The sequence below is a fragment of the Microbulbifer variabilis genome, from assembly GCF_020524905.1.
Classification (GTDB): domain Bacteria; phylum Pseudomonadota; class Gammaproteobacteria; order Pseudomonadales; family Cellvibrionaceae; genus Microbulbifer; species Microbulbifer variabilis_A.
This window is the reverse complement of sequence record NZ_JAIVKI010000023.1, coordinates 1-57,671: the sequence shown is the minus strand read 5'-3', so window position 1 is coordinate 57,671 and position 57,671 is coordinate 1. Positions and strand designations below refer to the sequence as shown.

At 53.8% G+C, this 57,671-nt stretch carries 51 protein-coding genes (1 of these 51 running past the window's edge); 21 read left to right on the top strand and 30 right to left on the bottom strand.

Features of this window, described 5'->3' with window-relative positions; genetic code table 11:
• The 3 genes from LC073_RS19340 to LC073_RS19330 all read right to left on the bottom strand — a co-directional run.
• On the bottom strand, positions 1-593 hold the start of the coding sequence (locus LC073_RS19340; protein WP_226648969.1) for a SpoVR family protein. 997 nt of this gene lie to the left of the window's left edge; the window shows 593 of its 1,590 coding nt (coding positions 1-593); its start codon is at positions 591-593; its stop codon lies off the left edge, out of view.
• Complete coding sequence (locus LC073_RS19335) at positions 587-1,870, bottom strand: YeaH/YhbH family protein (protein WP_226648968.1); 1,284 nt, start codon at positions 1,868-1,870, stop codon at positions 587-589. Before LC073_RS19335 ends, LC073_RS19340 begins: the two co-directional genes overlap by 7 nt.
• Positions 1,871-2,055: 185 nt before the next feature.
• Positions 2,056-3,978: a PrkA family serine protein kinase gene (locus LC073_RS19330; RefSeq protein WP_226648967.1), complete on the bottom strand. Its 1,923-nt coding sequence runs from the start codon at positions 3,976-3,978 to the stop codon at positions 2,056-2,058.
• A gap of 354 nt (positions 3,979-4,332) precedes the next feature.
• Here LC073_RS19330 and galE point away from each other — a divergent pair, with 354 nt between their 5' ends.
• The 3 genes from galE (at position 4,333) to LC073_RS19315 (ending at position 7,035) form a co-directional block, all read left to right on the top strand.
• Positions 4,333-5,361, top strand: coding sequence for a UDP-glucose 4-epimerase GalE (gene galE, locus LC073_RS19325; protein WP_226648966.1), 1,029 nt, complete (start codon positions 4,333-4,335; stop codon positions 5,359-5,361).
• Positions 5,362-5,506: 145 nt separating this feature from the next.
• Positions 5,507-6,085, top strand: a complete 579-nt coding sequence (locus LC073_RS19320) for an ATP-binding cassette domain-containing protein (protein ID WP_226648965.1) — start codon at positions 5,507-5,509, stop codon at positions 6,083-6,085.
• Positions 6,082-7,035: a hypothetical protein gene (locus tag LC073_RS19315; RefSeq protein WP_226648964.1), complete on the top strand. Its 954-nt coding sequence runs from the start codon at positions 6,082-6,084 to the stop codon at positions 7,033-7,035. The genes LC073_RS19320 and LC073_RS19315 overlap by 4 nt, the downstream gene beginning before the upstream one ends.
• A 214-nt stretch (positions 7,036-7,249) precedes the next feature.
• Here the strand turns inward: LC073_RS19315 and LC073_RS19310 are convergent, their stop codons facing one another.
• The 5 genes from LC073_RS19310 to LC073_RS19290 form a co-directional block, all read right to left on the bottom strand.
• Positions 7,250-8,062 (bottom strand): symmetrical bis(5'-nucleosyl)-tetraphosphatase, encoded by an 813-nt coding sequence (locus LC073_RS19310; RefSeq protein ID WP_226648962.1) that lies wholly within the window; start codon positions 8,060-8,062, stop codon positions 7,250-7,252.
• 27 nt (positions 8,063-8,089) lie between these two features.
• Positions 8,090-8,890, bottom strand: coding sequence for a 16S rRNA (adenine(1518)-N(6)/adenine(1519)-N(6))-dimethyltransferase RsmA (rsmA, locus tag LC073_RS19305; protein WP_226648961.1), 801 nt, complete (start codon positions 8,888-8,890; stop codon positions 8,090-8,092).
• Positions 8,891-8,943: 53 nt separating this feature from the next.
• Positions 8,944-9,930 carry a 4-hydroxythreonine-4-phosphate dehydrogenase PdxA gene (gene pdxA, locus LC073_RS19300; RefSeq protein ID WP_226648959.1) on the bottom strand — a complete coding sequence of 329 codons (987 nt, stop codon included), beginning with the start codon at positions 9,928-9,930 and terminating at the stop codon, positions 8,944-8,946.
• A 72-nt stretch (positions 9,931-10,002) separates the two neighbouring features.
• Positions 10,003-11,325, bottom strand: coding sequence for a peptidylprolyl isomerase (locus LC073_RS19295; protein ID WP_226648957.1), 1,323 nt, complete (start codon positions 11,323-11,325; stop codon positions 10,003-10,005).
• 20 nt (positions 11,326-11,345) lie between these two features.
• Complete coding sequence (locus LC073_RS19290; RefSeq protein WP_226648955.1) at positions 11,346-13,946, bottom strand: LPS-assembly protein LptD; 2,601 nt, start codon at positions 13,944-13,946, stop codon at positions 11,346-11,348.
• Positions 13,947-14,207: 261 nt separating this feature from the next.
• Here LC073_RS19290 and LC073_RS19285 point away from each other — a divergent pair, with 261 nt between their 5' ends.
• The 7 genes from LC073_RS19285 to trpC all read left to right on the top strand — a co-directional run bounded on the left by LC073_RS19285 (position 14,208) and on the right by trpC (position 20,985).
• Positions 14,208-15,248: an aminoglycoside phosphotransferase family protein gene (locus LC073_RS19285; protein ID WP_226648954.1), complete on the top strand. Its 1,041-nt coding sequence runs from the start codon at positions 14,208-14,210 to the stop codon at positions 15,246-15,248.
• A 28-nt stretch (positions 15,249-15,276) separates the two neighbouring features.
• On the top strand, positions 15,277-15,984 hold the full coding sequence (locus LC073_RS19280; RefSeq protein WP_226648953.1) for a nucleotidyltransferase family protein: 708 nt from the start codon (positions 15,277-15,279) through the stop codon (positions 15,982-15,984).
• A 19-nt stretch (positions 15,985-16,003) separates the two neighbouring features.
• On the top strand, positions 16,004-16,666 hold the full coding sequence (rpe, locus tag LC073_RS19275; protein ID WP_226648952.1) for a ribulose-phosphate 3-epimerase: 663 nt from the start codon (positions 16,004-16,006) through the stop codon (positions 16,664-16,666).
• A 230-nt stretch (positions 16,667-16,896) separates the two neighbouring features.
• The gene (trpE, locus tag LC073_RS19270) at positions 16,897-18,408 is read left to right on the top strand and encodes an anthranilate synthase component I (protein WP_226648951.1); all 1,512 of its coding nucleotides are present in this window, start codon (positions 16,897-16,899) and stop codon (positions 18,406-18,408) included.
• Between the two features lie 84 nt (positions 18,409-18,492).
• Positions 18,493-19,071 carry an anthranilate synthase component II gene (locus LC073_RS19265; RefSeq protein ID WP_226648950.1) on the top strand — a complete coding sequence of 193 codons (579 nt, stop codon included), beginning with the start codon at positions 18,493-18,495 and terminating at the stop codon, positions 19,069-19,071.
• Between the two features lie 73 nt (positions 19,072-19,144).
• A complete protein-coding gene (trpD, locus tag LC073_RS19260) occupies positions 19,145-20,194 on the top strand; it encodes an anthranilate phosphoribosyltransferase (RefSeq protein ID WP_226648949.1) in 1,050 nt (349 codons plus the stop codon).
• Positions 20,188-20,985 carry an indole-3-glycerol phosphate synthase TrpC gene (gene trpC / locus LC073_RS19255; protein ID WP_226648979.1) on the top strand — a complete coding sequence of 266 codons (798 nt, stop codon included), beginning with the start codon at positions 20,188-20,190 and terminating at the stop codon, positions 20,983-20,985. Before trpD ends, trpC begins: the two co-directional genes overlap by 7 nt.
• A 112-nt stretch (positions 20,986-21,097) precedes the next feature.
• Here trpC and crp read toward each other — a convergent pair whose 3' ends face one another.
• Entirely contained in the window at positions 21,098-21,748 is a 651-nt protein-coding gene (gene crp / locus LC073_RS19250; protein ID WP_051089460.1) for a cAMP-activated global transcriptional regulator CRP, read from the bottom strand.
• A gap of 288 nt (positions 21,749-22,036) precedes the next feature.
• Here crp and LC073_RS19245 point away from each other — a divergent pair, with 288 nt between their 5' ends.
• Positions 22,037-22,444, top strand: coding sequence for an OsmC family protein (locus LC073_RS19245; protein WP_226648948.1), 408 nt, complete (start codon positions 22,037-22,039; stop codon positions 22,442-22,444).
• Positions 22,445-22,542: 98 nt separating this feature from the next.
• On the opposite strand, the gene coq7 is transcribed toward LC073_RS19245, so the two are convergent.
• From coq7 to LC073_RS19190, 11 genes are all read right to left on the bottom strand, one after another.
• Positions 22,543-23,187, bottom strand: coding sequence for a 2-polyprenyl-3-methyl-6-methoxy-1,4-benzoquinone monooxygenase (gene coq7, locus LC073_RS19240; protein ID WP_226648947.1), 645 nt, complete (start codon positions 23,185-23,187; stop codon positions 22,543-22,545).
• A 56-nt stretch (positions 23,188-23,243) separates the two neighbouring features.
• A complete protein-coding gene (gene purD / locus LC073_RS19235) occupies positions 23,244-24,542 on the bottom strand; it encodes a phosphoribosylamine--glycine ligase (RefSeq protein ID WP_226648946.1) in 1,299 nt (432 codons plus the stop codon).
• Between the two features lie 215 nt (positions 24,543-24,757).
• Complete coding sequence (purH, locus tag LC073_RS19230; protein ID WP_226648945.1) at positions 24,758-26,329, bottom strand: bifunctional phosphoribosylaminoimidazolecarboxamide formyltransferase/IMP cyclohydrolase; 1,572 nt, start codon at positions 26,327-26,329, stop codon at positions 24,758-24,760.
• Between the two features lie 144 nt (positions 26,330-26,473).
• Entirely contained in the window at positions 26,474-26,782 is a 309-nt protein-coding gene (gene fis / locus LC073_RS19225) for a DNA-binding transcriptional regulator Fis (RefSeq protein ID WP_152451046.1), read from the bottom strand.
• Positions 26,779-27,771 (bottom strand): tRNA dihydrouridine synthase DusB, encoded by a 993-nt coding sequence (gene dusB / locus LC073_RS19220; protein ID WP_152451048.1) that lies wholly within the window; start codon positions 27,769-27,771, stop codon positions 26,779-26,781. Before dusB ends, fis begins: the two co-directional genes overlap by 4 nt.
• A 194-nt stretch (positions 27,772-27,965) precedes the next feature.
• Positions 27,966-29,252 (bottom strand): DUF3426 domain-containing protein, encoded by a 1,287-nt coding sequence (locus tag LC073_RS19215; protein ID WP_226648944.1) that lies wholly within the window; start codon positions 29,250-29,252, stop codon positions 27,966-27,968.
• Between the two features lie 75 nt (positions 29,253-29,327).
• Complete coding sequence (prmA, locus tag LC073_RS19210; RefSeq protein ID WP_226648943.1) at positions 29,328-30,209, bottom strand: 50S ribosomal protein L11 methyltransferase; 882 nt, start codon at positions 30,207-30,209, stop codon at positions 29,328-29,330.
• Positions 30,210-30,345: 136 nt separating this feature from the next.
• Positions 30,346-31,686: an acetyl-CoA carboxylase biotin carboxylase subunit gene (accC, locus tag LC073_RS19205; protein ID WP_226648942.1), complete on the bottom strand. Its 1,341-nt coding sequence runs from the start codon at positions 31,684-31,686 to the stop codon at positions 30,346-30,348.
• Between the two features lie 15 nt (positions 31,687-31,701).
• A complete protein-coding gene (accB, locus tag LC073_RS19200; protein WP_226648941.1) occupies positions 31,702-32,181 on the bottom strand; it encodes an acetyl-CoA carboxylase biotin carboxyl carrier protein in 480 nt (159 codons plus the stop codon).
• 24 nt (positions 32,182-32,205) lie between these two features.
• Positions 32,206-32,661, bottom strand: coding sequence for a type II 3-dehydroquinate dehydratase (aroQ, locus tag LC073_RS19195; protein ID WP_226648940.1), 456 nt, complete (start codon positions 32,659-32,661; stop codon positions 32,206-32,208).
• A 260-nt stretch (positions 32,662-32,921) separates the two neighbouring features.
• Entirely contained in the window at positions 32,922-34,721 is a 1,800-nt protein-coding gene (locus tag LC073_RS19190; RefSeq protein ID WP_226648939.1) for a protein-disulfide reductase DsbD family protein, read from the bottom strand.
• 129 nt (positions 34,722-34,850) lie between these two features.
• Between LC073_RS19190 and LC073_RS19185 the strand changes: the two genes are divergently transcribed.
• The 4 genes from LC073_RS19185 to LC073_RS19170 all read left to right on the top strand — a co-directional run bounded on the left by LC073_RS19185 (position 34,851) and on the right by LC073_RS19170 (position 38,598).
• Complete coding sequence (locus LC073_RS19185; RefSeq protein WP_226648938.1) at positions 34,851-35,576, top strand: N-acetylglucosaminyltransferase; 726 nt, start codon at positions 34,851-34,853, stop codon at positions 35,574-35,576.
• Positions 35,573-36,055, top strand: coding sequence for a copper chaperone PCu(A)C (locus tag LC073_RS19180; protein WP_226648937.1), 483 nt, complete (start codon positions 35,573-35,575; stop codon positions 36,053-36,055). The genes LC073_RS19185 and LC073_RS19180 overlap by 4 nt, the downstream gene beginning before the upstream one ends.
• A gap of 30 nt (positions 36,056-36,085) precedes the next feature.
• Positions 36,086-36,655, top strand: a complete 570-nt coding sequence (locus LC073_RS19175) for a YajG family lipoprotein (protein ID WP_226648936.1) — start codon at positions 36,086-36,088, stop codon at positions 36,653-36,655.
• A 179-nt stretch (positions 36,656-36,834) separates the two neighbouring features.
• Positions 36,835-38,598 carry an EAL domain-containing protein gene (locus LC073_RS19170; protein ID WP_226648935.1) on the top strand — a complete coding sequence of 588 codons (1,764 nt, stop codon included), beginning with the start codon at positions 36,835-36,837 and terminating at the stop codon, positions 38,596-38,598.
• A gap of 45 nt (positions 38,599-38,643) precedes the next feature.
• Here LC073_RS19170 and LC073_RS19165 read toward each other — a convergent pair whose 3' ends face one another.
• Positions 38,644-39,642 (bottom strand): adenosine kinase, encoded by a 999-nt coding sequence (locus tag LC073_RS19165; RefSeq protein WP_226648934.1) that lies wholly within the window; start codon positions 39,640-39,642, stop codon positions 38,644-38,646.
• Between the two features lie 373 nt (positions 39,643-40,015).
• On the opposite strand from LC073_RS19165, the gene mrcB reads away from it, so the two are divergent.
• Entirely contained in the window at positions 40,016-42,580 is a 2,565-nt protein-coding gene (gene mrcB, locus LC073_RS19160) for a penicillin-binding protein 1B (protein WP_226648933.1), read from the top strand.
• A gap of 40 nt (positions 42,581-42,620) precedes the next feature.
• Here mrcB and hemB read toward each other — a convergent pair whose 3' ends face one another.
• From hemB to LC073_RS19125, 7 genes are all read right to left on the bottom strand, one after another.
• Entirely contained in the window at positions 42,621-43,631 is a 1,011-nt protein-coding gene (hemB, locus tag LC073_RS19155; protein ID WP_226648932.1) for a porphobilinogen synthase, read from the bottom strand.
• A 103-nt stretch (positions 43,632-43,734) separates the two neighbouring features.
• Complete coding sequence (locus LC073_RS19150) at positions 43,735-44,367, bottom strand: GntR family transcriptional regulator (RefSeq protein WP_226648931.1); 633 nt, start codon at positions 44,365-44,367, stop codon at positions 43,735-43,737.
• A 7-nt stretch (positions 44,368-44,374) separates the two neighbouring features.
• On the bottom strand, positions 44,375-45,547 hold the full coding sequence (locus tag LC073_RS19145; protein WP_226648930.1) for a benzoate/H(+) symporter BenE family transporter: 1,173 nt from the start codon (positions 45,545-45,547) through the stop codon (positions 44,375-44,377).
• Positions 45,548-45,704: 157 nt separating this feature from the next.
• Positions 45,705-46,988 carry a glutamate-1-semialdehyde 2,1-aminomutase gene (gene hemL / locus LC073_RS19140; RefSeq protein WP_226648929.1) on the bottom strand — a complete coding sequence of 428 codons (1,284 nt, stop codon included), beginning with the start codon at positions 46,986-46,988 and terminating at the stop codon, positions 45,705-45,707.
• Positions 46,989-47,159: 171 nt separating this feature from the next.
• Positions 47,160-47,945 (bottom strand): bifunctional hydroxymethylpyrimidine kinase/phosphomethylpyrimidine kinase, encoded by a 786-nt coding sequence (gene thiD / locus LC073_RS19135; RefSeq protein WP_226648928.1) that lies wholly within the window; start codon positions 47,943-47,945, stop codon positions 47,160-47,162.
• An 82-nt stretch (positions 47,946-48,027) separates the two neighbouring features.
• Positions 48,028-48,450, bottom strand: coding sequence for a protoporphyrinogen oxidase HemJ (hemJ, locus tag LC073_RS19130; protein WP_226648927.1), 423 nt, complete (start codon positions 48,448-48,450; stop codon positions 48,028-48,030).
• Between the two features lie 34 nt (positions 48,451-48,484).
• Complete coding sequence (locus LC073_RS19125; RefSeq protein ID WP_226648926.1) at positions 48,485-50,257, bottom strand: chloride channel protein; 1,773 nt, start codon at positions 50,255-50,257, stop codon at positions 48,485-48,487.
• 144 nt (positions 50,258-50,401) lie between these two features.
• Here LC073_RS19125 and argC point away from each other — a divergent pair, with 144 nt between their 5' ends.
• The 4 genes from argC (at position 50,402) to erpA (ending at position 53,241) form a co-directional block, all read left to right on the top strand.
• Positions 50,402-51,454, top strand: coding sequence for an N-acetyl-gamma-glutamyl-phosphate reductase (gene argC / locus LC073_RS19120; RefSeq protein WP_226648925.1), 1,053 nt, complete (start codon positions 50,402-50,404; stop codon positions 51,452-51,454).
• Between the two features lie 63 nt (positions 51,455-51,517).
• On the top strand, positions 51,518-52,249 hold the full coding sequence (locus LC073_RS19115; RefSeq protein WP_226648924.1) for a DUF6776 family protein: 732 nt from the start codon (positions 51,518-51,520) through the stop codon (positions 52,247-52,249).
• Between the two features lie 33 nt (positions 52,250-52,282).
• Positions 52,283-52,726, top strand: coding sequence for a bactofilin family protein (locus tag LC073_RS19110; RefSeq protein WP_226648923.1), 444 nt, complete (start codon positions 52,283-52,285; stop codon positions 52,724-52,726).
• A gap of 161 nt (positions 52,727-52,887) precedes the next feature.
• Positions 52,888-53,241, top strand: coding sequence for an iron-sulfur cluster insertion protein ErpA (erpA, locus tag LC073_RS19105; RefSeq protein ID WP_152451090.1), 354 nt, complete (start codon positions 52,888-52,890; stop codon positions 53,239-53,241).
• A 20-nt stretch (positions 53,242-53,261) separates the two neighbouring features.
• Here the strand turns inward: erpA and LC073_RS19100 are convergent, their stop codons facing one another.
• Entirely contained in the window at positions 53,262-54,371 is a 1,110-nt protein-coding gene (locus tag LC073_RS19100; protein WP_226648922.1) for an anhydro-N-acetylmuramic acid kinase, read from the bottom strand.
• Positions 54,372-54,386: 15 nt separating this feature from the next.
• Positions 54,387-55,772 (bottom strand): peptidoglycan DD-metalloendopeptidase family protein, encoded by a 1,386-nt coding sequence (locus LC073_RS19095; protein ID WP_226648921.1) that lies wholly within the window; start codon positions 55,770-55,772, stop codon positions 54,387-54,389.
• A 275-nt stretch (positions 55,773-56,047) separates the two neighbouring features.
• Here LC073_RS19095 and tyrS point away from each other — a divergent pair, with 275 nt between their 5' ends.
• On the top strand, positions 56,048-57,346 hold the full coding sequence (gene tyrS, locus LC073_RS19090) for a tyrosine--tRNA ligase (RefSeq protein ID WP_226648920.1): 1,299 nt from the start codon (positions 56,048-56,050) through the stop codon (positions 57,344-57,346).
• The last annotated feature ends 325 nt before the right edge of the window (positions 57,347-57,671 follow it).

Here is a 57,671-nt window from a genome sequence, read left to right as displayed (position 1 = left end):
GGATACGGTCGTTTATAGCGGTCAACGCCGTAATTCATCAAAGCATGGCAGGAGTCCAGTACAGCCTCGACTTCATTGAGACCATGACGCTCCTCACAACGAGAGATGTAATTTTTGGCAAAAATCAGATAATCGATAATGCTGCTGGCATCAGTCCAGGAGCGAAAAAGGTAATTTCCCTTGAAGAAAGAGTTGTGCCCATAGGAGGCGTGAGCGATTACCAGAGCCTGCATCGTCATGGTGTTTTCTTCCATAAGATACGCGATACAGGGGTTGGAGTTAATAACAATTTCGTAGGCAAGTCCCATTAGGCCGCGTTGATAATTATTCTCAACGCTAATAAATTGTTTGCCGAATGACCAGTGGTTGTAGCCCACTGGCATACCCACCGATGAGTAGGCATCCATCATTTGCTCAGAGCTGATTACCTCAATTTGATTGGGGTAAGTATCCAGGCCGAATTCGTCAGCCAGTGCGCCTATAGCGCGGTCATATTCCTGGATTAACTCAAATGTCCACTCTGAGGATGTAGAGATGGGATTTACAGACTCTGGTTTTTGCGAATCATCGCCGCCGGCAAATTTGTCTAGCATCGAGCGGTCACCTTCTGGCTGAACAGTTGGCGGAATACCGGGTAGATATCCTGCACATCCACAATTTGCTCCATGGCGAAGTGATTGGGGAACAGCGCACGCACGCTTTCGTATTCTTCCCACAGGGCTTGATGGTCTCTGGGAGTGATCTCAACATAGGAGTAGTACTGTACATGGGGCATGATGTCATCGATAAGGATGCGATGGCAGGTGCTTGAGTCATCATTCCAATTATCGCCATCGGAAGCTTGGGCCCCATAAATATTCCATTCGCTGTCCGGGTAGCGATCCCGCATAATTCGTCTCATTAATTTTAGGGCGCTGGAAACAATAGTGCCTCCGGTCTCACGTGAATAAAAAAATTCCTCTTCGTCGACTTCCTTGGCGCTGGTATGGTGACGGATAAAAACGACTTCTGTGTATTCATAACTGCGTTGCAAGAAAAGGTAGAGCAATAGGAAAAAGCGTTTGGCCATATCCTTGGTGGCTTGATTCATGGAGCCAGATACGTCCATAAGGCAGAACATAACCGCCCGTGAGCGTGGTTTCGGCTGCCGGATTAGCAAGTTATATTTCAGATCAAAATCATCAAGGAATGGCACCCGGCCAACCCGTTTGCGCAACTCTGCAATTTCGCTTTTCAGAGCTTCTATCTTTCGTTGATCGCGCAGAGCGGACTCTTTTTGTTCTTCTAGTTCCAGCGATTCCTCTAGATTGCGGATATGTCTTCTTTTATTGCTAGTTAAGGCGATGCGGCGTGCATGCGCGGCTCTTAGGGAGCGAATGACATTTAGACGACCAGGGGTGCCTTCGTTGCTTATGCCCGCCCGAACCACTTGAAAAGATTCATTGCCGGCGAGTCTCCGTTTGATCATATTGGGCAGCTGTAATCCTTCAAACATAAAGTCCAGGAACTCTTCCTGGGAAATTTGGAAGACAAAATCATCAACGCCCTCGCCGCTGTCACTGGCACCGCCACCATTACCATCGCCACCTTTAGGGGGTTGACGTGGTATACGATCGCCTGCAGTAAATTCTTTATTACCGGGAAGAACACGTTCAGTATGGCCGCCATTGCCGTGGGAAAACAGAGGTTCGCTGATATCTCGGGTGGGAATACTGATACGCTCGCCCTTATCCATATCCATTATGGAGCGGCTGTTCATTGCGTCGCCTACAGCTTTTTTAATATGGGCCTTATAGCGCCTTAAAAAGCGCTGGCGATTAACAGTACTTTTCTTTTTCCCATTTAGGCGGCGGTCGATGATGTAGCTCATATTTCTGCCTTTCGTCTGAATAAAACAATCTGGCAAAGGCCACCAAGCAATCTATTCAGAAACACTCTTTCTAGCTATTGGGCCCCGACCGGGGCCCTAAGCAGTTGAAATTTTCAGCTCTATTAAGGTCGAAACACTCTCATTCAGGTATTTGAGAATCACTAACGGTAACTGTAATAAATCAGTTACTGTGATTTGCGCACTCGCAGATACCATTCTGATAATAATCTAACCTGCTTCTCTGTATAGCCACGTTCCACCATGCGGGCAACAAAATCGGCATGCTTGCGCTTGTCATCCGCTGAAGCCTTGGTGTTAAAGGAAATTACTGGTAGGAGATCCTCGGTGTTGGAGAACATCTTTTTCTCAATAACGGCACGCAGTTTCTCATAGGAGCGCCAGTCTGGATTTTTCCCTTGGTTGTTGGCTCGAGCACGTAGAACAAAATTGACAATTTCGTTCCGGAAGTCTTTTGGATTGGATATCCCTGCGGGCTTTTCAGTTTTCTCCAACTCCTCATTTAGTGCGCCACGATCAAGAATTTCACCGGTCTCTGGATCTCGGTATTCCTGATCTTGAATCCAGAAATCCGCATAAGTGACGTACCGATCAAATAAGTTTTGACCATATTCGGCGTAAGATTCAAGATAGGCCGTTTGAATTTCCTTGCCAATAAATTCGACATACCTTGGGGCCAAATATTCTTTGATAAAGCCAAGATAGTTTTCCTGTATTTCCGGTGGAAACTGTTCCTGTTCGATTTGTTGCTCAAGGACATAGAGTAAATGCACTGGATTGGCCGCCACTTCCGTAGCATCAAAATTGAAAACTTTAGAAAGTATTTTGAAGGCAAAGCGAGTGGATAGCCCATTCATACCTTCATCGACACCGGCATTATCTCGATACTCTTGAATGGTTTTTGCTTTTGGATCGGTATCCTTGAGATTCTCACCGTCATAGATACGCATCTTCGAGTAGAGACTTGAGTTCTCTGGATTTTTAACACGAGAAAGAACAGAAAATTGAGCCAGCATGCGTAGGGTGTCGGGCGCACAAGGAGCTTTTGATAGGGAGCTGTTTTCCAAAAGTTTTTGATAAATTCTGATTTCTTCGTGAACTCGAACGCAATAGGGCACTTTGACGATGTAAATTCGGTCAAGAAATGCTTCATTATTACGGTTGTTGCGGAAGGACTGCCACTCAGACTCATTGGAGTGCGCGAGAATGGTGCCATTGAACGGTATAGATCCGAGTCCTTCGGTGCTGTTGTAATTACCTTCTTGGGTTGCTGTGAGTAGGGGGTGCAGCACTTTGATCGGAGCCTTAAACATCTCCACAAATTCCATCAACCCTTGGTTGGCACGGCAAAGGCTACCTGAGAAGCTGTAGGCATCTGGATCATTTTGAGGAAAATCCTCAAGCTTTCGAATATCAATTTTTCCGACTAGCGAGGAAATATCCTGGTTATTTTCATCACCGGGTTCAGTTTTAGAGATAGCAACTTGATCAAGGATCGATGGGCGAATTTTCACTACCCTGAACTTACTGATGTCGCCTTTGAATTCATGTAGGCGTTTAACTGCCCAGGGTGACATGATGGTATTTACATAGCGCCTTGCAATGCCGTAGTCCTCCTCAAGGATACGACCATCTTCATTCGGGGAGAACAAGCTCAGAGGAGACTCAAAAACCGGAGAGTTCTTGATAGCGTATATAGGAACCTGCTCCATAAGTGCCTTAAGGCGTTCTGCCAGAGAGGACTTGCCGCCGCCGACAGGTCCCAATAAATAAAGAATTTGCTTTTTCTCCTCTAAACCCTGGGCTGCATGGCGGAAGAACGATACGATCTGCTCTATGGCCTCTTCCATGCCATAGAACTCACTGAAGGCTTTGTAACGTTTGATAACTTTGTTACAGAAAATACGTGATAGGCGAGGGTCGCGGGAGGTATCAATTAGTTCTGCCTCTCCAATCGCCATCAGCATTCTCTCAGCGGGTGAGGCATAGGCGCTGCGGTCCGTTTTACAGAGTTCCAGGTATTCCTGAATACTGAGCTCTTCATCCTGGATTGACTCGTATCTTTCCAGGTAATGATTAAAAATTGTCATAATATTTACCTCCCTGTAGCCTGGTGGGCAGAGTCCAGCGTCCTGCTTATCGTTTGGAATCAGAGCACTGACTAGTTGTTTCGAAGACTGTTTCTACTGCTCTTCCCACAAGATGCGTGGTTGGCGGTTATTCAGTCATTCCTTGCATGAGAGTCGCCCGGCATAAAGCGCTATTCATTATCGCCGTTGCTAACTTTGTTCTTCCCCGAGCCTGATGAAACAGTCCCGGCTTCTCCAGCATAGCTTTCTGGTTCACTACGGCACTGAATTGTCATCCAGAAAGGTTGAATTCAATGGCAGTTTTGGTCTTTACTTGCGGCCTACAAGAAGTACGTGGATTTATGAGGAGCTGATATGGAGATTTTAGTGACAGGGGGTGCTGGTTATATTGGTAGCCATACCTGTGTAGAGCTGCTTTCGGCAGGTTTACAGCCAGTTGTGCTGGATAATCTCTCTAATAGTAACCGCGAGGCTTTGAAGAGGGTAGAATTGATCACTGGTAAAGAATTACCTTTCTTCAATCTAGACATCAATGATATGCCTGGGATTCGCCAGGTATTTACGGATCACAAAATAGAAGCAGTAATCCATTTTGCCGGTCTTAAGGCAGTAGGTGAATCCGTAACTCAGCCTTTACGTTATTACCAAAATAACGTTGCTGGTACCCTAGCTCTAATGGCTGTGATGGAAGAATTTGATGTTAGGAAAATGATCTTCAGTTCATCAGCCACAGTCTATGGTGACCCAGAAACGGTACCAATTCGTGAAGGCTTTCCCACTGGTGCCACAAATCCGTATGGCTCAAGTAAGCTGATGGTTGAGAATATAATGAGGGATATTTGCGCAGCGCCAACCAACCATTGGAAAATAAGTCTTCTACGCTACTTTAATCCAATTGGTGCTCACGTGAGTGGTCAAATCGGTGAAGACCCTCGTGGAATTCCCAATAACTTATTGCCTTATGTTGCTCAGGTTGCTGTGGGACGGCAGCCGTTTCTACAAATCTTTGGTGACGATTATGCCACGGTAGATGGTACAGGTGTAAGAGATTATATCCATGTGGTAGATCTGGCCCGAGGTCATTTGGCTGCATTGAATATGCTGAGTAAACCTTCAACTCAAGTCGGATGTTACACCTACAATCTTGGTACGGGTAAGGGAAGTTCAGTATTAGATGTAGTGCGGGCATTTGAAGCCGCTAGTGGCAAATCTGTACCCTATAAAATTGCATCACGTCGACCAGGAGATGTTGCTGAATGTTATGCAGATTCGACTTTGGCGGAAAATGAACTTGGCTGGAAGGCTGAATATAGCTTGGAGCGAATGGTCGAAGACACCTGGCGTTGGCAGTCTAAAAATCCAAGTGGTTACGAAATAAAGTAATTTTTTCAACTGAAGGCAATGCTAAGTAGTGGGAGGGAGCCCGCTACTTTTTATAATTCTCTAATCCAGTGGAACCATTATTATTGCAATAGGTCTTTATTCCTTGTTGTTAAGGGTGATTTCTTCTTTATGGAGTGAAGACGCATTGAATCGATTGATATTTGATACCTTAAGTATTCATAGGGGTGCAAAAAGAGTTATTGCAGATTTATGCTTATCTACTACTGCTCAGATAATAAAAATATCAGGGAAGAATGGTTCGGGTAAAACAAGCTTTTTATTAGGGGTGTCAGGCCTGATTCCTATTTCATCCGGTAGTATTAACTTGCTTGGAGAGAGTAAAAAATCAAGCAGGAGAAGCATGTGTGGAGTATTTTCCAGTGCAATTTTACTTCCTGAATATTTGACTGTTAATGAGATTTTGTCTGCCTGTCAGGCTCCAATTTCTGACCAATTGAAAGTCTTTGAAACAGAGTTTTTGTGTAATATTCATTCTTGCACAAGAATTTCAGGTCTATCCGAAGGGCAAAAAAGAAAGGTAGCCATAGTTTGTGCTTTACGAAAAGAAAGGGGAGCCCTGTTATTAGATGAACCTTTTAATGCTCTTGATAAGGTGGCTATGGGAGTTTTAGTTGAATATCTATCAAACTATTCTGGAATGCTTATCTATACAAGTCATAGCAAGGTTTCTTTTTTAGCAAAGGAAACGGAGATTACGTTGTGAGTGTCTCTGTACAGGATTTGTTGATTGCAGGGTTGAAACATAGGCTTAAGGTTTGGGTTGAGGCAAACCAATGGTTGTTAATCGGGCTCGCTTCTATATTGGCCCCCGCATTGCTAGTGATCCACCTCCCTGTAAGCTTGTTATTGACAGAAGAAGGCGAAACTGTAAATGCTTGCTTATCTATACTACTGGTCGTACACCTTGTTTTTGCTGTTTCAGGACTTTTGTTATCGCCGGTACCAACAGAGCTAAAATGGTATCTGAGCTGTTTTAATGTTGAAGAGTTGGTTAAATCTCTCTGCCTGGTTCAGCTAAAATATAATCCGTTCTTTTGGGGGGTGTGGGTGCTACCCCTTTTGGTGTTGTGGTACCTGGATGAGCCATTCAATTTCTTCGAATATTTTTTCTGGTTTTCTCTATTTTGTACATTCCAAATACTTTCTTTTTTTGTTTTAGGGATTCTCAGATATGGACAATTTTATTTTGCTTGGCGAAAACCTTTTTTTATAAAAAATGCGCGTTTAGTAAACAGGTTGCTGATGGCATTGGCAATTGCCATTTACTGCTATGCATTGACAACTGCTAGCCTATTGATTGCCTTACGTATTGTGCTAGGAGTAGGTTCAGCACTATTTCTTGCCTTTGCAATTAATTCCATTCTGGAAGATGAGGCTCAGGTCAGATTTTGGATGATGATTAAATCCTGCAGTGAGGGAATGATTGTAATTCAGGAATACTTGATGGGGCTTCTGATAGTTACTCCAGGGGCACTACTAATCTTCGTGATGAATGGGTTTGAATCGGTAGTCTATTTCTTGATTTATATGCTCGCTGCAGCAGTGCTTGCTTTACTCTCACTTAAAAAGAATGGACGTGTTATTTTGGCCCCCCTATTAGCTGTCTCAGGCATGATGTTAATGAGTTTGTCGTATTCGGCTGGGACAGGATAGGTAGATTAAGTAAATATCATTAGTGTTGTAGGTAGAGAGGGAAAGGTGACTAAAAAAATCTAAGCTTTCAAACCTTCCAGTTCTCCGGCAGGGGGATAGGTTGGTTTGTATTCTGAATTTTTTAAGGTAAATGCTCTGATCGGTTATATGCCTTGAAGGGGGGGCGCCCCCATGAGTCCATTTTAAAATACCCTGATATATACTCTGTTGAAATTTACAGACTACAGTCAGTACAAAAGAACTCTTCATCACCCAGGCGCATGGCGGTTAGATATCCTCCCCAAACACAGCCTGTATCCAAAGCGTAAATGTTTTCAGTATCAGCTCTGCCTTCAAGGGCGGCCCAGTGACCAAAAATTATTTTGTCATTTTTGGTTTTTCTATTAGGGAAACTAAACCAAGGTTTGTAATCCCCATGGGATGCTTGTGGTCCGCGCTTGGTAACAAGGTCGAGGGTACCATCCTCTTTGCAGAAACGCATCCGTGTGAAGTAATTAGTAATAGAGCGCAGTCGCTCAATACCGATTAGATGATCATTCCAACAGTGGGGCTCGTTACCGTACATGCCGTAAAAAAAAGCTTTTGCCATTGCTTCATCTGAGAGAGCAGATTCGACTTCGCGTGATAGTTTCTGGGCTTTGGTAATACTCCAAATGGGGGGAATGCCGGCGTGGACCATGGTATACCCCTTTTTATGTACCAGTAGGGGGAGAGACTGTAGCCAGCTTAATAGAAGGTCTGAATCCTTTGCCCTAAGAATTTTTGCCAGATCTTGCTCTTTCTCTGCCAGATGCTTGGCGCCATGCGCCAGTGCCAGTAGGTGCAGATCGTGATTGCCGAGAACAGCGGTGACCTGCTGGCGGTGCTCATAGAGAAAGCGCAAGGTGCCCAAACTGTCTTCGCCGCGGTGAACCAAATCTCCGGCAACCCATAACTTGTCACGGTCAAAGCGAAAATGGATTTTTTTCAGTAGTCGTTTTAAAGATTCGAAACAGCCCTGAATATCGCCAATAGCATAAGTGGCCAAACTCTTATCCCCCGAGATCTAGCTTGCTTATTGTTGCCCAAGCTTTGCGCAGTAATTCGACAATTGTACAAATTCTTGCACGCTTAATGTTTCTGGGCGGCGGCTCGCGTCTACTGGTAGTTGCTCATGGTCAAGTGCAGGGAATAGGGGTTTTAGTGCGTTGCGCAGCGTTTTTCGGCGCTGTTGAAAAGCGATATTGACGATTCGTTCCAGTAGCTTTTCATCTTCCGCTATATAGGGAATTTCACTATGGGGTATTAGGCGGACAATAGCCGATTCAACTTTAGGTGCTGGTCTAAAGGATTGCGGAGGCACTGGGAATAGCCCGTGTACACGGCAGTAATATTGCACCATGACTGTGAGGCGTCCATAGGATTTTGTTCCGGGGCTGGCTCCAAGCCGATCGACGACTTCTTTTTGCAGCATAAAGTGCATGTCCTGCACTTTGCCTTTGAAGCTGAGCAGATGGAATAAAAGAGGAGTGGAAATATTGTAGGGTAGGTTACCTACGATACGCAGAGGACGCTCCGCGGCAAACTCGCCAAAATCAAATTTCAATGCATCCCGCTCAATAATTTTGAAGTCGGGATAGTCCCTGAACTTAAATTCCAAAAGGGGAATTAGATCCCTATCCAGTTCCACCGCTGTGAGTGAGGGGCAGCGTTGTAAGAGTAGTTCAGTGATAGCGCCTTGGCCTGGACCAATCTCAACTAATTTATCGGTTTCTTTGGGAGCTATAGAGCGAACAATACGCTCGATAATATTCCCATCGACCAAAAAATTTTGGCCGAAACGCTTGCGTGCCTTGTGTTGGAAAAAGTTGTCCATTAATTAATCTACAATTCTAAAATGGTATGAGGCATTCGTAAGGCTGTTATTGTCTAGCAGGACTGTAGTCGCGCCAGCTCAATTGCCTGGGACAGAGCAGCCTCAAGGCTGCCGCAACTGGCTTTGCCGCTACCAGCCAGGTCCAGTGCTGTGCCGTGATCGACCGAGGTGCGAATAAAAGGCAAGCCCAGCGTAATATTTATGGCTTTGCCAAAGCCGTGAAATTTTAACACTGGCAGCCCCTGGTCGTGGTACATAGCAAGTACCGCATCAAAATTTTTTAACTGAGGGGGGGTAAACAGTGTATCCGCCGGCAGTGGGCCGGTCAGATGGAGCCCTCGACCGCGCAGCTTTTCAAGTGCAGGTTCAATCACTTCAATCTCTTCCCTGCCCAAGTGGCCTCCCTCTCCGGCGTGGGGGTTTAGGCCACAAACTCCGATGTGGGGTGAATCGATGCGGAATTGGTCGCGCAGACCGCGATGTAAGATCTCCGTAATGAGCTCCAGACGATCACCGGTTATTGCCGCGCTGACATCTTTAAGTGGCAGATGTGTAGTGACAAGTGCCACCCGTAGTTCCTGAGCGACCAGCATCATGACTACCTGCGCTACGCCCGCTCGTTCTGCAAAAAATTCGGTATGGCCACTGAAGGGAAACCCGGCTTCATTGACTACCCCCTTGTGCACAGGGCCCGTAACCAGGGCGTCAAATCGGCCATTTAGACACCCATCTGCGGCTATCTCTAATGTCTTTAATACATAGGCAGCATTGGTAATGTCCAGTTTTCCTGGCTGGGAAGCTTGTTTTAAAGGGCTTTCTAAAATATAGAGGCTACCAGGGGCCGTTTCTGATAGTGGGGTATCTTCAGAGAAAGATAGAAGCTGCAGGGGAAGCTCTAGTCTGCGGGCAGCTTGTTCCAGAAGGCTGGGATCTGCAATGGCAATCAACTGGGCAGGGCTGCCTTGCTGGGCGACTTTGACACATATCTCCGGGCCAATACCTGCAGGTTCTCCGGGAGTCAATGCGATTCTGGGTATCATAGAGAGGCCACACCTTATACGAATAAAAAACCGGGCGCTTTGGCCCGGTCTCAGAGATCTCAGAAAGCGCTCTTATTGCGCTTCTTCTTCGGAGTCCTCTTCCTTCTCATCTGTCAATTTGATCTCTACATAAGCCTGGTCTCGGATTTCCCGGCGCCAATTTTGCAGCTCTTCTTCATAGCGGCGATTTCGCAGGAGATTCGCAGCTTGGTTGCGGATGTACTGATCGGTCATATCCTGTTTGCGTCGACCCTCCACTTTAAGGATATGCCAGCCGAACTGGCTGCGAAATGGCAGACTGATTTCGCCGATGCCGGTGGTCTTCATGGCTTGGGTAAATTCTGGCACAAACTGCCCCGGCATAGACCAGCCGAGATCGCCACCGGACAGCATGGAGCCAATATCTTCAGAATTCTCGCGAGCGAGTTCAGAAAAATTATCGCTGGCCATTGCTTCTTCGCGCATGGCCACAAGCTTGTTGTAAGCCTCGTCATCGGTAAGGATGGCCGATGGCTTAAGTAGGATGTGGCGAACCTTCGTTTGCTCTACCAGCTGCTCGCTGGCGCCTTTTTGCGCATGTATCTTGAGTAGGTGGAAACCGGCATCACTGCGGAAGGGTTCGGTGACTTCACCAACTTTGAGGCCGTTGAGCGCGTCGGCAAAGAGGGTGGGGAGCTCCACGGTCTTGCGCCAGCCCAGGTCGCCACCGGCAAGGGCATTCTGTCCAGCAGAGTTGGCGATCGCTAGGCGACGGAAATCGGTACCTTCGCGGACCTGTTTAACCAGCTCTTCGGCTTTCTCGCGCGCCTGGGTAACCTCACTGGCGGGGGCGCTGGAGCTGATCGGGATCAGGATATGGCCCAGCTCGTATTGGGGAGATTTCCAGAACTCCCCCTCTTTGGAGCGCAGGAAATTGTCGATATCCTGGTCGGTGATCTGGATTCGGCGGTTAACGCTACCCTGTTCCACCCGGCGGATCATTAACTCCTGGCGAATCTGCTGGCGGAAGCTCTTCATGGTCATGCCATCAGCACGAAGGCGTTGACGAAACTCTTCCGGGCTGACACTAGCGTTTTGTTGAACCCGGGCAATTGCCTGGTCTAGCTCGGATTCAGAGATGGTAACGCCCGCACGGGAAGCCATTTGTAGCTGTAACCGCTCAATGATCAGTTGTTCCAGTACCTGGCGGCGCAGAACATCCACAGGCGGTGCTTGAACTTGTTGGGCCTGAATTTGGCTGGCGATAGTGTTCATGCGCTGGGCCAGTTCACTGGCCATAACTACATCTTCATCGACAACGGCGACTACCCGGTCCAGGGTTTGTACTTGTGCTGTGACCGTGCCGGCAATCAGGGCGCAGGCAGCCAGAACGGATGACAGGCCTAGTTTAGGCATAAATTTCTGTATTATTTTCATCACGGTTTCAGCTTTTCTCTCTGATCAAAATTGGCAATTCCCTTGGTTAACATATTGGTGACCGATGCGCCAAACCCTGCTAACCCCTTCAATTGTACTTCGAGGTAGATACCTTCATCGTATTGGAGGTCTTCAGCTGCCACCACTCCGGCCAGATCATTGTCCAGGGTACGACGCCATACCACGCGTGCTCTGTAGCAGCAGTCGTCATATTCGATACCGGCAAGGTATTCCAGTTCCCGATTCAATGTCAGGTCATAGGCCGCGCCAGCCATTATAGAGGTATGGAGATTGATGGGCAGTACGGCTGAGCTGTTGAGCTGTCGTACCGAGGAGTCATCATCGTTGTCTATCTCATCGGGGAAAAGCGGGTTGTCATTCCGCTCATAGTAATAGCTAAGGTTAAAGATACGGGCATCGTTATCAAAGTAGCGCAGGCTGAAGTTGCCCCGATTAATATTGTGTTCCGAATCATCGTAGACCAGTTCGCTGCCAATATGCAGGGATTGAATTGGGCGGCTTTCCAGTTTTGCTGCTAGCTCTGAACGAGGGGTTTCTTCAACTAGCTCCAGAAGGCCGATCTGGGTATCGCTAGAATAGAAAGCTTGGCCGATACTGGCGGAGAATAAGTCACGCCCGCTGATAGGCTCGATAAAGCGAGTCGTTAGCCCCAGAGCAATTCTGCTTGCATCGTCGATACGATCATTACCAGTAAAACGGCTGTGGCGGAACAGCTGGTCATAACTGAAGGTGAACAGCGAGGTGTCATAGAGTAGATTATTACTATCGGGGTCGATTGGGCCAATGTCGTTGATATCCTCCCCAGTGATATTGAAGAAATTTTCTTGGTTGGCATTACTACTGAGCAACCCATATAGGCGGGGCTCTAGGGTTTGGATGTAATCGCGATTAAAGGCAAAGCCATCTCGCTCGAAATAGAGGCCGGTATCTAGGGTGAGTTGGGCTGCGGAAGCACTAGGGGTGTCGTTGGCACCTTCCGGTAGGAAGGTGTCGCTGACTTGGTAGCCTAGGTAACGGCCTGCCAATCCAGGTTTGAAATAACCCCACAGCCACTCTTTATCCCAAAAAAGCTCATAGTCCAAGCGTAGGCGGTCTGCAGTTACAAAGTTTTTTGTATCTGTGATGACACTGTCGGGGTCGTCGGTATCCCTAATATACCTAATCGTCTGAGTATCCTGATGTCGCCAAACAGTGGCTTCATTCTGTAAAGCTAGTTGCCAATCACCCCAGCGGTAATTGCCGTCAACATCCAGCCGAGGTAGTTGGGCAAAAGTGTCGAAATCATCATTTTGCAGTACTTGGTAATCCTGGGCGCGAAGGGTGATTGCCCAGTTTTCAAAGGTCAATCGGCCCTGGGCTTTTTGACTTACCTGGGTTTGCGCGTTGATATCAAGACTGGCGGTACTTAAATCCCGGAAATAATCCGGGTCGCTCACTTTGGTGTAGTCGATATCGGTACGCCAGATGCTGCCGCTATAACCGCCTTGCTGTTCGAGGTTCACCAGCCAGCGATCCTTGCCCTTGTAGGGCAGGACCAGGTCCTGTGGAAAGCCCCGATCAATCAGTTCCTGCGCGAGGTCATTATTGCCGCCCTTGTCGTTAGGAAGATCTGCAACACGGACTTCGGTGTTGAACATGGGACTTAGGTGGCGGAATTCTACCTCAAGGCCTGTGCCGCGATACTGGATATAGCGCGGTGCGATCGTCGCATCCATCTGCGGGGCAATATTCCAGTAATAGGGAACCGTTAAGTCCCAGCCGTTCTTTTCGCTGTTGCTCAGGGAGGGGAAGAGGAAGCCCGACATGCGCGCATCGCCCACGGGGAAGCGAAAATAGGGGAAGTAGAGCACGGGGACATCCAGTATCTCCAGCCGTACATCCCGCGCTGTCCCCTGGCTCTCTACTTGATCGATATTGATTTCACCGCCACTCAGGCGCCAGAACGCCCGGCCCGGCTCACAGCGGGTATAGGTGCCATCGGTAAGGGTCAATTCACCACTGGTTTGGCGAGCAACTTGAACCGCATCGCCATGGATGAACTCGTTGTGTACCACATAAGTCGCGTCCTCAATGGAGGCGGCCTCGGTGTCGGTGTGCACCTCGGCGGAGGCCCCTCGGACCAGTAAATTGGGTTCACGCAGTTCGATAGCACCACTCAAGTAAGCGGTGTTGGTTTGGCGGTTGAGTTCCACCTGGTCGGCAAATAGTTGGCGATAGCCCTGGGTGATATGGACATTGCCTCTTAGTTCAGCAGACCCGTCGTCTGACAAGTGGGACTCTTCAGCCGTGGCACGCAGTGGCGCGTCTTCCGGGGGGAGATTCGCATCCGGGTAATCCCTGGGAGGCTCAATAAAAGCGCCGCTACAAATTGCCGGTATCCTGGCTCTTTCCTCCGGGGTTAATTCAGAGCGAGGTAACCAGTCCAGATATAAGTAAGGATTGTATTCGGGGTCTAGGGCGGTCTGCTCCGCCTGGGTCCATAGGGGGGCTGCGGCCATCAAGCCGAGTGCAACAGTGTGGACTCGTGAATTCTTAGCGATCGCCAGCGCTAGGCGACGCCACCGGGAGACTTCAAGCATCAATCGATAGGTTCCGGCTATTCTTTGGTGTTTCTTTTATCGGCAGATGCGTGCACAGCTATCTAGCCGGGGCGCGCAAAAAAATTATCGCCCGATTCTACTTGAATGTAGGAGTGGTTAATAGCCGCACAGGCGGTACGGGAGTAGCAAGGGGATAGTAGCTGCGTCTTATCGGCAGGGTTTCAATATGGGCGGCTTAATGGGAAACTGCCTCGATAGAAAGAATTAGCTATAGGCCAAAGAGCAAATGAAGGATGTATTGTGAGTGATGACCTGCGACGAGAGACTCTGGCTCGTTGGGTGGGGAGAGCTCTGCATATTGAATCACCAGTAGGGTTGGCCAAACTTACCGGGGATGCAGGTTTTCGGCGCTATTTCCGTACTTTTACCGAGCCCAAGTTAATTGCTGTTGATTCCCCTCCTGAGCGTACCAATCCAGCCCGCTTTATAGCACTTGCCGATTATCTGCGGCGCAATGGCGTGCACACGCCCATGGTGGTGGCTGCCGATTCGACTAATGGCTATCTGCTATTGGAAGACCTGGGCGATACGCAGTTATTCAATGTGTTGGGTCATGACAGTGTTGAGGGGCTCTACGCGGAGGTAATGAGCGAATTACTAAGCCTCCAACAGATACCTCGTGAAGAGGGCTTATTTCCGCACTATAGCCAGGAATTGTTGCTGACAGAAATGCGTATTATGCCCGAGTGGCTGGTTGGCAAATTACTTGGCTATACCCTAAATGAAGTGGAAAACCGCCTGCTGCAGGATACCTTTCAGCAGTTACTGGAGAGTGCCGCGAGCCAGCCGCAAACCCTGGTACACAGGGATTACCACAGCCGTAACTTAATGGTCCGTAGTGGTGAGCGCCCTGGAATCGTGGATTTCCAGGATGCAGTGTGGGGGCCGATCACCTACGATTTGGTCTCTCTGTTACGGGACTGCTATATCCGCTGGCCACGCCAGCGGGTCGAGCGCTGGGCTTTAGCTTATGCTGCTACCGCAGAAGCCGCTGGGGTGCTGGAACCTGTAGACCCGAAAGTTTTCTTAAAATGGTTCGACTGGATGGGCCTCCAGCGTCACATTAAAGTGCTGGGCTTGTTTCCACGCCTTTCGCTGCGCGATGGCAAGCAGAATTACCTGGGAGATCTGCCCCTGGTGATACGCTATGTGCTGGAGGTTGCTGACCGCTATGAGGAACTCAAGCCGTTTGCGCAGTGGTTCGAGCAACAGCTGCTCCCGCTGATCGAGCAGCAGCCCTGGTACAGCGATTATCGCTGTGCCGGTGAGAACCTCAGATGAGCCGAATAAAAACTGATAGATGAATTGAATGACTCAGCTCACCGAAAAAGCCCCGACAACCGCGATGGTCTTGGCTGCAGGTTTTGGGCGTAGAATGCGCCCCCTTACAGACCAAACCCCAAAGCCTTTGTTGTCTGTGGCAGGTAAACCTCTTATTGAACATGTGCTGGAGCGACTACAGGGCGTGGGAGTTCAACGGGTTGTGATCAACCTGGGCCATTTGGGGCATATGATTCGTGACTACCTGGGGAATGGCGATCGCTGGGGCCTGGATATCCAGTATTCTGTGGAGCAAGAAGACCGACCCCTTGAGACCGCCGGCGGAATTCTCAACGCGATGCCGCTGCTGGGGAAGGGTCCATTCTTTGTGGTTAATGGGGATGTCTGGTGTGACTTCGACCTTGCCCAGTGGGTGGCACGCCCCCTACCCAAAGAATGCCCCGGTCGCCTGCTTATGGTGCCTAATCCCCCACATAATCCGGAGGGGGACTTTGGAATCGAGAATGGCCTGCTATCTGGAACGGCTAAGCCCCGCTATACCTTTGCCGGCATCAGCTGGCTGCGCCCCGAGATGTTGACCCACTATCCCAAAGTGCGCGAATGCTTTGGCCTTGGTGAGGTGTTCACCTTCAATGAGGACAAGTTACAGGCGGACTTATACACCGGGGACTGGTGTGATGTGGGCACCCCTGAGCGCCTGGAAAACCTGCATTACCGCCTGAGCGCGGAAAACTGAGTTACTGAAGGAATTAAAGATGTCAGATTACAAGATTGCCCCCTCGATTCTCTCCGCCAATTTTGCCCGCCTCGGCGAAGAGGTGGACAATGTGCTATCGGCTGGTGCCGACTGGGTGCACTTCGATGTGATGGACAATCACTATGTGCCTAACCTCACCATCGGTCCAATGGTGTGCGAGGCGTTGCGCAAGCATGGTGTTGAGGCGCCAATCGATGTGCACCTGATGGTGGAGCCGGTGGATGATATGATCCGAATGTTTGCCGATGCGGGTGCCACTTACATTACCTTCCACCCGGAAGCTTCACGCCACCCGGACCGCTCCTTGCAGTTGATTCGCAGCCTCGGTTGCAAGGCGGGTTTGGTGTTTAACCCAGCCACAGGGCTGGATGCGGCCAAATATGTGATGGATAAGCTGGATATGATTCTGCTGATGTCAGTCAATCCGGGCTTTGGCGGGCAGAAATTTATTCCGGGCACCCTGGATAAGTTGCGTGAGGCGCGCCAGCTGATCGATGCTTCCGGTTACGATATTCGCCTGGAGATCGATGGCGGGGTCAACCGTGACAATATTGCGGAGATTGCTGCCGCCGGCGCGGATACTTTTGTTGCGGGTTCTGCGATTTTCAATGCCCCCGACTACGCTGAAGTGATCGGTGCAATGCGCGAGAGCCTGTCCTGAGAAAAACCTGGCGGGCAACCTCTTGCCCGCCGTATACGGGATTTGTAAACTTGTGCGCCTGCACAGAGGGAATTTCCGTGAATCACACTATCCCCACATCCAGCAGCTGGCGATGGCGCCGCTGATCCGCTGAGGCTTATTGGTAAACGATACCATTCGGCCACCTCTCCCGTGGGCGCTGCCTATACTTTGGCGCCAACAAGAAAAATACCCTATATATCGGAGTCTCTATGACCCCTAGTGAATACGCCCAACTTGTGTCTGCGGGCTATAACCGCATACCGCTGGTACGCCGTGTACTGGCTGATATCGAAACACCCTTGTCCACTTATTTGAAGCTTGCCGAAGGGCGCTATAGCTACCTGCTTGAGTCAGTACAGGGCGGAGAGAAGTGGGGGCGCTACTCCATTATTGGTCTGCCGGCCAGGACTTTGCTACGGGTGCGTGGCAACGAGGTTACGGTGGAGCGCGACGGAGCGGTGATTGAAAGCCATACGAAGCGTGACCCATTGGCATTTGTAGAAAAGTTTCAGCAGCGCTATCGGGTGCCGGAGCTTACCAACTTGCCGCGTTTTAATGGTGGCCTGGTCGGGTATTTTGGCTATGACTGCGTGCGTTATATCGAGCCACGCCTGGCCCACAGTATGCCGCAGGACAGTCTGGGCAACCCGGATATCCTGTTGATGGTCAGCGATGAGCTGGTGGTGTTCGATAATCTTGCTGGCGCGGTTATTTTTATTGTGCATGCGGACCCAACTCAGGTCGATGCTTATGAGCAAGCCCAACAGCGCCTGGATCAATTGGTCGAACGGCTGGCACAACCGTTACCGGATACCATGCCATTGGATCTGGATGGCAAGGGAATCGAGGAGGGTGCTTTTCACTCCCATTTTGGTGAGGAAAACTTCAAAAAAGCCGTGGGCCGGGTGAAAGAATATGTCCTCGCCGGCGATGTGATGCAGGTGGTGCCCTCCCAGCGCCTGTCGGCTCCCTTCGACGCACCGCCTCTCAATTTCTATCGCGCACTGCGCAGCCTGAACCCCTCACCTTATATGTATTTCCTCGACCTCGGCGACCACCAGGTTGTGGGTTCCAGCCCAGAGATTTTGGTTCGCCTGGAAGAGGGCGAGATGACAGTGCGCCCGCTGGCGGGCACCCGTCGTCGCGGTGCCTCAGAAGAAGAAGATAAAGCCCTGGAGCAGGAGCTTTTGGCCGATCCCAAAGAGTGTGCCGAGCACCTGATGCTGATCGACCTGGGGCGCAATGATGTGGGCCGCGTAGCGGCGACTGGCAGTGTGCGGGTCACCGAGCAGATGGTGGTGGAGCGTTACTCCCATGTGATGCATATCACCTCCAATGTCACCGGCCAATTGCGGCAGGGACTTACTGGTATGGATGCCCTGCGGGCTGCACTCCCGGCTGGTACTTTATCTGGGGCACCAAAAATTCGCGCTATGGAAATTATCGATGAGCTGGAGCCGGAGAAGCGCGGTATTTATGGCGGAGCGGTGGGCTATCTGGCCTGGAACGGCAATATGGATACGGCCATCGCAATTCGCACTGCAGTTATTAAAGATGGACAGTTATTTATCCAGGCTGGTGCCGGTCTGGTAGCCGACTCAGATCCTCAGTCCGAGTGGGATGAAACTATGAATAAGGCGCGGGCGCTGTTCCGTGCAGCGGGTATGGCCTTAGCCAGTTGTTGTGATGAAGTGAAGGCCAAGCAAAATGAGTGCAGCTAGTATTTGCGAGCGGACTAACCTCACACTCAGACAAAATTCGATAGCGGTTAGCACCGGTACCTCTATGGCTATAGGAGCCAAGCAATGATTTTAATGATCGATAACTACGACTCCTTTACCTGGAATGTGGTGCAGTACCTTGAGGAGCTGGGTGCCGAGGTTGTGGTCAAGCGAAATGACGAGATCACTCTTGAGGACATTGAACAGATGGCCCCGGCGAAAATTGTGATTTCACCAGGCCCCTGCACACCCAATGAGGCGGGGATTTCTCTGGAGGCGATTCGCCACTTTGCCGGGCGCATCCCTATTTTGGGTATATGCCTTGGGCACCAGAGTATCGGCCAAGTGTTTGGTGGGCGGGTTGTGCGTGCCGGCCAGGTTATGCACGGCAAAACATCGCCTATAGTGCACAACAACCTGGGGGTGTTTCACGGCCTATCCAATCCTTTCGAGGCCACCCGTTATCACTCGCTGGTGGTGGATAAAGGCAGCTTGCCCGAGTGCCTGGAAATTACCGCCTGGACAGAAACGCCAGAAGGTGAGATCGATGAAATCATGGGGTTGCGCCACCGGGAATTGCCCGTTGAGGGCGTGCAGTTTCATCCCGAGTCCATTCTCACCATGCACGGTCACGATATGCTGAGGAATTTTCTCGAGTCCTGATAGTAAGGGCAAAACGCGGGGCGGTTATTTGCGCCTCGCACCAATTAACACTGAGCAGGGCAGAGTGAACACAATGAATATACAAAAGGCCATCGCCAAACTGGTGGATGGAGAGCATCTGACCCGTGAGGAGATGCGCGAGACCGTGGGCCAGATTATGCGCGGTGAAGCCCAGGAAGCGCAGATAGGAGCCTTGCTGATCGCGTTGCGTATTCGCGGTGAAACCGTCGATGAGATTGTTGGTGCAGTGGAAACCATGCGCGCACTGGCCACGAAAGTGGAGCTCGATCTGGACAACACTGTGGATATCGTTGGCACTGGTGGCGATGGCGCGAACCTATTTAATGTGTCCAGCGCCAGTAGCTTTGTCGCCGCTGCAGCCGGTGCCAGGGTGGCCAAACATGGCAACCGTTCGGTGTCCTCAAGCAGTGGTTCCGCTGATCTGCTCGAGAGTGCCGGGGTTTACCTAGATTTAAGCCCAGAACAAATGGCCCGCTGTGTGGAAACGCTCGGTATCGGCTTTATGTTTGCGCCCAGCTTTCACAGCGCCGTTCGTCATGTAGGCCCCGCGCGTAAAGCGCTGGGTCTTCGAACCATTTTTAATTTGCTGGGCCCGATGACCAATCCCGCCGGGGTTAAGCGCAAGGTGATCGGTGTTTACGAGAAGCGTTACTGCCGCCTGTTGGCTGAAGTTCTGCAACGTCTCGGTTCCGAGCATGTATTGGTTCTACACAGCGATGACGGCCTCGATGAGGCCAGTATTGCTGCGGATACTTTTGCGGTGGAGTTGAAGGATGGCGCTATCAGTGAGTTTACTCTCTGTCCCGAAAACTTTGGTCTGCCCCGCCAAAGCCTGGATGGATTGATCGTTTCGGGTGCGGAAGAATCTCTATCCCTGATTTGTGATGCACTGGGCAAACGCGAAACCGAGGCCGGGCAAAAAGCAGCGGATATTATCGCCCTGAATGCCGGTTTGGCTATTTACGTCAGTGGTGTTGCAAATACTGCAGAGCAGGGTGTTGCCATGGCTCAGGACGCCATCGGCAGTGGTTTGGCCGCGGAAAAAATTAATGACCTGGCTGCCTTTACCAGCGCCTTTCGTCCCGAGGAAGTGAAATCGTGAGCACACCGACCATTTTAAAAACTATTATCGAGCGTAAGTGGCAGGAAGTGTCAGAACGTAAATCTCAATGCAATCTGGAAGATATGCGTCTGAGCGCTCAGGACCAACCGCCGACGCGAGGGTTTGTTGCGGCGCTGGAGTATAAAATTGCTGAGGGTGAGGCCGCAGTGATTGCGGAAATCAAGAAGGCCTCACCCAGCAAGGGGGTAATTCGTGAGGATTTTTTTCCCGCAGAAATTGCGACCAGCTATGAGAGAGGCGGCGCAGCCTGCCTGTCGGTGCTCACCGATAGGGATTTTTTCCAGGGTGATGACAGTTATTTACAGCAGGCGCGCAACGCAGTGCGCTTGCCCGTGTTGCGTAAAGATTTCACCGTCGACCCCTACCAGGTGTTTGAGGCGCGTGCTATCGGGGCCGATTGCATCCTGCTCATTGCTGCCTGCTTAGAAGACCAACAAATGCAGGAACTCAATGGCTTGGCCCTTGAGCTGGGATTAGACGTACTGGTGGAAGTACACAATCGTACGGAGTTGGAACGGGCACTGCTTCTCCCCAACCGTCTGATCGGAATTAATAATCGCAACCTGCACACCTTTGAGGTGCAGTTGGAGAATACTTTCAAGTTGCTCGATCTGATTCCCAAAGACCGTATTGTTGTTACTGAAAGCGGCATTCATACCACTGATGATGTTGCGGCCATGCGCGGACACAGCGTCAATGCATTTTTGGTTGGTGAGGCCTTTATGCGTGAAGAGGAGCCAGGGCGTAAACTGATGGAGATGTTTAACTGAGTGTCAGTGGCATTTTCGGGAAGATAGTCGCGTAAAAGCCACAGACACAAAAAAGGGCGATTAAATAAATCGCCCTTTTTTGTGTTGTGGTATTGGTTTTTGGGGCAGGCAATTAGCGGGTGCCGTAAACCACCATGGTTTTGCCTTTAACCGACACCAAGCCCTGTTCTTCCAGGGTTTTCAATACGCGCCCGACCATCTCACGGGAGCAGCCGACAATACGGCCAATTTCCTGGCGAGTGATCTTGATTTGCATGCCCTCTGGATGGGTCATCGCATCGGGTTCATTACACAAGTCTAAAAGGGTACGCGCCACACGACCGGTAACATCCAGGAAGGCCAAGTCGCCGACTTTACGGGTGGTATTGCGCAGGCGCCCGGCCATTTGCGTGGCGAGGGCGAACAGGAATTCTGGGTGCTGACGGGTCAGTTCCTGGAATTTAGTGTAGGAAATTTCCGCAACTTCACACTCAGTTTTGGTGCGCACCCAGGCACTGCGGGTGTCCTGATCAAAAAGGCCCATTTCACCAAAAAAGTCCCCGTCGTTCAGGTAGGCCACGATCATTTCACGGCCCTCGTCATCCTCAATCAGGACAGTCACTGAACCGCGCATAATGAAATAGAGAGACTCACAGCGGTCGCCGGCATAGATAATTGTGCTCTTGGCCGGATAGCGGCGCCGGTGGCAATGGGCCAGAAAGTCTTCAATATTGCCGATAGTCATGGGGTCTTCGATAGCAACCGTCACGGATTTATTCCTCATTTTTTGTCTCGTGCTCCATCCCGGCTTTAGCAGCTGAGCACTCTTGAATTATCGCGCGAAAAAACAGTCCCCAACAGAGGTTGGTCGCGGCAAAGTTCCGCAGTGTGACCTGTGACACTCTGGTGCCGGTGCGATTGGACTGAAATCTCACTGCTGAAGTATGCATTTCAGCAGTGGACATTCCGCGCGGAGGTGTTGCAGACACTATACCGGAAATACTCGGCTTGTCGGGATAATCTTGTACTCTGTGCTAAGCTTCGCGACTTGAATTTCAGTGGGAGCATGGCAATGCAGGGCAAGGTAACCTGGGTTAATGATTTGACCTTCGTCGGCGAAGCCGGCAGCGGTAATTCTGTAGTGATGGAAGGGGGCCGCACCAATAATGGCGTACGTCCGATGGAGATGATTCTCCTCGGTGTTGGCGGTTGTGCAGCTTACGATGTGATTTCCATTTTACAAAAGGCGCGCCAGGATATTATTTCCTGTCACTGTGAATTGAATGGCGTCCGCCCGGATACGACCCCTTCGCCTTTTGAGCGAATTGAAATGGAGTTTGTTGTGCGAGGTCGCGGATTGAAAGAGTCCCATGTCGCTCGTGCGGTGGAATTATCTGCAGAGAAATACTGCTCCGCTTCAATTATGTTACGCAATGCGGGAGTAGAGATTGTACACCGCTATCGAGTGGAAGAAGCCTGAATTAAACATTGCAGGAAAAAGAAGAAAAAAGAATAGGCCCACTAAAAGGCTGTTACTTTTAGCGGGCCAGTCCATTTTGTGAATCGATTCTTAAAACTTTAAATTTTGTAACTGGCTGAGGTCATCACCTTGGATACCAGTGACATGGCCCCTTTCACCGGTGCAGGGAAACGTTTACCCCCGGCGGCCAGCGCCGCGTGAGCATGTTCGCTTTCATCGACCAGCATCTGCTCCACTACCGCGCGACTTCTTTTGTCCTGGGCGGGCAGCTTTTGCAGGTGACTTTCCAGATGCTCGCAGACCCTTTCTTCTGTCGCGGCGACAAAACCGAGGCTGATGCGATCGCTGATTTTGCCGGCGGCGGCGCCCAGTCCAAATGACAATCCATACCAGAGCGGATTGAGCAGGCTCGGGCGGCTGTCCAGCTCTTTGAGACGTTGCTCACACCAAGCGAGGTGGTCGATCTCCTCGTCCGCGGCACGCTCCATTTCTCCGCGAATTTCTGGCAGTTTCGCTGTGAGTGCCTGGCCCTGGTAGAGAGCCTGTGCGCACACTTCGCCGCTGTGGTTGACTCGCATCAGGCCAGCGGCGTGTTTACGTTCGGCATCGCTGAGTTCAGCTTCCGCTTCCCCTTTGGCCGGAGATACACGACCGTGGCAGGGTTCGCCCGGACTCAGAGTGCGCAGAGCGCGGTCAGCTTGAATCAACAGGCGATCGAGTCCACTCAGATTGCGTTCGCTCATGTATGTTGCTCCCTCTGTATGGCGGCAGCTAGAGGCTACCGCCATGACTGGTAAAACTACTTATCGCTACCGGCCTGTTCTCTTTCGATCGCGCGATAACCGATATCCTTCCGGTAAAAGACACCCTCCCAGTAGATGGCGCGGGCAGCCTCATAGGCATTGGCCTGGGCTTCGGCAACAGTGTCCCCCAGTGCGGTGGCGCAGAGTACGCGGCCGCCATTGGTGACCACGCGCTCGCCGTCTTCGGCAGTGCCGGCGTGGAAGACCTTGGCGTTATCGCCATCGGCTTTTTCAAGTCCACTAATGGCATCGCCCTTGCGGTAGCTGCCAGGGTAACCGTGTGCGGCCAGTACCACCCCGAGTGAAGGGCGCGGGTCCCACTCTGCCGTTACGCTATCGAGCTTTTTGTCGAGCGCAGCCAGGCACAGATCCACCAGATCGGATTTCAAGCGCATCATAATGGGCTGGGTTTCGGGGTCGCCAAAGCGACAGTTGTACTCGATCACTCTGGGAGCACCTTGCGGATCGATCATCAGGCCGGCGTATAGGAATCCTGTATAAGGCGTACCCTCGGCAATGAGGCCTTTTACGGTGGGCTCGATCACTTCCTGCATAATGCGCTGGTAAACGCTGTCGGTCACTACCGGTGCGGGAGAGTAGGCACCCATGCCGCCGGTATTGGGGCCGGTGTCGCCGTCACCGACGCGCTTGTGATCCTGACTGGTGGCCATGGGCAGGATATTCTCCCCATCCACCATAACGATAAAGCTCGCCTCTTCACCCTGCAGGAATTCCTCAATCACTACACGGCAGCCGGCGTCGCCAAAGGCGTTGCCGGAGAGCATATCGCGCACTGCCAGCTCGGCCTGTTGCTCGGTCTCGGCGACGATGACGCCCTTGCCGGCGGCGAGGCCATCGGCTTTGACTACGATGGGCGCTCCGCGCTCGCGGATATATTCGACGGCCGGCTCAATTTCGGTGAAATTGCGATAGGCAGCGGTGGGGATCTCGTGGCGTTCGAGGAAATCCTTGGTGAAAGCCTTGGAGCCCTCCAGTTGGGCAGCGCCCTTGCTGGGGCCAAAGATGGCGAGGCCACGCCCGTTAAAGAAATCCACAATGCCGTCAACCAATGGCGCTTCGGGGCCGACAATAGTGAGTTCCACGCCGTTTTCCTCGGCGAAGTCCGCCAGTGCGGGGAAATTATCGACGCCGATAGCCACATTCTGCACTTTGCCTTCACGGGCGGTGCCGGCGTTGCCCGGGGCTACGAACACGGTGCCCACTTTCGGGTTTTGTGCGGCTTTCCACGCCAGGGCGTGCTCGCGGCCACCTGAGCCGATGATTAATATATTCATTCTTAAATCCCCCTAAGTCGACCACTTGGGTCCATTGGACAGGTATCAGGTGCGCTAGTTTAGCGCGGAATCATTGCAGGTGGTGTTGTCCGCCTGCAATGGGCGCCTCTTTGTGGTGGGCGCTAGAAACTACTAGTGACAATGGCGCAGTGGATACTTCATTGTCACCAGCCTCCGCGAAGCACGATAGGTGCTCCACGGAGTTTGCCGATGATTTAATGGCGGAAATGGCGCATGCCGGTAAAGACCATGGCCATGTTGTGCTCGTCCGCTGCGGCGATCACTTCTTCATCGCGCATGGAGCCACCTGGCTGGATGACCGCCTGGATACCGACAGCGGCGGCGTTATCGATACCGTCGCGGAAGGGGAAGAAGGCGTCGGAGGCCATCACGGACCCCTCAACGGCGAGGCCGGCGTGCTCAGCCTTGATCGCGGCGATACGCGCGGAGTTAACGCGGCTCATCTGGCCCGCGCCAACGCCGACAGTGCGGCCATCTTTTCCGTATACGATGGCGTTGGATTTTACAAACTTGGCCACTTTCCAGGTGAACAGCAGATCGCGGATCTCCTCTTCAGTGGGCTGGCGCTTGGAGACCACTTTCAAGTCGGCGGCGGTGACAATACCGTCATCACGATCCTGAACCAGCAGACCGCCATTAACGCGCTTGTAATCCAGTGCCGGGGTGCGTTCCGCACTCCATTGGCCACAAACCAGCAAACGCACATTTTTCTTTTCGGCAACTGCCTGCTTGGCTTCTTCGGAGACAGACGGGGCGATGATCACTTCAACGAACTGGCGTTCGACGATAGCGCGGGCAGTTGCGCCATCCAGCTCGCGGTTGAAGGCGATGATGCCGCCAAAGGCGGACTCGCTGTCGGTGGCGAAGGCCAGGTCATACGCCTTGCCGATGTTCTCACCAATTGCCACGCCACAGGGGTTGGCGTGCTTAACGATCACACAGGCTGGCTCGTCAAAAGCTTTCACACATTCCAGTGCCGCGTCAGTATCGGCAATATTGTTGTAGGACAGCTCTTTGCCCTGCAGCTGATTGGCGGTGGAGATACTGGCCTCAGCCGGGTTGGCCTCGGTGTAGAAAGCGGATTTCTGGTGCGGGTTCTCGCCGTAGCGCAGATCCAGCTTCTTGATAAATTGGCTGTTGTAGGTGCGCGGGAACAGCTGCTTATCTTCGCCCTTAATGGCGCCCAGGTAGTTGGCGATAGCGCCGTCATAGCCCGCTGTATGTTCGAAGGCTTTTACTGCCAAGTCAAAGCGGCTGGCATGGCTCAGGGCGCCGTCGCTGGCTTTCATCTCTTCGATAATGCTGTCGTAATCGCTGGCATTGACCACGATGGTGACATCTTTGTGGTTCTTGGCCGCGGCGCGAACCATGGTGGGGCCGCCGATATCGATATTCTCGATGGCTTCCTCGAGAGAGCAGTCAGGCTTGGCAACAGTTTGTGCGAAGGGGTAGAGGTTGACCACAACCATATCAATCGGAGTGATACCGTGCTCACCCATAATGGCGTCATCGGTGCCACGGCGTCCCAGAATTCCGCCGTGCACTTTCGGGTGCAGCGTCTTAACGCGGCCGTCCATCATCTCGGGGAAGCCGGTGTAGTCGGAGACCTCTACAACGGGGATTCCTGCTTCTTTGAGTTGGCGGTGGGTGCCGCCGGTGGAGAGGATTTCTACGCCCATTGCGGAAAGCTGTTGGGCGAACTCTACGATGCCACTCTTGTCAGAGACACTAATCAGAGCGCGGCGGATTGCAACCTGGTCTGTCATTGCACTTGGTCCAACTGGTTTTGGGATAGGGTTGTCAGTGGTTGTAGCGGAGTTTGCGCTGCTGTGGCGAAAACTGCCGCCGGGAAAATAGCGAAGGGGGATGAGTAACCTCATCCCCCTTCAAAAATTCGCATGGTGGGAAGCTTACAGCAGGCCGTAGCGCTTCAGCTTCTTGCGCAGGGTGCCCCGGTTGAGCCCCAGCAGTTGCGCGGCGCGTGTCTGGTTGTGACGGGTGTATTTCATCACCACTTCGAGCATGGGCGCTTCGATCTCTGACAGCACCATGTCGTAGACATCGGTAACCATCTGGCCATCCAGGTGGCGGAAATAGTTCTCCATCGCGTGCTCGACCGCATCGCGCAGGGACTGCTGCTGCGGCTGAGCCAGCTGCGTTTGCCCCCTGGAGGATACTTCTTCGCTGCCAGTATCCGGAATCAATACTTCGTTATTCATGCCGCTTGTGCCCCTCTCGTTATTCGGCGTTCAAACCACGCGTGAACGCTGGCATGTTGTACTTCTGCGCTCTCTATCTGGAAAAAGGTCTTGCGGAAGGACTCGCTGTCCGCGAGTGTCTTCAAGTACCAACCCACATGCTTGCGGGCGATACGGACCCCCATCACCTCACCGTAGAATCGGTGCAGTTCACCCAAGTGGGTGAGCAGTATTTTTCTTACTTCGTCCAATGTTGGTTCGGGCAGCCGCTCGCCAGTGGCGAGGTAGTGGGCTATCTCCCGAAAAATCCAAGGTCGTCCCTGTGCGGCGCGGCCGATCATGACCGCCGCCGCGCCAGTGTAATCGAGCACCTCGCGGGCTCTCTCGGCACTGGTGATGTCGCCGTTGGCAAAAACCGGGATTCCTACCCTGGATACAATTTCGGCAATGGTATCGAATTCAGCCTGTCCGTGGTAGCCGCAGGCGCGAGTACGACCGTGAACCGCCAGAGCGGCGATGCCGGCATCCTCAGCCATTTGGGCTACGGTGACACCATTGCGGGAATCCGTACACCAGCCGGTGCGGATCTTGAGCGTCACCGGGACAGAGACAGACTGGACCACGGCCTGCAATATATCCGCAACCAGTTTTTCATCCCGCAGCAGGGCGGAGCCCGCCGCTTTTTTACACACTTTTTTTGCCGGGCAGCCCATATTGATATCGATGATTTGTGCGCCGCGTCGCACATTTTCCCGAGCGGCCTGGGCCATCATCTCGGGATCACCACCAGCGATTTGCACCGATATGGGAGCTGCTTCACCACCGTGGTCCAGACGCAAGCGCGACTTGCGGCTATTCCACAGACGCGTGTCGGAGGTCACCATTTCCGATACCACCAAGCCGGCGCCGAGTTGGCGACACAATTGGCGGAAGGGGCGATCAGTAACTCCGGCCATAGGCGCCAAGATTACCGGGTTGTCGATAATGTAGGGGCCTATAGCAATAGACACGGTAACTCCGTTTGGGCTTTGGAAGGGCGATCTGTGCCCTGGCAAAAAGGCCGCCTATGATAACGACTGGCCCGGCGTTGGCAAAGCGAAAAAGCGGGCAAATTGATCGATCCCTGTGCGTTTAGCTCGCAGAGTGGTCAATTTTGGTGGCTTTATCCGCCAAGGCGTCAGCGACTATGGCGCCAATCATTTTCCTATGGGGCGATTTTCATCTCGTAGTTCACCGCTTCGGCCCCTGGGTCAACCACCTCAATGGCGATGTGGATGGGGCTGCCCTGGGGCATCTGCTTGCGCCCAGCCAGCTCTCCCTGCAAATACTCTTCGGGAGTAAAACGGCGACTCGCCACCGCCTTGTTTTTCAAGTCGCTGAAATTCAGCAGCAGGTTGGGGAAAGGTTGGGGGTAGGGAGCTGAATTCACTAACACGGCGTCCACCACCAGCGCGCCCTCCAATTGCGGGTGGCTGCGCACCATCAGATTGGAGGCCTGGATTGCATTGGAATCCCGCAGTGGGGGCAGAGTACAGCCGAGCATCGGGCAGACAGAAGCGTAGATATCGCGCCAGGGCTGCTGCTTGCTGAGCCGGTCAAACTGAAAGTAAGCCAACTGGATTAACAGTAAGAGCGTTAAAAAGGGAAGGAGTAGGCGCCACAACCAGGGACTCACCGCTTTCTTTGATGATGCTGCACCCCAGGTCATTTCCACCGGGGCGGGCTGAATGGCGGAGATCAGCTGTTCGCGAACGGGCTCAGCCTGCGGCTCTGAGGCGCTGTCCGCTCCGGTGGCAAAGTAGGGCTCCTTGCGTCCATTGCCGGCTTCCGGCAATGGTACAGGGAGTATTTCTTCAGAGGCAGAGGGTGCCTCGGGTGTCGGCTCAGACTCGTAGGGCTCTATTGCGGGAGCCTGCGACTCCAGGGGGCGCTCCCAGGGCTCTGGGTCGCCGAAGCGTTCGTTCTCATCAGCGGGGCTGAGGGAATCCTCATCGGTGCCTGTAGCACTGCTATCGAAATCGGGCACATCGTCCCAGTCTGGTTTTAGTATCGATTCCAGGTCCTCCTCGGGACCCTCCTCGAATTGGTCCTCCTCCTGCAGTTCCTGCCACTCATTATCGCCAAATGCATCCCCAATAAGGCTCTCTGAATTGGCTACTGGTGTTTCGTGGGAAGTGTTTCCTGCTGATTCTCGGTCCGTAATGTTGCCGGGAGGCTGCTTTTCGGAGGAGTTGGCGGCAGCTGTCTCCTCTGCCGGATCGTCATCTTCCAGTTCGATATCGTCGTGAATCAGGAAGTCATCGTCTTCTAGCAGGGTTTCCAGATCACTGCGTGCGTCGGGGCCATTGTCGTTGAAGACGATGTTCTCATCCGCGCGGAAAACCTGCAGGCAGGAGCCGCAGCGCACCGCACCGCGGGCGGCGCGAAGCTGCTGGTCGTTGATATGGAATGAGGTGCTGCAGTGGGGGCAGCGGGTTACCAGTTGAGACATTCGACTATGGCGCAGTTTATTTTGCGCTCAAGTTTATCAGTCTGTCGGGTCCCCGCGTAGTGCTGGCTGGCGTATTTAGCGATTCCGAGTGCCGCTCAAACGTACCCAGCCCTCGTGCTCGGCATCCTCATCAAAGTCGATACTCTCTGCGTAGGCGGTTTTTACCTGTTCCGCCTGGGAGGCGAGGATGCCGGACAGGCAGATGCGCCCGCCGATCTTGATGAGAGCAATCAATTGTGCGGAGAGTTGAACCAGTGGGCCGGCAAGGATATTGGCAAGCATGATATCGGCAGCTTCCTGTGGCATCTGTTCCGGTAAATAAACCGGGAAGCGCTGCGGATCTATGCCGTTGCGCACGGCGTTGTCTCGACTGGCAATCAGGGCCTGGGGGTCGATATCGGTACCCATGGCGTGTTCGGCACCGAGTAGTAAAGCGCCGATTCCGAGGATGCCGGAGCCGCAGCCGAAGTCGATGGCGCTCTTTCCCTGCAGGGGTTCTTGCGCCAACCAGCGTAGGCACAGGAAGGTTGTGGGGTGAGTGCCTGTGCCGAATGCGAGCCCGGGGTCTAGCAGCAGGTTCACCGCTTCCGGTTGGGGCGGCTCGCACCAGCTTGGACAGATCCACAAGTTGTCGCCGCACTGGATGGGTTTGTAGTGCGACATCCACTCGCGCTCCCAGTCTTTATCTTCGAGCTGGTCCCAGCGGGCATTGGGTAGGAGTTCGCACAGGAAAGAGGCGGCTTTGGCCTCGGTGACGCCGGTATCGACTTCGGCATCGAACAAGCCGGTAACCCGCGTTTGATCCCACAGGGGGACTTCGCCGAGTCCGGGTTCGAGAATGGGTTGGTCTGCGTTGTCCTGCAGGGTAACGGATACGGCGCCGGCAAAAAGCAGGGCGTTTTCGATTTTTTCCGCATGGGCACGATCGGTGTCGACGCGGAGTTGTAGCCAGGGCATAGGAATTCCGTGGTGAGTAACTGCAATTCAGGTGGTAATGCCACCCTGTTGATGCGATGTCCGCCGCCATCCCTGGCGCCCGGTGTCATCGTATTGTGAACGCAATTCTCTCCAACTTTGCCCCGGCTGGCGAGGGTTAGAGCCCCAGCTTCTTCTCCAGATAGTGAATATTGACCCCACCTTTGGCAAAGGCTTCATCGCGGACCAGCTCTTCCTGAAGGGGAATATTGGTCTTGATACCATCCACGACCAGCTCGGACAGGGCCACGCGCATGCGCGCCAGGGCAGTCTCGCGATCTTCGGCGTGGGTAATCAGCTTGGCGATCATTGAGTCGTAGTTGGGGGGAACCGTATAGCCGGAGTAGAGGTGCGAATCCACGCGCACTCCCAGGCCGCCGGGCATATGGAAATTGTTAACCTTGCCGGGGCTGGGGAAGAAAGTCTGAGGATCTTCCGCGTTGATACGGCACTCGAAGGCGTGCCCGCGTATTACGATATCTTCCTGCTTGATGGAGAGCTTCTCGCCGGCACAGACGCGAATCTGCTCCTTGATCAGATCTATGCCGGTCACCATTTCGGTGACAGGGTGCTCCACCTGGATACGGGTGTTCATCTCGATGAAGTAGAAGCGCTCATCTTCATAGAGGAATTCGAAAGTGCCAGCGCCACGGTAGCCGATATCAATACAGGCCTGTACGCAGGACTCGTGCACTTGGTGGCGCACCTCGTCGGGGATGCCGGGGGCTGGTGCTTCCTCAAGCACCTTCTGGTGGCGGCGCTGCAGGGAGCAGTCGCGATCTCCAAGATGTATGGCATTCCCTTGTCCGTCGGACATTACCTGGATTTCTACGTGGCGCGGGTTCTGTAGAAACTTCTCCAGGTACACGGTGCCGTCGCCGAAGGCGGCCTGGGCCTCGGATTTGGTCACGGCGATGGCGTTGATCAGGTCTTCGGCACGGTGTACCACGCGCATACCGCGGCCACCGCCACCGGCTGCGGCCTTGATAATCACCGGGTAACCGACTTTTTCACCGATCTCCAGGCAGCGCTCATTGTTATCTGGCAGAGGGCCATCGGAACCCGGTACTGTGGGAACGCCGGCCTTTTTCATGGCGGCGATAGCGGATACTTTATCGCCCATCAGGCGGATCACATCCGGGTCCGGGCCGATAAAGGTAAAGCCGCTTTTTTGTACCTGCTCGGCAAAGTCGGCGTTTTCTGCGAGGAAGCCGTAGCCGGGGTGTACGGCCACCGCGTCGGTGATTTCCATGGCGGAAATCAGGGCTGGAATATTCAGGTAGCTCTGCGAAGAGGGGTTGGGGCCAATACAGACCGACTCATCGGCCAGGCGCACGTGCTTCAGGTTGCGATCCACCAAAGAATGAACCGCAACTGTGGCGATGCCCATCTCTTTGCAGGCGCGCAAAATCCGCAGGGCGATTTCGCCGCGGTTGGCGATTAGGATTTTGTCGAACATAGTGACTTACCCCGCTCAGACGATGGTCACGAGCGGTTGATCGAACTCTACCGGCTGGCCGTCTTCGAGCAGGATGGATTCGACAGTGCCGGCCTTGTCGGCCTCAATCTGGTTCATCATTTTCATCGCTTCTACGATGCACACTACATCGCCGACCTTAACCTGCTGGCCCACTTTGACGAAGGGCTCGGCACCGGGGCTGGGCGCCGCGTAAAAAGTACCCACCATCGGCGACTTCACCGCGTGGCCGCTGATTGTCGGTTTGGTTTCTTTTTCCTCTACTGCCGGGGCCGCACTTTGGGCTGGTGCTATTGGAGCCGGCGCTGGCGCCATTGGGGCGCCGTAAGGGGCGCTGTAAATTGGAGCGACCGGTTGGGCCGCGCCGCTGACGCCGCGGCTGATGCGCACAGACTCTTCACCCTCTTTAATTTCCAGCTCGCCGATATCCGATTCTTCGAGCAGCTCAATCAGTTTTTTAATTTTGCGGATATCCATAGTTCATTCACTCGCAGGTTTGATTCATTGATTTTGAGGCGCCATACCCAGTTGGTGTATGGCCGCCTGAAGTGCCAGGGTGTAGCTGTGTGGGCCGAAGCCACACACCACACCACGGGCTAAGTCAGATAGATAGGAATGGTGCCTAAATGCCTCTCGGGCATGAGGGTTGGAAAGATGCAGCTCGATAAACGGTATTGCGACACCCGCCAAGGCATCTCGCAATGCCACACTGGTATGGGTATAAGCAGCGGGATTAATCACTATAAAGTCTACGCCGGTTTTGGCGGCCAAATGAATGCGTTCCACCAGGGCGGATTCGCTGTTGCTCTGCAGGGTTTCCAGTTGGTGCCCGGCGTCCTCACACTGGCGCTCGGAGGCCAGATTAATTTCCGCGAGCGTGGTGGCACCGTAGATATGTGGCTCGCGGCTGCCGAGCAAATTGAGATTGGGGCCGTGCAGGAGAAGAATTTTAGCCATAGTGCGCCCTAGGGAAAGTTGCCGAAAAACCTAAAAAATTGGTCTAAAGTTGGCTATCTTGCGGGCAAACTCGAAATTTTGGCTTATTTGCCCGAGTGCTTTAGGCGAGTGTGCCGCAAAAGTGACTCCCTGTCCATGCCTGCTGGGCAGTTTATCGAAGTTAGCGGCAGTTCGGCGATATTTGGCCAAAAATTAGCGCAAAATATCCGTGCTGTGGCTTTTTTACCCCTGCAATTGGCTACAAAGGCGGAAGTCTCTTCTTACGGAATAGAGGTTGTGCGGAGCCGGCTGCCGGCGGCGGCCTCAAGCTCCATCAAGAGCTCCTCGCGGGAGAGGATTTGCGGCAGGATTTTGGCCTCGCCACCATTGGCAGGGTAGAGCAAGTAGAGTGGTACACTGGTACGGCCGTACTTCGCCAGGAGTTCGCTGATACGCGGGTCCTGATTCGTCCAGTCTCCTTTCAGGGCCACTACCCCCAGTTTCTCGATAGCCTGGCTCACCGCATCGCTCGACAAAACGACCTTTTCATTGGCAAGGCAGGTAATACACCAGGCGGCTGTCATATTTGTCAGTATCGGACGCCCTTCTTTACGCGCCGCTTCCAAGAGTTCAGCCGAGTAGGGTTGCCAGTAGTCGCTGGTCTGCTGCTGTGCCTGGGGAGCGGTGCTGAGGCGCGGCAGCAATATCAGTGCAAAGCTCAGGGCCACAACCGCCACCGAACCCCGCAGCCAGTGCCACTGAGGGCTGGGCCAGAGCCATAGGGCAAAGGCGATAGCGACAGCGCCGCTAAGCACCAGGGTGACACCGTCGCCCCCCGCCTGACGCCCCAATACCCAGAGCAGCCAGACTGCGGTCAAGTACATGGGGAAGGCTAACAGTTGTTTCAGTCGGTCCATCCAGGGGCCTGGGCGTGGAAGTTTGTCCACCAGCGCGGGGATATAAGTGAGAAGTAGAAAGGGTGCGGCCATACCGGCGCCAAGAGCGGCGAATACGCTGAGCGCCACAGCAGCAGACTGTGTGACCGCAAAACCCAGTGCCGAGCCCATCAGGGGGGCGGTACAGGGACTGGCTACCAGGGAGGCCAGAGCGCCGGAGGTGAATGAGCCGCGCAGCCCTTGGCTGTTGCTTAAATTGCTGCCAATGCCCATCAGGCTGCTGCCGATCTCTGTGACACCGGAAAGACTGAGCCCCATGATAAAGAATAGATAGGCTAAGGCTGCCACCAGCCAGGGAGACTGTAGCTGGAATCCCCAGCCGATCGCCTCACCCCCGGCGCGCAGTGCAAGCATAGTTGCGGCAATGGCGACAAAGCTCAGTACCACGCCGGCGGCGTAGGCCCAGCCGTGGTGATGGCGCTGGCTGTCGTTCTGTGCCGCCTGGCTCACCGCCAGCAATTTAATCGAGAGTACCGGAAAGACACAGGGCATCAAGTTGAGCAGTAATCCACCGGCAAAGGCAAAGAGTAGGGCCAGGGGTAGTGTGATGGCGCTGCCAGACTCGCTCTGGGGTGTGCTCGAAGAGGTGCCGCCTGACCCCGAGGCGGTGCCCTGGAAACCGTCGTCAATAGGTTGGATGCTGCCTGAGGCGATATTTACGCGGTAGTGGCGAACCTGTGGTGGATAGCAGAGCCCCGCGTCGGCGCAACCCTGGTAGTGCAGCTCTAGTTGTAAGTTTTGGGGGGTGCCAGTGAAGGGAATGGGGAATTCCAGCTGACCGCGATAGACCTCGGTCTCCTTTTCGAAGTAGTCATCCCAGATAACTTCACCGCTGGGTAGATCTAGGGGGATCGCGGTTTTTTGTCCGTTTTCGATACGGTACAGGGCAAGTTTGTCACGGTAGAGATAGTATTCCGGGGCGATTTCAAACAGGGCGCTGAGCTGATTGCCGCTCAGTAGCAGGTCCTGCCGGTAGGCCTCGTCTACAGGCAGGAAGGTGTTTTCCTGCTGACCGATGGAAGAAGCGAAAGGGTTACTCCCGGCCTGAGCAAATGTATTGATAGCGGGCAGGCATAACAATATTGCCAGCAGAACGAGGAAATTATTTCTGAAATTTTTGGTCATCACAGCCATAGATGAAAAAATTCATTATAGTCGGGCGCATGGTTCTGACTGCAGCGCCGGACGGGGGTTCAGTCGCGTCTGCAGTATAGCGACGCCAGTGGTACAAAAAAACAACAACGGGGGATTGCTTTGCCGTCACTAGAACGCCTTCACAGCTTTGCTATCTATCTATTGATGGCTGTGTTACTCGGTGCCTGTGCTTCGAACAAGCCACTTCCTCCTCCGCCCAGTCCACCGCCGCAAAAGGCTAAGCCTTCAGTCGAGGAGGTGCGCCGCAACAATGTGGCGTATTTCTTAAAGCGCGCCGAACAGGCCTTGCGCAAGGGCCATCTGACCCAGCCCGCCGGTGCCAGCGCTTATGACTATTACCTGAATGTGCAACAGTTGGACCCAGGCAACCGCCGTGCCAAGACAGGAATCCAGACAATAGTGGTCACCTATGTAGAGCAGGCACGGGAGGCGCTGCGCAGGCGCGCTTTTGCGGAAGTAGCGAGCTTGTTGCAGCGCGCAGAGATGTTGGCTCCGGGCAATCCCTTGGTCGCCGAGGTGCGCACCCAACTGGCCCGAGAGCGCGGTCGCGCACAACTGGATTTGCCACAAGGAGAGGCTATCGGCCTGCCGCAAGCGGAGCTCAGAGCCAGGTCTGAAAAACTTATCGCACAGCTGCGCCAAGTGGCCCAGCGCATCCGTAGTGAGCAGCTGCGTGTCATTATCGTCGCCGGGGATGATGCTGAAGGTCGCTGGGTTTACCAGCAGTTGCGCGAGGCGGTGCCCGGCTATCGGGTGCGGGGCGATATTAAGATCGGTAGCCCCGCGCGTTTACTACTTATTCAGCCCAGTGGAGGGGAACTGTGAGAAGGACGGGTTTTTTTGCATGGGTACTGCTAACAAGCAGCCTTTTTTACACAGTGGGGGTTTCAGCCCTCACTCAGTCCCTTTTGGTTGAAGGCTATGCCCGCGAGACACCGCCGGGAGCACCTATGAGCGCGGCCTACCTGTCTCTCCACAATACCGGAGAGCGCTTGCTGCAATTGACTGCCATAGAGCTGTCTGGTGATGCAAAGGGCTCTGCGAATTTACATACCACTGAACGAGCGCAGGGTGTCAGTCGAATGCGCCCTCTGGAGAAACTGGCGATAGCCGCTGGCGAGAAATTACAGATGGTACCAGGAGGCGTACACCTGATGATTCACGGAGTACGACTCAGGGCGGGAGAATCACTACCACTGCGCCTGCTCTTTGCCGATGGAAGCAGTTTGGAGGTCCTGGTACCCATTATGGGGCGGGAGATGCTTGAAAAAGATCACCACCGCCATCATGGCAGTGCAGGGTAACTAGTTTTTGTTGAAGTGAAGGAAAGAAAAATGAAGAAATTGTTGTTATTGGTGGGGGCCCTGGTCTTGGCTGGATGTGCTCACAGTCCACTACAAATTCGTCTGCACCCTCAGGTTCAGGTGGCTCCCGAATCCATTGGTGCGGGGCACAGTCTCAATGTTCGCGGGATCAATGAACTACCCGGTGGCGGTCTGGGTTCCCTCGGCGGTGTCTATGCAGATACCTCTCAGGTGAGTATCGCCAATGACGCGGGCAGAGCCATTGCCTTCGGCTTGAGTGAGGGCTTTGCCAACTGGTCTTTCCGGATCACTGACTCGGCTCCTGAGGTGCAGGTGACGGCAAAATTAGTGAAGCTGACTTACAACAGCCCTAACACCGTCTATACCAACCAGATTGATACTTCTGCCGAAATTCACCTGGAGGTTAAGGCAGGCCATGCTACCTACTTCGGGACTTATAGTACCTCGGGTAAAGACCGCAACCTGATCAAACCCAGCCGGGAAGAGGTGGAAAGCCGGGTAAATGGTCTGCTGAGCGCGACCATGCAACGGGTGTTTGAAGATGAAAAGCTGAAAAATTTCTTGCGCGCAAATCTCTGAGTGTGCAATTTAAAGGCCTGTAGGAGAGGGGTCAGCTGGAGACAGGATAATTGAATAAAACCGGCGATCTTGGGCGATGATAGCGTTACGTTCGCCCATATTTTGCAACGACGTTCCATTTCCGGTTGTTTTTACGATCGTTTCTATGGTGCGTTTCGGTTCCCGCAAGGAGTGCGGCTGTGTCCTTGTTTGACCCTCAATCTGCGCAATACCTCGGCCAGCTGGGGGAGTTGGAGGCTCAACTCAAACCCTGTGAGCAGATTAGCCTGCAGGCTGCGGAGGCGGCACTGGGGGAAATTGCTGACGGGGTGATCGTCACCGATCCCCGCGGTATTGTTCAGTATGCCAATCCGCTGGTGAGTGAAATGAGTGGGGATCTGGTTGGGCTCTTGCCCGGTCAGCCGGTTAACGAGGGCCTACGGCTCTGCGACAGTCACGGGGAGCCGTTATCCGCACTGATACCCGATACCCCCTATCACGAAGTGCCCAGTGTACGAGAGATCCGTGCCTATATCTGGCGATCTGGCGAAAGCCGTCCGCCGCTGGAGGTCTCTGTGCAGGTGATGGCTATATGGGATGCCGGCACACTGAAAAATTATGTGTTGGTCTTACGGGATACCTCCGCTGCCCGACGGGTGTCTACCCGTCTTAGTTGGCAGACCAGCCACGATGCGCTAACCCGCCTGCCTAATCGACAGTATTTTGAGAGAGAGCTTCAAAAGCTTCTATCTCAATGCGTCGATAAGCGCCAACACCATGTGCTGCTTTATTTGGATGTCTACCAATTCAAAGTGATCAACGACACCCTGGGTTTTGTCGCCGGTGACCAATTGCTGGTGCAGTTGGTATCGTTGCTGCAACAGGGGTTGTCGAAGGCCGATTTATTTGCACGAGTGGGCAGCGATGAATTCGCCATCTTGTTGCGGGACTGCACCCTAGAAGAGGGCGGGCGCGTGGTGGCACGGCTACGTGAATCTGTACAGGACTTCAGCTTCCACTGGCAGGGCAGTGACAGCCGTGTGGCCGTCTCAGTCGGAGTGGTGGGTGTAGACCGATTCACTCCCAGTGCCAGCCAGCTGTTGGCGACCGCCAATGACGCCTGTTGTTCGGCCAGGGATCAGGGACGCAACCGAGTCAAGCTGTTTGGGGACTCGCGCAAGGTGCTGGAGAAGCGCCGTGAGTCTACTTGGGTAGCGGAAATTCACGCGGCTTTACGGGAGGACCGCCTGATGCTCTACCGGCAGCCGGTGGTTTCACTTAAGGGCGCGCGCGAACTCCATCATTATGAAATTCTGGTGCGTATGCGCGGGCGTGATGGTGGTGTGATTTCCCCGGGGCTGTTCCTGCCGGCGGCGGAGCGCTACGGCCTGATTGAGGAAGTGGACCGCTGGGTTATTCGCCGCGTGTTCCGCTACATGGCCCAGGAGCAATTGATCGGCATCGACACGGCAAGCTATGCCATTAATATTTCCGGCATTAGCCTCGGTGATGACACCTTTGCAGACTTTGTGCTGGAAGCGATGAGTGAGGAGGGAGTTACCCCTTCAAGGGTACAGTTTGAAATCACCGAGACCAGTGCTATTAACAACCTGGAAAGGGCACTGATTTTTATCCACAAGCTGCGTGCCGCCGGCTGCAGTTTTGCCCTGGACGATTTTGGCCGCGGGGTTTCCTCCCTGGCCTATCTGCGCCAGCTGCCGGTGGACTTCCTCAAGATCGATGGGAGTTTTGTGCGCAATATGCTCGAAGATGAGATCGACAGCGCGATGGTCAGCACCATTGACCACTTGGCCAAGCGCATGGGTATCAGCACCATCGCAGAGTATGTCGAGAGCCCCGAACTGATGGATAAACTCTGCCGAATGGGTGTGGATTACGCTCAGGGTTTTGGTATTGCCGCCGCCTCGGGATTGCCCGATATCGGCGAGCCCGAGGAATTTTGAGATTGAGCGGCCAGTAAAGGCCGCTCTCTGTTCCTGTTGGTGGCTTTAGATAACCGCCGCCAACAACTCTGAGTGTTGCTCTGCCTTCAGGCGCGGACCGTATTGGCTAACCACTTGGGCTGCGGCGCGGCAAGCCAGCTCACCGGCTTCGACAAAGCCCATTTCCCGGTTGATCGCATACAAAAACGCGCCCGCAAACATGTCACCGGCACCGTTGCTATCTATCGCGCGTACCTTTGGACTTGCAACTTTGTATTGCTTGGCGCCATCCCACAGCAGCGCGCCATCTGCGCCCAGAGTAATGGCAAAACTGCGGCAGTAATCACTCAGGGCCTCTGCCGCGGCATCCAGTGAGTCGGTGTCGGTAAAGCCCAGGGCCTCATCGCGGTTGCAGAACAGCATATCCACGCCGCCGCCAATCATTTCACGCAAGCCTTCGCCAAAGAATTGCACCATCGCCGGGTCGGATAGGCTTAGGGCAGTTTTCACACCGGCTTGCTGGGCCTGTTCACGCAGGGCGATTGCGGCTCGACGCCCAGTTTCGGAAGAGACCAAGTAACCTTCGATATAGGCCCACTGGGAGGACTTTAGTGCTTCGTCATCCAGTTCTGCTACCGAGAGCTGCTCACTGATCCCCAGGTAGGTATTCATGCTGCGCTCGGCATCAGGGGTAATCAGTACCAGACACTTGCCAGTGGTACCGCCATCGGCCTGCTGCAGCGTGGTTGGGTAGTCGACGCCAGCGGCGCTGAGGTTATTGCGGTAGAAAACCCCGTTATCGTCGGCGGCGACCTTACAGGAGTAGAAGGTGCGCAGGCCAAAATAGCTGGCAGCGATAATGGTATTGGCACCGGAGCCACCACAGGCACGTTTGGCGGTGACCATGTGGTCCCGAAGGTCGTCTACCAGCTGTTTCTGCCGGGCATCGTCCACCAGGGTCATAATGCCCTTTTCAACACCGAGTGCTTTGAGGTCCTTATCGGATACCTCGATTTCCGTGTCCAGCAGGGCGGCGCCGATGCCGTAGAGATCATATTGCTGCATGTCCATCCTTTTCGGGCGATTTGTATAGATTTCCGCCGCATTATGGCCGTGATTACAGCAAGTGCAAGGTGGTAGGTTTGACTTAAAGCGGCCAGCGTTTATAAAGGCGTCATATGCCTCAATATGAACTTATGGAAGGCAACTGCGGTCAATCCACGAACAGGTATTTAATGTGCCTGTAATATGACCTCCTGGACGCATAGCCCGGGATTCTGGCGGTTCACGGATGTTCCCCACGGCGCCGGTTTAGGTGCCTGCGGCAAGATACCAGCGGAGCTGCCACCTGCTGGTCTTCTGCCTGAGATAGCGGTGAGGCTGAAGGCACTCTCCGCTACCGAGAGATGTACCGAGATGGCAGCTGGATAACTCTTATATGGCATCGATGAAACGCCGGCGCAGCAAAGCGTCAAAACCGAAAAGGCGCTACCGCTGGTTAAAATTTCTATTTTTGCTGGCCCTGGTGGGGGCATTGGCCCTAGCCGGCTATATGGCTTACCTCGATGTACAGCTGCGTCAGCGTCTCGACAGCCGCCAGTATCAACTGCCGGCGCGGGTTTTTGCGCGTGCCCTGGTACTGCGTGAAGGCATGGCGATGCACCCGGATGAGCTGGAGAGCGAGTTAGCCGCTCTCAATTACCGCAAACAAAAGACTCTGACTGAGCCCGGTTCCTGGACGCAGGAGGGTATGAATTACCGAGTCTGGCGTCGGGACTTTATTCATGCCGATGGCCGCGAGCCGGCGGCTCTCGTCACCTTCCGCCTGCGCAATGATGAAATTGACAATCTGCGCGATGAAGATGGGCAGCGCATCTCCGAATTCCGCCTGGACGCAGCCAATATCGGTTCATTGCTGGGCGGTGGAGACGATCGCAACCCAGTTAGCTTTACAGATATCCCTCCTCTGGTAGCAAACACCCTGATCGCAGTGGAAGACCAGGACTTCCTCAATCACTTCGGTATCTCCCCGCGGGGTATCGCCCGAGCGATGGTGGCCAATATCAAGGCGGGGCGCCTGGTGCAGGGGGGATCAACCATCACCCAGCAGTTAGTAAAGAATATCTTTTTCGACCACAAGCCAAGCCTGCAGCGCAAGATCAATGAAGCCTTGATGGCGGTTTTGATGGAGATTCATTACGACAAGGCCTACATCCTGCAGGAGTACATTAACGAGGTTTGGCTGGGCCAACAGGGAGCCCGGGGTATCTATGGCTTTGGCCTGGCCTCGGAATTCTATTTCCAGCAGCCGCTGGATACTTTGGAGCCTCATCAGGTCGCCCTGCTAGTGGGGTTGGCCAAGGGCGCCGCTTACTACAACCCCTGGCGCCATCCGCAACGCGCGTTAAAGCGTCGCAACACAGTACTGGAGTTGATGCTCGAACAGGGCCTCATTACCCAAGCTGAATTCGAACGCTACTCCGCCAAACCATTGGGTGTGGTGAAAGGTAGTGTGACAGCACAGAATCCCTATCCGGCATTCACCGAGCGCCTGCTCTCCGAGTTGCGCCCCTATTATTCCTATGAAGAGCTTCGCACCACTGGACTGCGGGTCTACACAACCCTGGCGCCCTCTGTTCAGAAACTCGCAGAGGAGTCCGTCAGCGAGGGCGTACAGAAGCTGGAGAAAGACCGCAAGATCAAGGCGAATACTCTCCAGGCCGCGACTGTGCTGCTGGATAACCGCACGGGCAATGTACTCGCCATGATCGGAGACCGCGACCCGGATTATCCCGGTTTCAACCGGGCTCTGGAGGCGCGCCGCCAAGTGGGGTCTCTGATCAAGCCGGCGGTCTTCCTAACCGCTCTGGAGCACCCCCAAGAATACAATCTGGCCACCTTGATCGACGATGCGCCAGTGCGTATTGAGGAGGCCGATGGCGATGTGTGGATGCCGCAGAATTTCGATAAGCTCGCTCACGGCCAAGTGCCTCTCTATGTGGCGCTGGCCAAGTCTTATAACCTGGCTACCGCTCATCTGGGGCTCGATCTGGGACTGCAGAATGTGCGCCAGACCATTCGACGCCTGGGTGTGGATACCAGCCTGCCGCACGTGCCGGCAATGTTGTTGGGAGCGGTGGAAATGACACCACTTGAGGTGGCGGGCATGTACCAAACCATCGCCAATAGTGGTGAGACAGTACAGCCACGCACCTTGCTAGCGGTATCGGATGCACAAGGTGGACGGGTTCAGCACTTCCGCCCGCGCACTAATCGTGGCATTGACCCTGTGCCCGCTTACCTGTTGCGCTGGGGTCTGGAGCAGGCGATGCGCGAAGGTACCGGACGCCGGTCCGCTAAGCGCCTGCCCAGCAGTGTGCCTTTTGCTGGTAAGACCGGTACTACTAACAATAACCGCGACAGCTGGTTTGCCGGGTTTTCCCCGGAGGTTACCGCAGTAGTGTGGATCGGGCGCGATGACAACGAGCGCACCCGTTTAACCGGTTCTACCGGAGCTTTGCCGATCTGGACTGAGATCATGCGCAAGTTGCCCCATCAGCACGGTCCTGTCGAGGCACCGCGGGGGGTCGAGTTCAAAGAGGTAAACGCGCGTGGACAGTTTATGGACCCGGATTATTGCCGCGGTGGTTACGAGATACCTTTCTCCTATGAAACCCATTTGCAACCGGCACCAGAGTGTCGGGGGCACGATCGCTGGCGTTGGTTCCGCAATCTGTTTGGCAATGAGCACTCCGAGGCGGCACCGCGGGAGCAGATGACTCCTGGTTGGGGTAACGATATAGACCGGCAGCAATATGAGAGTGAGCGTCGTAATCAATTGCGGGAACAGCTGCGCGGTGACGATGCGGAAGAGTTTGGAGAGGATTCCTCCTTAGAGCCCCTCGAACTGCCTCGCCGCCAGTCTGCCGAGGTGGAATATCGAAGTGTTCCCGTTGAAGAGGCCCAGCCGGTGGGACCGGCGCTGGAAGATCAATGGCCTTGAATTAGTGGCGCGGCATTAGCCGCGCGCAATTTAAAAAGACTCAGTCCTGCAGCAGCTGTGCAGCTTCCTCTGCAAAGTAGGTAAGAATTCCGTCGGCGCCGGCGCGCTTGAAGGCCAGTAGGGACTCCAGAATCACCGCTTCGCGCTGCAGCCAGCCATTTTCGAACGCGGCGCAGTGCATGGCGTACTCGCCGCTCACCTGGTAGGCAAAGGTGGGCACCCGCAATTCTTCTTTCACCCGGCGCACAATATCTAAGTAGGGCATCCCGGGCTTCACCATCACCATATCCGCCCCTTCTTGTAAGTCTAAGGCGCACTCATGTAGGGCTTCATCGGAATTGGCGGGGTCCATCTGGTAGCTGGCCTTACTGCCACCCTTGAGATTACCCGCGGAGCCCACGGCATCGCGGAAGGGGCCGTAGTAGGCGGAAGCATACTTGGCTGCATAGGACATGATCAGGGTATTGCTGTGCCCGGCTCCTTCAAGTGCTGCGCGAATAGCACCGATACGACCATCCATCATGTCGGAAGGCGCCACCATATCGGCGCCCGCTGCGGCGTGCGAAAGGGCCTGTTGTACCAACACCTCTACAGTCTCATCGTTGACGATATAACCGCTGTGGTCCATCAAACCGTCCTGGCCGTGGCTGGTGAAAGGGTCCAGGGCCACATCAGTGATAACCCCGAGCTCCGGTACTGCATCTTTCAGTTCCCGCACTGCTCGCTGGGCCAGGCCATTGGCATCGTGGGCGGCGCTGGCACAGTCGGATTTCACCGAAGGATCCACGACGGGGAACAGTGCAACCGCTGGGATACCCAGCTGTTGCAGGGACTTCGCTTTTTTGGCTAGCAGGTCCACGCTAAGGCGCTCAACACCAGGCATTGAGGCTATGCCCTGGGTTTCGTTGCGGCCCTCAATGACAAATAGGGGGAGGATCAGGTCGTCGCAGCTGAGCTGGTTTTCCCGAACAAGTCGTCGGGAAAAATCCTGCGCGCGCAGGCGGCGTAGGCGAGTGTTGGGATAGGCTCCGCGGCCGAATTTTTGACTCATAGGGAATTACTCCGGCTTTCGATAGGGCCGCAGCTGTCCCGCGACCGCAATTGGCGGTCATCATATCAAATTGCCGCTGCCGATGATTTCCCCTGGAGTTGGTTTAGTGTCCGCCTTGAGCGGTACGAAGAAAAGCCACTAGTTTCTTACCCGCGGTCTCAATGTGCCTGGCTAGTAAGGCCGCCGCTTCTTTTTCCCGTTTCTGTTGCAGGGCTTCAAGAATCCTATAGTGCTCTTTCTGGCTAGTGCTCTGGTAGTGCAGCCTGCGGGATTGGTAGCCGATATAGCGCTCACACTGCCTGTGCAGTTGCTCCACTGTGGCGAAGAGGGTGGGACGCTCTGCGGCGAGGTAGATACAGGCGTGAAACTGCCAGTTAAGACTGCCGATCTGCTCTGCTGAGAGGCTGGGGTTCCCTTCCATAGAATCGAGAATATCCCGTGCTCGGCCGATTGTTTCACTGGTGAGTTTTTTTTGCGCCAGGCTTTGTAACAGTGGCTCCAGGCGCATACGCATTAAGTAGAGGTCCTCCACCTCCAACGGATCGAACTGAGGCACGGCGACACCACGCTTGCCATGGGGCGCCAGCCATCCTTCATTTTTCAGGCGCTGTAAGGCATCCCTCACGGGGATACGGCTGACTTCATAGTGTTCGGCCACTTCCGCCTGCTTCAATGCTTGACCGGCGGGGAAACGCCCACGCTGCAAATCCGCTTTGATTTTTTCGTAAAGGTTCATTGGGCTTTTATTTATTATCCCGTTTGAAAAACCAATAACAGCTCAGTCCGCCGACCAGCCCCCAAAAAGCGGCACCTATCCCCAAAAAACTGATGCCTGAAGCGCTGATAAGGAAGGTGATTACCGCCGCCTCGCGGTTCTCTGTATCTGCGGTAGCACCCGCCAGGCAGTTGCCGAGAGTCCCAAGTAACGCCAGGCCGGCCAGTCCCGCGATCAATGCCTTGGGAAAGTTGCTGAATAATGCCACTACCGTGGCGCCAGACAAACCTACTAGTAGATAGAAAAATCCTGCGGCGATCCCGGCGGTATAGCGCTTGTCAGGGTTGGGGTGCGCTTCGGGCCCAGTACAAATAGCCCCGGTAATCGACGCCAAGGTCAGGGTAAAACCGCCAAAGGGGGTGATTAGGAGGTTGGTTAATCCGGTGCCGCTGATGAGTGGAGAAACTGGCACCCGCTGATAGCCGCTGGCGGCGAGGGTTGCTGCTCCTGGAAGGTACTGAGAGGTCATTGTGACGATAAATAACGGGATGCCGACACTGATCAGGGTTGAGAGTCTGAATTCCGGTGTAACCCAAATGGGTTTTGGTGCCTGCCAGTGAATCTGATCAGGTGCGAAAAGCTGTAGCTTCCAGCAAACCGCCAGTCCGCTGATGAGTACCAGGATAATGGCGTAGCGGGGTATCCAGCGCCGCCCGATAAGATAGGCCAATAACATAGTGCCCACCAAAACGGGCTGGGATTGCAGCGAGGTGAAAGTGCCGAGACCAAACTGTAGCAGTATGCCTGCCAGCATGGCGCCGGCAATTGGGCCAGGTACCAGCCGGGCTACCCGTTCGAAGGCTCCGGAAAGCCCCACCACAAGGGTCAGCATGGCGCTGAAAAAAAATGCGCCGATGGCCTCGGCAATCGGAATGCCGCTGAGACTGGTTGCCAGTAATGCGGCGCCGGGGGTCGACCAGGCGGTAATAATCGGTGCTCGGTAATACCAGGAGAAAACGATACCGGAGAGCCCCATCCCCAGCCCCAAAGCTCCGATCCAGGAGGCAATCATGGCCTCGTCGGCGCCGGCTGCACGGGCTGCCTCAAACACAATCGCTGCCGAGCTGGCCACGGCGACCAGCACGGCGATAAAGCCGGCGCTGATCGTAGACAGGCTGGTATCAGATAATAAGCTTCTCAAAAATGTATACCTTTACAATTTTGTATACATTTTTACTTTACAATAGGAAAAGAACAACGCTTCTGCGACAAAGCGTTCACTAAAGTAGTGTGTGACGGCTGTGATGCTGGGGAGAAGAGCAGGTACCCACCTTGTAGTGGGTACCTGGAAGAGGGAATCAGTCGAGATGAGCGAAGACGCGCTCCGCGGCAGCGATAGTCTTTTCGATATCCTCGTCGCTATGGGCGGCGGACATAAACCCGGCTTCATAAGAAGCAGGTGCCAGGTAGATACCCTCTTCGAGCATACCGTGGAAAAAGCGGTTGAAGCGCTCGTTATTACAAGCCATTACCTGCTGGTAATTGGTGACTTGAGCTTCCTCGGTAAAGAAGAAACCAAACATGGTGCCAGCTTTGTTGGCGGTAATGGGGATTCCCGCTTTTTTGCCGGCAGCGAGGATACCCTCCACCAGGCGATCTGTCCTGGCCACTAGGGGCTCATAGAAACCGGGTTCTTCCACCAAACGCAGGGTTTCCAGGCCCGCAACCATGGCCACCGGGTTGCCGGACAAAGTGCCGGCCTGATAAACCGGTCCCAGGGGAGCGATCTGCTCCATGATTTCGCGCTTGCCACCGAAGGCACCCACCGGCATACCGCCGCCAATAACTTTACCGAGAGTGGTCAGGTCCGCCTCGATGCCATAGTGTCCCTGAGCGCCAGTGAGACTGACGCGAAAGCCCGTCATGACTTCGTCGAGAATCAATAGGGCGTCGTGCTGGTCGCAGACTTCGCGCAGCGTTTCAAGGAAGCCGGGTACTGGCGGGATACAGTTCATATTGCCGGCGACGGGCTCTACGATGATACAGGCGATCTGGTCGCCAATTTCGTCGAAGCAAGCACGTACGCCTTCAGCATCGTTGTAGCTCAGGGTGATGGTGTGGTCCGCCAGGGCGGCGGGAACGCCGGGGGAGGAGGGTACCCCCATGGTTAAGGCACCGGAGCCGGCTTTGACTAGCAAAGAGTCCGAATGGCCGTGGTAGCAGCCTTCAAATTTCACAATCTTATCGCGTCCAGTAAAGCCGCGAGCTAGGCGAATGGCGCTCATAGTGGCTTCAGTGCCGGAGTTGACGAAGCGCACCAAGTCCATGTTGGGCCACAGGCGGCAGAGTTCCTCAGCCAGTTCGGTTTCCAATTCCGTGGGGGCGCCGAAGCTGAGGCCGGACTGAGCCTGCTCCACGACCGCTTCGATCACTTCCGGGTGTGCGTGACCGAGTACCATCGGGCCCCAGGATTGCACATAGTCGATATAACGTTTTTCGTCCGCATCGAAGAGATAGGCGCCCTCGGCGCGGCGGATAAACAGGGGCGTACCGCCCACGGCACGGAAAGCGCGCACCGGTGAGTTAACGCCGCCGGGGATAAATTGCTGGGCTTCGGCAAAGAGCTGCTCGGATTTACTCATAGAATTCATTCAGAAATTGCGAAAAAGGCTAAAAGTCAGCGGCCATTATCACGGTGTGGGGCCAGGAGAACAATGCGGGGAAGTCAGAGCGCAGTAAGGGAAGTTGGCTAATAAGTCGCACCGACTTTACTGTCGGTGCGACTCGCGAATTGCTGAGAGACAGGAGTTGCCCTAGCGCTCACACCAGAACAGGCGGTTGGGGATTGGCCGTCCCATCCCCAAACGGCGGCTGTCGCGGATGGCGCTCCAGGCATACTGCTGGCTGCGACTTACCGCCTCGGAGATGGTCAGACCGTGGGCGATATGACAAGCGATAGCGGTGGCGAGGGTTCCGCAGACCCCATAGGCCGCGGGTGGCAACCGTTCCCAATGGAATTCACGGATCAGGCCGCGCTCATCGTAGAGACGATTCTGCAGCTGTTGATCATGGGGCACGCCAGTAAGTAGCAGGTAGCGGCAACCGCTTTCCAGCAGCTCCTGGGCCATGGCGTCATGGGTATCGGCCTCTACCGCCATCGCCCGAGCTTCACGTCGGTTGGGGCAGACCATGGTAGCGTAGGGCAGCAACAGGGAGGTCATCGCTTCCCAGAGAGGTGGAGCTAGAACACTCTCTTTATCGGCCAGGGTAGCGTCCGGGTCGATAATTACTGGAACGTCAGGGTAGTCGCGCAGCACACTGTGCAGGGCTCGTACATTTTCCACCGAGCCGAGATAGCCAACCTTGATGGCCGCTATGGGCATGTCCTCCAAAACCGTTCGAGCCTGCTCAATCAAAAGGCTGTCATCCACTGGCGCCACCCCGAGCAGTTCCCCGGTATTACAGACGCTGATGGCGGAGACGACGGAGGCTGCGTGGCAGCCCAAGCTGACGGCCGTTTCCGTATCTGCGCCGATGCCGGCGCTGCCACTGGGATCGTGGTGGGTGACGGTCAAAATAATGGGCTGCGGTGTATCCATAGAAGATCTACATGACTGCCAATTGTTGTGCGCCTAATTTTAGTTCCTGTGCGCCCTATACAAAGAATGATTTCGCGCCAAATTAAAAAGGCTTCACCACTACCAGAATAACAATGGCGAACAGGGCTACTGTCGGAGCCTCATTAAAAATACGGAAATAACGTCCGCTGCGGGTATTGATGCCCTGGGCAAACTTACGAACGTAGGCGCCACACATATGATGATAGGCCAGCAGGAGCACAACGAAGGTGAGTTTCGCATGCATCCAGCCGGCCGAGTTGTAATAGCTGGGGTTCAAGCTGTACAGCCATATACCCAGGCCGACAGTGGCGAGCATGGCCGGAATAGCGATCCCCCTATATAGACGTCGTTCCATAATGCAGAAGCGGTCGCGGCTGAGGGCATCGGTGGCATCCACGTGGTAGACGAAAAGGCGTGGTAAATAAAAGAGCGCGGCAAACCAACACACCATGGCAATAATGTGAAAAGCCTTGATCCACAACATGGAAAATCCCCTCAAAAAATAAAACGAAAATTGATTATTTCCGGTAAAAATTATCGATCTGTAACGGCAGAATAATGCCCGCAATGCGATTGTCCAGGGAGCCACTCTGATGGCGACTGATATACAAGGCATCGGCCCCGGTATTTTTAAGTTCCTGCTGAGCTTCCAACATGGTTGCACGCCAATTTATTTCCGCCATCTGTTTACGCTCACCGGGAATTTTTAGCAAATTGATCTTCGCTGTTGTTCCCTCGTCTTTTTGTTCCTGCTCAATAAGGGGTTCTTCACTCTCTCCTTCTTTGCTGCCCTGTAGAAATGTGGCCAGGTCGGCGGCGCGCAGGAGTTCGGGCGGCTTTTCATTGGGCAGGTCGATCAGTATCCACTGGGGGTGTTGTGAGATATAACCCTGTGCCTGTTCCAGGGTGATTTCCTGCTGAGCGACAATAAAACTTCGATCCATTTGGCTGGCCACACCCACACCACTGAGCATTTGTTGGCGCCAGGTAGGCGTACCAGCTTTATTCAGTGCACGCAGTGTCTCAAGGTAAATTCCCTGGGTGGCAAAAAGTTGTCGACTGATCAATGTGGCCACCACAATCATCATCATGCCGGGAAACAGCACATTGGGGTTGTAGGTCAATTCGAGAATAGCGAGCAGGGCGGCAAGAGGAGCATTGAGCATGGCAGCCATCATTGCGGCCATGCCCACCATGGCGTAAAAGCCCGGGCTTGCCGTATGTTCTCCCAACCACATATTGGCGAGGCCACCGGCAATACCGCCGAGGCAAGCGCCTAGGATAAGGCTGGGTCCAATAACCCCTCCGGGAATGCCCAACCCGGAGCCCAATGCTGTAGCAACCAACTTGGCCGCAACAATAACCACTAGAGTGTTTACGCCCAGTTCCCCGAGCATAGCCATTTGCAGTGTGTCGTAGCCCCCACCGAGAATTTCCGGTACCCAGATACCGATAGTGCCGGTTACCAGTCCCACTATCAGAAAACGCAACAGCGGGGAGCGATGGGTTTGCTTGGTGAGTTTGCGGTGGGCCAGTATGAAAAGCGCTGCCAGGACGCCGATAGCCAGCGCACATAAAAATAAAATAGGCAGTTCTGCCAGGGAGTTGAGGTGGATTGCCGGTACATTAAAGTCCGGTTCGCGGCCAAAAGTCAGCTGGGTAATCGCACTACCGGTTACCGCCGCCAGCATAACGGGTAAAAAGCCGGCCACGGAATACTCCAGCATCACCACCTCCATGGCGAATACCACCCCGGCCAACGGAGTGTTGAATGAGGCAGCGATAGCAGCCGCCACGCCACAACCGAGCAGGCTGCGCGCCGAGTTATTGGGCAGGCGCAATGCGCGTGCCAGCCAGCTGCCGCTGGCCGCGCCAAGATGTACGGCCGGGCCTTCACGACCCACTGAGTGCCCACTAATCAGGGCGATGGCACCGGCGAAAAATTGTAGTAGCGCATTTTGTACCGGCATATAGCCCTGGTGGTTAAAGAGACGGTCGAGTACGTGAACCACACCAACGTCGTAGCGTTTGGGACTGAGTACCAGGTAGATAATGCCTATTAATAGAGAGCCGATTACCGGTAGGGCAAATCGCCAGAGAGGGGGTAAAGACTCATAATTTTGGGGTATGGATAGAAAAAAGGTGGTCGGCCATTCCATGGTAAAACGGAACAGCACAGTGACACCGCCGGCGAGTACCCCGGTAATTAAGGCCATGCCAACCAGCGGCGCCAGGGCCTCCCGGGCCGAGAGTTGCAGACGGATTTGCTCCAGAGCGTTCGTCTTGGGCAAGTAACGGCTCAGTGTGCTTTTAAGTGAAATCCTGGGGCGCTGTGACACCGCACATCCTTCAAGGTCTGGGGCTTGTGTTAGAGTGCTTGGCTGGTTTTATGATTATCGTCTCAGTTGGCGGATTTATCGGGAGAGTCTAGCAAGGTGATTAAGGTAGCAATTGTCGGAGCCACCGGCTACACGGGAGTGGAACTGCTGCGGATTTTGGCGACACATCCAAAGGTAAAAGTGGTCGCAATCACCTCGCGTTCCCTAAAGGGCACACCTGTAGCGGAGTTATTTCCCAGTCTCCGTGGGCATTACGACCTGGCTTTTTGTGAACCGGAAATCGAGCAGTTAGCCAGCTGTGACCTGGTCTTTTTTGCCACACCACACGGAGTCGCACAGGCCCAAGTGCCGGCACTTATTGAGCGCGGTGTGCGGGTGGTCGATCTTTCTGCTGATTTTCGTCTCAAGGATATCCCCACTTGGGAGACTTGGTACGGCCAGGAACATGCAGCTCCTGCACTAGCGCAAAAAGCAGTTTACGGTTTGCCCGAAGTCAATCGCGCCGATATTGCGGGTGCGCAGCTGGTGGCCTGTCCCGGTTGTTACCCCACTGCTATCCAATTGGGCTGGATTCCTCTGTTGGAGGCGGGTGTGGTAGAACCGTCGGAACTGATTGCCAGTGCGGCCAGCGGCGCCAGTGGTGCCGGACGCCAGGCCAAGACCGACCTGATTCTGGCGGAAAACAGTGATAACTTCCGTGCCTATTCTGCTGCAGGTCACCGCCATTTACCGGAGATTGAGCAGGGCTTGCGCAAGGTTCAGCCACTCGATGCCAGCCCGGCGCAGGTAACATTTGTGCCGCACCTGCTGCCAATGATCAGGGGCATCCATGCCACTCTGTTTGCCAAAACCCACTCCAAAGTGGGCCTTTCAGCCATTGAATTACAGAGGTTGTTTGAGCAGCGCTACAAAGATGAACCCTTTGTAGATGTACTTCCGCCGGGAAGCCACCCGCAAACCCGCAGCGTGCGTGGCACAAATATGTGCAGGGTTTCCGTGATGCAGCCCCAGGATCGAGATACCCTGGTAGTCATGTCGGTGATCGACAACCTGGCTAAGGGGGCTTCGGCCCAGGCGGTCCAGAATATGAACATTATGTTTGGCCTAACTGAGACGTTGGGCTTGGAGAGCCCCGCGCTGCTGCCTTAAAATCAAATAATTACGATAACCGGTAACTTCGGTTCAGCCCCAGCGAATTATATGGAGCTCAAAGTGAAAGGCAGTAAGCAATACCGTATGAAAGTGGTGCCCCACCGCCCCTTCTCCGGCGTGATTGCCGCGGGTGGCGTCGCCCTGTTGGTATTGGTCACCTCTGCCGGTTCCTATTTCGCCGGCCAATATCATTTGCGTAAAAACCTCGATGAGAAGACCCTGGAATATACCCAGGTGCTGGAGCGACTCGAGAGCCTCAATAGTGAAAATGAAGCCCTGCGCATGCGCGCCGCTACCGCCGAGCAATCTCTGCTCATCGGTGAGCAGGCCAGCGAAGCCGTGCGTAGTGAGCTGGTACAAAAAGAAAGCCAGATTGCCGAGTTGAAACAGGAAATCTCTTTTTATCGAGGGGTTATGGCGCCGGCAGAAGAGGGGGAAGGGGTTTCAATCGGTCGCTTTATACTCTCCCAGACAGCTGATGCGCGTAGCTACCAGTACAAGCTGCAAGTGCAACAGTCAGCGGTGCGCCGCAATGTCATCAAGGGTGCGGCCACTTTTACAGTCGTGGGTAGGCAGGACGGCGAGCCAAAGCGCTACGCCTTAATGGATTTATCAGAGCAAGTGGATACAGAGTCTATTCCGCTGCGTTTTAAATATTTTCAAAACATAGAGGGGGAGCTGCGCCTGCCGGAGGGGTTTATTCCAGAAGGCGTAGAACTCTCGCTCAAATCCAGTGGGCGCAGTGGGTTCAATATTGAACAGCGCTACGGCTGGTTGGTACAGAAAAGCTAGCATTGATGCCAAAGGCATGAGGTTTTAGGGATTATGTTAAGAAAAAAAGAGAAACACGTAACTATGGCCAGTACCAGTAGTAACCATACGACTCTGATCGCGCGCCAGACGGAAGTCACAGGCGATATACACTTTCGTGGAAACTTGGTCATTGAGGGCAAGGTAAAGGGTAATGTTTCGGCTCACAGTGACAGCGATGCGCGGTTGCAGATTGTTGACGGTGGCGTGATCGAAGGTGAAATCCGTGTGCCTCAGGTGGTCATTAACGGTAATGTAAGCGGGGATGTATTCGCGGCCCGCCACCTGGAACTGGCTTCCAAGGCTATGGTAGAGGGTAATGTGCACTACAAGCTGATTGAAATGATGAAAGGTGCCCAGGTTAATGGCTCACTGGTATCCAATGCGGACCTCAGTTCCGCCGGTGAGACCCCGATGATTGGCTATTCCGAAGACGAAACAGTGATTGAAGCCACTTAAGCTAGTCTCTCATAACAGTCCCCGGCTTCCTTCAATAGCGGGGTCTGTTGCGCCAAATACTTGACTGATTTGCTGGGTTTAAGCAAGATGACGCCCCCGAGGCTGCGCTCTGTATAGCATTTATACGAGTTGCGAACGTCCCGATGAGTTGAGAGAGACTTATGTCAGAAGCTGTATCCTTTTCTCCTGCACCACTGGTGGTTACCGATAAAGCGGTAGCTAAGGTCAAGAGCCTGTTGGAAGAGGAGGGCAACCCGGATTTAAAGCTTAGGGTCTTTGTCACCGGTGGCGGCTGCTCTGGATTCCAGTATGGGTTTACCTTCGATGAGCTGGTTGCCGAGGACGATGCCATTATCGAGAAGGATGGCATTCAGGTACTGGTTGATGCCATGAGCTATCCCTATTTGGTGGGTGCCAATGTGGACTATGAGGAGGGACTTGCCGGTTCTCGCTTCGTGGTGCAAAACCCCAACGCTTCTTCTACCTGTGGCTGCGGCTCTTCCTTCTCTATTTGAGTCGCCCACCAGCTAGCCGCTTAAGGGGGGTAGATAGCCCCGAGAACGGCTTCTTTTTTTGCCCCGGTTACACCGGGGCAATTTCCGGGCAGACCGAGCAGTGTTTGCCGAGCCAGCCAGGCAAACCCCACTGCTTCAAGCCAGTCGGGATCAATGCCATAAGTTCCCGTATCGGCAATAGACCAGGTGGGTAATCGCCTCTGTAGTCTGGATAGTAAATCCTTATTCCTAGCGCCACCACCGCATACCAGTAATTCCCCACCATCTGCGAATGAATGCACGGCTTCGGCAACACTCGCCGCAGTGACCTCCGATAGGGTTGCCTGTACATCTGCTGGGGCTAGTTCTAGCCCAGCCAGGGCTTGTTCAAGCCAGTTGGCATTAAAGGTCTCACGGCCAGTGCTCTTCGGTGGCTCGGCGGTAAAGTAGGGATCTGACATCAAGCGATTCAGCAGCTCAGGGTTAGCCCGGCCACTGGCTGCCCAGCTACCTTCTCGGTCGAAAGGTTGCTTTTTATGAAGGCTTACCCAGTAATCCAGCAGGGCATTGCCGGGGCCAGTGTCGTAGCCACAAATGCTGCCATCGGCTTTCAGCTCGGTAATATTGGCCATGCCACCAATATTAACAACGGCACGATTGCCCTCGGTTTTGAAGGCGGCGCGGTGGAAGGCGGGCATTAGCGGCGCCCCTTGCCCGCCCAATGCCATATCGCGGCGACGAAAATCGGCAACGGTACTAATGCCGGTCAGTGCGGCAATCGTATTAGGGTCACCCAGCTGTAGGGTGAAAGGGGAGCTTACGGTGCCCGGTGGTCGGTGCCTGACAGTTTGTCCGTGGCTGCCAACTGCGGTGACCTCATCCGGCTCTACACCCGCACGTGCCAGCAAGGTATTTGTTGCCTCGGCAAATACTTGGCCGAGTTGTCGGTCCAGTTGCCCGGCGCGATCCAGTTCCGATGGGCCGGGAGAGCATAGGGCGAGGATCGCGCTGCGCAGTGATGGGTGGATGGGGTGGCTGAGAGCTGCCAGGATACGCGGCTTGATTTTATCTTCGCCGCCAAAGTCGACCAGTACCGCGTCGATGGCATCGACGCTGGTACCGGACATCAGGCCGATAAAAAGATCGGGCATAAAATAAAGTGCTTATTAATTGTCGTCGTCGAGTTTTGCCAGAGCTGGGCCCTGGTAATTTTCCAGCTTAGCCAACAGAGGCTGTGTTTGATTCTTAAAGCGCGTCATCTCGGCTGAGGGCACAGACTTGGCTTTGGGCAGTTTGCGCACAATTGTGGCCGGATTACGATGCCTACCATCCACCAGGAATTCATAGTGCAAGTGAGGGCCAGTGGCATAGCCAGTGGAGCCGACAGTGCCGATAACTTGGCGCTGCTTCACTCGCTGGCCTTTCTTTACATTGCGCTTGGTTAAATGTAGGTAGCGGGTAACGTAACGCTCCCCATGCTGAACAAACACATAGTTGCCGTTGGGTTTGCTGTAACCTGAGGCAATCACCCGACCGTCGCCGGTTGAGTAAACCGGGGTACCACGGGGGGCCGCATAATCGGTGCCATTGTGGGGGCGGCGTGATTTGAAAACCGGGTGTAAACGGCGTGGATTAAAGTGGGAGCTGATACGCACTATATCTAGAGGCGTACGAATAAACGCCTTGCGCATGCTCTTACCTTCAGGCGTGAAGTAATTGGCATCGCCGCTGCTGTCAACGTAGCGAACAGCACTGTAAGTGTGGCCTTGGTTAGTAAAACTGACTGCGAGAATGGGACCGTTACCTATTTTTTCTCCGTCGAGGAATTTTTCCTCGAACATCACGCTGAAGCTATCGCCCTTGCGAATATCCAGGGCAAAGTCGATATCGGAGCTGAAGACATCAGCCATTTCCATAATTAGGCTATCGCTCAGTCCGGCATCGCTGCCGGCAACAAAAAGGGAGCTATCGATTTGTCCCTGACGATAAGCGGGATGGCTGTCGGGTTCTCGCTGAACAAGATCGTGCTGAAACTTACTCTCAGTATCACGAGTAAATCTGACTTGGCTGAGTCTGTCCTTTTGCAGCGCTAAACTCTGCAGCTTGCCATCGGTAGTGACCGTAAAAGTTAGCTCTTCACCGGGATTAAGTCTCGCCAGTTTTTTTGCTTCTTTGCCACTGCCAAGCAGCTGGTACATTTCACCGGCACTGACCTTGGCCCGCTTAAACAGGTCGGACAGGGTGTCGCCATTGCGTACGGTCAGGTTAAGTGACTTAAATGCCTCTGTTGCTGCTGAAGCTAATGCAATACCTTGGTTGGGAGAGATCTCCTCGGCCTGAACTTGTTCAACACCAGTCTCAGTCTCCTCTGTAGTTGGAGACAGGTTGACCGGAAGAGGCATGCGCTTGGCTTCGACTTCTGGCGTTGGAATAAAAATTGCCAAAACCAATACACAGGCAGCGGCGCTGGCCGTTAGGGCGTGCACGCGGGGAAAATGTTTGGGCAAAGCGCCTATACGGACACGGGATGTCGGTTTGCGATGATTCTGCATGGTATTAACGGGCGGCGCCGGCTGTCGTTGTAATCTGCGCTTGAAATAAAGAGTGTTTAAAAAACAGGCATTGAAGTGACTTTATAGCAAAAAAGCCGCCTGGGTTCACTGGGTAATTGACCCCTTTCTCCATGAGTAAGTTCCTCAGTATCTAATTCACCATTTTATAGGCGCAGTAAGGCCCGCTTGTATTTGCTGCAAAGTTCGGTAATGTTGCAGCGCATTTTGCCGCCGTCCGGTGGCGCTATTTTCAAGCCTACATATGAGGGGAAAGCATGGCTGGGGTCGACATGACACTGCTTGAAGACTTGGACCGTCGCGGATTAATTAATCAGGCGACTGGTGACGGCGAACTGACGCAGCATTTGTCTGAGAGTCGAACCCTTTATTGCGGTTTTGATCCCACTGCAGACTCCCTTCATATAGGCAGTCTAGTACCGTTGCTGACCTTGAAGAGGTTTCAGGCGGCAGGTCACCAGCCGATAGCGCTGGTCGGCGGTGCTACCGGCTTGATTGGGGACCCATCTTTTAAAGCTCAAGAGCGCAGCCTCAATACTCCAGATGTCGTTGCCGGTTGGGTTGAGAAACTGAAAAGCCAAGTCTCTCAGTTTATCGATTTCGATTGCGGCGAAAATAGTGCCTTAGTTGCCAATAATCTGGACTGGACTCGCGAGCTGAATGTGCTCGATTTTCTGCGTGATGTGGGAAAGCATTTCTCTGTCAACAATATGGTGAATAAAGAATCCGTTAAGCAGCGTATCCAGAGGGAAGGAGAGGGTATCTCCTTTACCGAGTTCTCTTATATGTTGTTGCAATCCATGGATTTTTCCGAGCTGTACAAGCGCAATAATTGCACCTTGCAGATCGGTGGCTCTGACCAGTGGGGTAATATTACCGGCGGTGTCGACCTGACTCGGCGCCAGCACCGGGGCAAAGTTTTTGGTTTGACTCTACCACTGGTGACCAAAGCCGATGGCACCAAATTTGGTAAAACAGAAAGTGGCACTATTTGGCTAGACCCGAAGCGGACCAGCCCTTACGCCTTTTACCAGTTCTGGCTGAATACTGCTGACGCGGATGTCTACAAATTCCTGCGTTACTTCACCTTCTTAAGCGTCGATGAAATTGATGCAATTGAACAGGGTGATCGCGAGCGCGCAGGAAAACCTGAAGCACAGGGTATTCTGGCTCGTGAAGTTACCCGCCTGGTTCATGGTGAGGAAGGATTGGCTGCCGCGGAGCGTATTTCTGCCGCGCTCTTTTCGGGGGATATTGCGAATTTGTCTGCCGGGGATCTCGAGCAGTTGCGTCTCGATGGTTTACCCTCCTCTGATCTACCTAAAGATTTTGGCGAACAAAGCCTGATTAACTTGTTGGTTGATGCAGGAATGTCCCCTTCCGGGAAGCCGGTAAAAGATGCTTTGGGTCGCAATGCTGTCCTGGTGAATGGTGAGGCCGTCGGTATGGAGGCTAACGCAGATCCAGCCTCTGTCTTCAGCGCTGATAAAGCATTGAGCGACAGTTACTTCATCGTGCGTCTTGGCAAGAAAAAATACCATTTGTTTAGTTTTTGAGCAGGTCGTTTTTTCAGCACTTTTGCTTAAAGAAACTTTTTTACAGTTCTGTCACAAAAGTGCTTGCCGAGCCCCCCCTGAAGTCCGTATAGTTCACCTCCTCGCTGCTCAGGCAGCAGCGGGAAAGCGGCTCTAACTCATTGATTTTATTAAGAAAATTGATTTGAAAAAGAGCTTGCCAAGCACGGAGGGGTCGCTATAATGCACGCCACTTCAAGCAGGGGCGGAAACGCACTTGCCGGGATTCGAAAAAGGCTTTGAGCCACTCGGATCACCGAAAAAAGCTGCAAAAAATCACTTGATTCAGCAGCCTGGATGTGTAGAA

What these genes read in the sequence shown, in the direction of transcription:
- LC073_RS19335 (WP_226648968.1), bottom strand. Translation starts at nt 1,870, where the DNA reads ATGAGCTACATCATCGACCGCCGCCTAAATGGGAAAAAGAAAAGTACT.
- LC073_RS19330 (WP_226648967.1), bottom strand. Translation starts at nt 3,978, where the DNA reads ATGACAATTTTTAATCATTACCTGGAAAGATACGAGTCAATCCAGGAT.
- galE (WP_226648966.1), top strand. Translation starts at nt 4,333, where the DNA reads ATGGAGATTTTAGTGACAGGGGGTGCTGGTTATATTGGTAGCCATACC.
- rsmA (WP_226648961.1), bottom strand. Translation starts at nt 8,890, where the DNA reads ATGGACAACTTTTTCCAACACAAGGCACGCAAGCGTTTCGGCCAAAAT.
- pdxA (WP_226648959.1), bottom strand. Translation starts at nt 9,930, where the DNA reads ATGATACCCAGAATCGCATTGACTCCCGGAGAACCTGCAGGTATTGGC.
- LC073_RS19295 (WP_226648957.1), bottom strand. Translation starts at nt 11,325, where the DNA reads ATGCCTAAACTAGGCCTGTCATCCGTTCTGGCTGCCTGCGCCCTGATT.
- LC073_RS19290 (WP_226648955.1), bottom strand. Translation starts at nt 13,946, where the DNA reads ATGCTTGAAGTCTCCCGGTGGCGTCGCCTAGCGCTGGCGATCGCTAAG.
- LC073_RS19280 (WP_226648953.1), top strand. Translation starts at nt 15,277, where the DNA reads ATGACTCAGCTCACCGAAAAAGCCCCGACAACCGCGATGGTCTTGGCT.
- rpe (WP_226648952.1), top strand. Translation starts at nt 16,004, where the DNA reads ATGTCAGATTACAAGATTGCCCCCTCGATTCTCTCCGCCAATTTTGCC.
- trpE (WP_226648951.1), top strand. Translation starts at nt 16,897, where the DNA reads ATGACCCCTAGTGAATACGCCCAACTTGTGTCTGCGGGCTATAACCGC.
- LC073_RS19265 (WP_226648950.1), top strand. Translation starts at nt 18,493, where the DNA reads ATGATTTTAATGATCGATAACTACGACTCCTTTACCTGGAATGTGGTG.
- trpD (WP_226648949.1), top strand. Translation starts at nt 19,145, where the DNA reads ATGAATATACAAAAGGCCATCGCCAAACTGGTGGATGGAGAGCATCTG.
- crp (WP_051089460.1), bottom strand. Translation starts at nt 21,748, where the DNA reads ATGAGGAATAAATCCGTGACGGTTGCTATCGAAGACCCCATGACTATC.
- LC073_RS19245 (WP_226648948.1), top strand. Translation starts at nt 22,037, where the DNA reads ATGCAGGGCAAGGTAACCTGGGTTAATGATTTGACCTTCGTCGGCGAA.
- coq7 (WP_226648947.1), bottom strand. Translation starts at nt 23,187, where the DNA reads ATGAGCGAACGCAATCTGAGTGGACTCGATCGCCTGTTGATTCAAGCT.
- purD (WP_226648946.1), bottom strand. Translation starts at nt 24,542, where the DNA reads ATGAATATATTAATCATCGGCTCAGGTGGCCGCGAGCACGCCCTGGCG.
- purH (WP_226648945.1), bottom strand. Translation starts at nt 26,329, where the DNA reads ATGACAGACCAGGTTGCAATCCGCCGCGCTCTGATTAGTGTCTCTGAC.
- fis (WP_152451046.1), bottom strand. Translation starts at nt 26,782, where the DNA reads ATGAATAACGAAGTATTGATTCCGGATACTGGCAGCGAAGAAGTATCC.
- LC073_RS19215 (WP_226648944.1), bottom strand. Translation starts at nt 29,252, where the DNA reads ATGTCTCAACTGGTAACCCGCTGCCCCCACTGCAGCACCTCATTCCAT.
- prmA (WP_226648943.1), bottom strand. Translation starts at nt 30,209, where the DNA reads ATGCCCTGGCTACAACTCCGCGTCGACACCGATCGTGCCCATGCGGAA.
- accC (WP_226648942.1), bottom strand. Translation starts at nt 31,686, where the DNA reads ATGTTCGACAAAATCCTAATCGCCAACCGCGGCGAAATCGCCCTGCGG.
- accB (WP_226648941.1), bottom strand. Translation starts at nt 32,181, where the DNA reads ATGGATATCCGCAAAATTAAAAAACTGATTGAGCTGCTCGAAGAATCG.
- aroQ (WP_226648940.1), bottom strand. Translation starts at nt 32,661, where the DNA reads ATGGCTAAAATTCTTCTCCTGCACGGCCCCAATCTCAATTTGCTCGGC.
- LC073_RS19190 (WP_226648939.1), bottom strand. Translation starts at nt 34,721, where the DNA reads ATGACCAAAAATTTCAGAAATAATTTCCTCGTTCTGCTGGCAATATTG.
- LC073_RS19175 (WP_226648936.1), top strand. Translation starts at nt 36,086, where the DNA reads ATGAAGAAATTGTTGTTATTGGTGGGGGCCCTGGTCTTGGCTGGATGT.
- LC073_RS19165 (WP_226648934.1), bottom strand. Translation starts at nt 39,642, where the DNA reads ATGCAGCAATATGATCTCTACGGCATCGGCGCCGCCCTGCTGGACACG.
- mrcB (WP_226648933.1), top strand. Translation starts at nt 40,016, where the DNA reads ATGGCATCGATGAAACGCCGGCGCAGCAAAGCGTCAAAACCGAAAAGG.
- hemB (WP_226648932.1), bottom strand. Translation starts at nt 43,631, where the DNA reads ATGAGTCAAAAATTCGGCCGCGGAGCCTATCCCAACACTCGCCTACGC.
- LC073_RS19150 (WP_226648931.1), bottom strand. Translation starts at nt 44,367, where the DNA reads ATGAACCTTTACGAAAAAATCAAAGCGGATTTGCAGCGTGGGCGTTTC.
- hemL (WP_226648929.1), bottom strand. Translation starts at nt 46,988, where the DNA reads ATGAGTAAATCCGAGCAGCTCTTTGCCGAAGCCCAGCAATTTATCCCC.
- thiD (WP_226648928.1), bottom strand. Translation starts at nt 47,945, where the DNA reads ATGGATACACCGCAGCCCATTATTTTGACCGTCACCCACCACGATCCC.
- hemJ (WP_226648927.1), bottom strand. Translation starts at nt 48,450, where the DNA reads ATGTTGTGGATCAAGGCTTTTCACATTATTGCCATGGTGTGTTGGTTT.
- LC073_RS19110 (WP_226648923.1), top strand. Translation starts at nt 52,283, where the DNA reads ATGTTAAGAAAAAAAGAGAAACACGTAACTATGGCCAGTACCAGTAGT.
- erpA (WP_152451090.1), top strand. Translation starts at nt 52,888, where the DNA reads ATGTCAGAAGCTGTATCCTTTTCTCCTGCACCACTGGTGGTTACCGAT.
- LC073_RS19100 (WP_226648922.1), bottom strand. Translation starts at nt 54,371, where the DNA reads ATGCCCGATCTTTTTATCGGCCTGATGTCCGGTACCAGCGTCGATGCC.
- LC073_RS19095 (WP_226648921.1), bottom strand. Translation starts at nt 55,772, where the DNA reads ATGCAGAATCATCGCAAACCGACATCCCGTGTCCGTATAGGCGCTTTG.
- tyrS (WP_226648920.1), top strand. Translation starts at nt 56,048, where the DNA reads ATGGCTGGGGTCGACATGACACTGCTTGAAGACTTGGACCGTCGCGGA.